Origin of the sequence: Pseudomonas gingeri (assembly GCF_013386165.1) — a bacterium.
GTDB classification, from domain to species: Bacteria; Pseudomonadota; Gammaproteobacteria; order Pseudomonadales; family Pseudomonadaceae; genus Aquipseudomonas; species Aquipseudomonas gingeri_C.
Window position 1 is genome coordinate 1 of sequence record NZ_JACAOS010000013.1, and the last position, 57,671, is coordinate 57,671.

48 protein-coding genes and 1 tRNA gene are annotated in these 57,671 nt (G+C 61.4%); 24 read left to right on the forward strand and 25 right to left on the reverse strand.

From position 1 onward, the window contains the following. Window positions 1-377: 377 nt before the first annotated feature. Window positions 378-1,115 carry a ComF family protein gene (locus tag HX866_RS12100; protein WP_177139788.1) on the reverse strand — a complete coding sequence of 246 codons (738 nt, stop codon included), beginning with the start codon at window positions 1,113-1,115 and terminating at the stop codon, window positions 378-380. Window positions 1,116-1,209: 94 nt separating this feature from the next. Here HX866_RS12100 and bioB point away from each other — a divergent pair, with 94 nt between their 5' ends. The 10 genes from bioB (at window position 1,210) to HX866_RS12150 (ending at window position 13,731) form a co-directional block, all read left to right on the forward strand. Further along, on the forward strand, window positions 1,210-2,265 hold the full coding sequence (bioB, locus tag HX866_RS12105; RefSeq protein WP_177095384.1) for a biotin synthase BioB: 1,056 nt from the start codon (window positions 1,210-1,212) through the stop codon (window positions 2,263-2,265). Between the two features lie 16 nt (window positions 2,266-2,281). Continuing rightward, the gene (gene bioF, locus HX866_RS12110; protein ID WP_177095385.1) at window positions 2,282-3,472 is read left to right on the forward strand and encodes an 8-amino-7-oxononanoate synthase; all 1,191 of its coding nucleotides are present in this window, start codon (window positions 2,282-2,284) and stop codon (window positions 3,470-3,472) included. Beyond that, window positions 3,465-4,196, forward strand: a complete 732-nt coding sequence (locus tag HX866_RS12115; RefSeq protein ID WP_177105822.1) for an alpha/beta fold hydrolase — start codon at window positions 3,465-3,467, stop codon at window positions 4,194-4,196. Before bioF ends, HX866_RS12115 begins: the two co-directional genes overlap by 8 nt. Beyond that, a complete protein-coding gene (gene bioC, locus HX866_RS12120) occupies window positions 4,189-5,001 on the forward strand; it encodes a malonyl-ACP O-methyltransferase BioC (protein WP_177095388.1) in 813 nt (270 codons plus the stop codon). The genes HX866_RS12115 and bioC overlap by 8 nt, the downstream gene beginning before the upstream one ends. Further along, window positions 4,998-5,678, forward strand: a complete 681-nt coding sequence (bioD, locus tag HX866_RS12125) for a dethiobiotin synthase (protein ID WP_177139790.1) — start codon at window positions 4,998-5,000, stop codon at window positions 5,676-5,678. Before bioC ends, bioD begins: the two co-directional genes overlap by 4 nt. Window positions 5,679-5,814: 136 nt before the next feature. Continuing rightward, window positions 5,815-6,108, forward strand: coding sequence for a pyrroloquinoline quinone biosynthesis protein PqqE (locus HX866_RS12130; protein ID WP_177095392.1), 294 nt, complete (start codon window positions 5,815-5,817; stop codon window positions 6,106-6,108). 388 nt (window positions 6,109-6,496) lie between these two features. After that, a complete protein-coding gene (locus tag HX866_RS12135) occupies window positions 6,497-8,302 on the forward strand; it encodes a phenylacyl-CoA dehydrogenase (RefSeq protein ID WP_177095394.1) in 1,806 nt (601 codons plus the stop codon). A gap of 229 nt (window positions 8,303-8,531) precedes the next feature. After that, on the forward strand, window positions 8,532-9,824 hold the full coding sequence (locus HX866_RS12140; protein WP_177095396.1) for a GGDEF domain-containing protein: 1,293 nt from the start codon (window positions 8,532-8,534) through the stop codon (window positions 9,822-9,824). 89 nt (window positions 9,825-9,913) lie between these two features. Next, window positions 9,914-11,710: an acyl-CoA dehydrogenase C-terminal domain-containing protein gene (locus HX866_RS12145; RefSeq protein ID WP_177105820.1), complete on the forward strand. Its 1,797-nt coding sequence runs from the start codon at window positions 9,914-9,916 to the stop codon at window positions 11,708-11,710. 242 nt (window positions 11,711-11,952) lie between these two features. Beyond that, window positions 11,953-13,731, forward strand: a complete 1,779-nt coding sequence (locus tag HX866_RS12150; protein ID WP_177139792.1) for an acyl-CoA dehydrogenase C-terminal domain-containing protein — start codon at window positions 11,953-11,955, stop codon at window positions 13,729-13,731. A gap of 231 nt (window positions 13,732-13,962) precedes the next feature. On the opposite strand, the gene HX866_RS12155 is transcribed toward HX866_RS12150, so the two are convergent. Further along, on the reverse strand, window positions 13,963-14,892 hold the full coding sequence (locus HX866_RS12155; protein WP_177095403.1) for a LysR family transcriptional regulator: 930 nt from the start codon (window positions 14,890-14,892) through the stop codon (window positions 13,963-13,965). A gap of 101 nt (window positions 14,893-14,993) precedes the next feature. On the opposite strand from HX866_RS12155, the gene HX866_RS12160 reads away from it, so the two are divergent. The 4 genes from HX866_RS12160 to HX866_RS12175 all read left to right on the forward strand — a co-directional run bounded on the left by HX866_RS12160 (window position 14,994) and on the right by HX866_RS12175 (window position 17,576). Continuing rightward, window positions 14,994-15,692, forward strand: coding sequence for an MOSC domain-containing protein (locus HX866_RS12160; RefSeq protein ID WP_177139794.1), 699 nt, complete (start codon window positions 14,994-14,996; stop codon window positions 15,690-15,692). Beyond that, window positions 15,689-16,972: an aspartate aminotransferase family protein gene (locus tag HX866_RS12165; RefSeq protein WP_177139796.1), complete on the forward strand. Its 1,284-nt coding sequence runs from the start codon at window positions 15,689-15,691 to the stop codon at window positions 16,970-16,972. Before HX866_RS12160 ends, HX866_RS12165 begins: the two co-directional genes overlap by 4 nt. A 63-nt stretch (window positions 16,973-17,035) precedes the next feature. After that, a complete protein-coding gene (locus tag HX866_RS12170) occupies window positions 17,036-17,272 on the forward strand; it encodes a hypothetical protein (RefSeq protein ID WP_177095409.1) in 237 nt (78 codons plus the stop codon). Continuing rightward, window positions 17,256-17,576 carry a helix-turn-helix domain-containing protein gene (locus HX866_RS12175; RefSeq protein WP_177095411.1) on the forward strand — a complete coding sequence of 107 codons (321 nt, stop codon included), beginning with the start codon at window positions 17,256-17,258 and terminating at the stop codon, window positions 17,574-17,576. The genes HX866_RS12170 and HX866_RS12175 overlap by 17 nt, the downstream gene beginning before the upstream one ends. A gap of 239 nt (window positions 17,577-17,815) precedes the next feature. On the opposite strand, the gene HX866_RS12180 is transcribed toward HX866_RS12175, so the two are convergent. The 4 genes from HX866_RS12180 to HX866_RS12195 all read right to left on the reverse strand — a co-directional run bounded on the left by HX866_RS12180 (window position 17,816) and on the right by HX866_RS12195 (window position 22,275). Continuing rightward, window positions 17,816-18,610 carry a carbon-nitrogen hydrolase family protein gene (locus HX866_RS12180; RefSeq protein ID WP_177139798.1) on the reverse strand — a complete coding sequence of 265 codons (795 nt, stop codon included), beginning with the start codon at window positions 18,608-18,610 and terminating at the stop codon, window positions 17,816-17,818. A gap of 13 nt (window positions 18,611-18,623) precedes the next feature. Then, window positions 18,624-20,306 carry a flavin monoamine oxidase family protein gene (locus tag HX866_RS12185; RefSeq protein WP_177139799.1) on the reverse strand — a complete coding sequence of 561 codons (1,683 nt, stop codon included), beginning with the start codon at window positions 20,304-20,306 and terminating at the stop codon, window positions 18,624-18,626. A gap of 317 nt (window positions 20,307-20,623) precedes the next feature. Next, a complete protein-coding gene (locus tag HX866_RS12190; RefSeq protein WP_100938519.1) occupies window positions 20,624-21,085 on the reverse strand; it encodes an Lrp/AsnC family transcriptional regulator in 462 nt (153 codons plus the stop codon). A gap of 35 nt (window positions 21,086-21,120) precedes the next feature. Further along, window positions 21,121-22,275 carry a Fic family protein gene (locus HX866_RS12195; protein WP_177139801.1) on the reverse strand — a complete coding sequence of 385 codons (1,155 nt, stop codon included), beginning with the start codon at window positions 22,273-22,275 and terminating at the stop codon, window positions 21,121-21,123. Between the two features lie 307 nt (window positions 22,276-22,582). Between HX866_RS12195 and HX866_RS12200 the strand changes: the two genes are divergently transcribed. Further along, window positions 22,583-22,888: a helix-turn-helix domain-containing protein gene (locus HX866_RS12200; RefSeq protein ID WP_177139804.1), complete on the forward strand. Its 306-nt coding sequence runs from the start codon at window positions 22,583-22,585 to the stop codon at window positions 22,886-22,888. A gap of 97 nt (window positions 22,889-22,985) precedes the next feature. Here HX866_RS12200 and HX866_RS12205 read toward each other — a convergent pair whose 3' ends face one another. From HX866_RS12205 to rpsU, 6 genes are all read right to left on the reverse strand, one after another. Next, complete coding sequence (locus HX866_RS12205) at window positions 22,986-23,351, reverse strand: hypothetical protein (protein WP_177139805.1); 366 nt, start codon at window positions 23,349-23,351, stop codon at window positions 22,986-22,988. A gap of 501 nt (window positions 23,352-23,852) precedes the next feature. After that, window positions 23,853-23,929 (reverse strand) — tRNA-Ile (locus tag HX866_RS12210). 15 nt (window positions 23,930-23,944) lie between these two features. After that, entirely contained in the window at window positions 23,945-27,685 is a 3,741-nt protein-coding gene (locus HX866_RS12215) for an EAL domain-containing protein (RefSeq protein ID WP_177105812.1), read from the reverse strand. Window positions 27,686-27,805: 120 nt separating this feature from the next. Beyond that, window positions 27,806-29,653 (reverse strand): RNA polymerase sigma factor RpoD, encoded by a 1,848-nt coding sequence (rpoD, locus tag HX866_RS12220; protein ID WP_177095423.1) that lies wholly within the window; start codon window positions 29,651-29,653, stop codon window positions 27,806-27,808. 67 nt (window positions 29,654-29,720) lie between these two features. Next, the gene (gene dnaG / locus HX866_RS12225) at window positions 29,721-31,685 is read right to left on the reverse strand and encodes a DNA primase (protein ID WP_177095425.1); all 1,965 of its coding nucleotides are present in this window, start codon (window positions 31,683-31,685) and stop codon (window positions 29,721-29,723) included. 241 nt (window positions 31,686-31,926) lie between these two features. Further along, the gene (gene rpsU, locus HX866_RS12230) at window positions 31,927-32,142 is read right to left on the reverse strand and encodes a 30S ribosomal protein S21 (protein WP_002551877.1); all 216 of its coding nucleotides are present in this window, start codon (window positions 32,140-32,142) and stop codon (window positions 31,927-31,929) included. A gap of 198 nt (window positions 32,143-32,340) precedes the next feature. On the opposite strand from rpsU, the gene tsaD reads away from it, so the two are divergent. Next, window positions 32,341-33,366, forward strand: coding sequence for a tRNA (adenosine(37)-N6)-threonylcarbamoyltransferase complex transferase subunit TsaD (tsaD, locus tag HX866_RS12235; RefSeq protein WP_177139807.1), 1,026 nt, complete (start codon window positions 32,341-32,343; stop codon window positions 33,364-33,366). A gap of 47 nt (window positions 33,367-33,413) precedes the next feature. Here tsaD and plsY read toward each other — a convergent pair whose 3' ends face one another. Then, complete coding sequence (gene plsY, locus HX866_RS12240) at window positions 33,414-33,983, reverse strand: glycerol-3-phosphate 1-O-acyltransferase PlsY (RefSeq protein ID WP_177126444.1); 570 nt, start codon at window positions 33,981-33,983, stop codon at window positions 33,414-33,416. Between the two features lie 74 nt (window positions 33,984-34,057). On the opposite strand from plsY, the gene folB reads away from it, so the two are divergent. Together folB and folK are read left to right on the forward strand one after the other, a co-directional pair. Continuing rightward, entirely contained in the window at window positions 34,058-34,411 is a 354-nt protein-coding gene (gene folB / locus HX866_RS12245; RefSeq protein ID WP_177095431.1) for a dihydroneopterin aldolase, read from the forward strand. Further along, complete coding sequence (gene folK, locus HX866_RS12250; protein WP_177095433.1) at window positions 34,402-34,920, forward strand: 2-amino-4-hydroxy-6-hydroxymethyldihydropteridine diphosphokinase; 519 nt, start codon at window positions 34,402-34,404, stop codon at window positions 34,918-34,920. The genes folB and folK overlap by 10 nt, the downstream gene beginning before the upstream one ends. A 131-nt stretch (window positions 34,921-35,051) precedes the next feature. Here the strand turns inward: folK and HX866_RS12255 are convergent, their stop codons facing one another. From HX866_RS12255 to HX866_RS12305, 11 genes are all read right to left on the reverse strand, one after another. Continuing rightward, complete coding sequence (locus HX866_RS12255; protein ID WP_177095435.1) at window positions 35,052-36,281, reverse strand: multifunctional CCA addition/repair protein; 1,230 nt, start codon at window positions 36,279-36,281, stop codon at window positions 35,052-35,054. Window positions 36,282-36,346: 65 nt separating this feature from the next. Continuing rightward, on the reverse strand, window positions 36,347-37,918 hold the full coding sequence (locus tag HX866_RS12260; protein ID WP_177095437.1) for a SpoVR family protein: 1,572 nt from the start codon (window positions 37,916-37,918) through the stop codon (window positions 36,347-36,349). After that, on the reverse strand, window positions 37,915-39,186 hold the full coding sequence (locus tag HX866_RS12265; RefSeq protein WP_177095439.1) for a YeaH/YhbH family protein: 1,272 nt from the start codon (window positions 39,184-39,186) through the stop codon (window positions 37,915-37,917). The genes HX866_RS12260 and HX866_RS12265 overlap by 4 nt, the downstream gene beginning before the upstream one ends. Window positions 39,187-39,324: 138 nt before the next feature. Next, a complete protein-coding gene (locus HX866_RS12270; RefSeq protein ID WP_121135132.1) occupies window positions 39,325-41,247 on the reverse strand; it encodes a PrkA family serine protein kinase in 1,923 nt (640 codons plus the stop codon). Window positions 41,248-41,548: 301 nt separating this feature from the next. Further along, entirely contained in the window at window positions 41,549-41,878 is a 330-nt protein-coding gene (gene glpE / locus HX866_RS12275) for a thiosulfate sulfurtransferase GlpE (RefSeq protein WP_177095440.1), read from the reverse strand. 35 nt (window positions 41,879-41,913) lie between these two features. Beyond that, window positions 41,914-42,789: a symmetrical bis(5'-nucleosyl)-tetraphosphatase gene (locus HX866_RS12280; protein ID WP_177095442.1), complete on the reverse strand. Its 876-nt coding sequence runs from the start codon at window positions 42,787-42,789 to the stop codon at window positions 41,914-41,916. Continuing rightward, the gene (apaG, locus tag HX866_RS12285; protein WP_177105810.1) at window positions 42,789-43,169 is read right to left on the reverse strand and encodes a Co2+/Mg2+ efflux protein ApaG; all 381 of its coding nucleotides are present in this window, start codon (window positions 43,167-43,169) and stop codon (window positions 42,789-42,791) included. The genes HX866_RS12280 and apaG overlap by 1 nt, the downstream gene beginning before the upstream one ends. A gap of 107 nt (window positions 43,170-43,276) precedes the next feature. Beyond that, the gene (rsmA, locus tag HX866_RS12290; protein ID WP_177139809.1) at window positions 43,277-44,095 is read right to left on the reverse strand and encodes a 16S rRNA (adenine(1518)-N(6)/adenine(1519)-N(6))-dimethyltransferase RsmA; all 819 of its coding nucleotides are present in this window, start codon (window positions 44,093-44,095) and stop codon (window positions 43,277-43,279) included. Further along, window positions 44,092-45,081: a 4-hydroxythreonine-4-phosphate dehydrogenase PdxA gene (gene pdxA, locus HX866_RS12295; protein WP_177095449.1), complete on the reverse strand. Its 990-nt coding sequence runs from the start codon at window positions 45,079-45,081 to the stop codon at window positions 44,092-44,094. The genes rsmA and pdxA overlap by 4 nt, the downstream gene beginning before the upstream one ends. Beyond that, complete coding sequence (locus tag HX866_RS12300; protein ID WP_177095451.1) at window positions 45,078-46,394, reverse strand: peptidylprolyl isomerase; 1,317 nt, start codon at window positions 46,392-46,394, stop codon at window positions 45,078-45,080. The genes pdxA and HX866_RS12300 overlap by 4 nt, the downstream gene beginning before the upstream one ends. Further along, window positions 46,375-49,185, reverse strand: coding sequence for an LPS-assembly protein LptD (locus HX866_RS12305; protein WP_177095453.1), 2,811 nt, complete (start codon window positions 49,183-49,185; stop codon window positions 46,375-46,377). The genes HX866_RS12300 and HX866_RS12305 overlap by 20 nt, the downstream gene beginning before the upstream one ends. Before the next feature lie 130 nt (window positions 49,186-49,315). On the opposite strand from HX866_RS12305, the gene HX866_RS12310 reads away from it, so the two are divergent. Genes HX866_RS12310 through HX866_RS12320 form a run of 3 tightly spaced genes read left to right on the forward strand, consistent with a single transcriptional unit; the run spans window position 49,316 to window position 51,782 of the window. Beyond that, window positions 49,316-50,341 (forward strand): aminoglycoside phosphotransferase family protein, encoded by a 1,026-nt coding sequence (locus tag HX866_RS12310; RefSeq protein ID WP_177139811.1) that lies wholly within the window; start codon window positions 49,316-49,318, stop codon window positions 50,339-50,341. After that, window positions 50,338-51,012 (forward strand): N-acetylmuramate alpha-1-phosphate uridylyltransferase MurU, encoded by a 675-nt coding sequence (gene murU / locus HX866_RS12315; RefSeq protein ID WP_177126451.1) that lies wholly within the window; start codon window positions 50,338-50,340, stop codon window positions 51,010-51,012. The genes HX866_RS12310 and murU overlap by 4 nt, the downstream gene beginning before the upstream one ends. 2 nt (window positions 51,013-51,014) lie before the next feature. Continuing rightward, window positions 51,015-51,782, forward strand: a complete 768-nt coding sequence (locus HX866_RS12320; RefSeq protein WP_177095460.1) for a TerB family tellurite resistance protein — start codon at window positions 51,015-51,017, stop codon at window positions 51,780-51,782. Between the two features lie 177 nt (window positions 51,783-51,959). On the opposite strand, the gene HX866_RS12325 is transcribed toward HX866_RS12320, so the two are convergent. Further along, entirely contained in the window at window positions 51,960-52,949 is a 990-nt protein-coding gene (locus tag HX866_RS12325; protein WP_177139819.1) for an alpha/beta hydrolase family protein, read from the reverse strand. A 72-nt stretch (window positions 52,950-53,021) separates the two neighbouring features. On the opposite strand from HX866_RS12325, the gene HX866_RS12330 reads away from it, so the two are divergent. From HX866_RS12330 to HX866_RS12340, 3 genes are all read left to right on the forward strand, one after another. Further along, window positions 53,022-55,415, forward strand: a complete 2,394-nt coding sequence (locus tag HX866_RS12330; RefSeq protein ID WP_177106003.1) for a PAS domain-containing sensor histidine kinase — start codon at window positions 53,022-53,024, stop codon at window positions 55,413-55,415. Between the two features lie 114 nt (window positions 55,416-55,529). After that, window positions 55,530-56,162: a response regulator gene (locus tag HX866_RS12335; protein ID WP_177139833.1), complete on the forward strand. Its 633-nt coding sequence runs from the start codon at window positions 55,530-55,532 to the stop codon at window positions 56,160-56,162. Between the two features lie 343 nt (window positions 56,163-56,505). Next, complete coding sequence (locus HX866_RS12340) at window positions 56,506-57,630, forward strand: ABC transporter ATP-binding protein (protein WP_121135120.1); 1,125 nt, start codon at window positions 56,506-56,508, stop codon at window positions 57,628-57,630. Window positions 57,631-57,671: the final 41 nt, after the last annotated feature.

A 57,671-nucleotide genomic window follows, 5' to 3' on the forward strand; every position in this document is an offset into this window, starting at 1 on the left:
GATCCTGTGGGGGCTGGCTTGCCGGCGATGGCGACAGCAAGAACACCGCCAGGCTCAAGGGCCTCATCGCTGGCAAGCCAGCTCCTACAAGGGCTTCGGCAGCACGATAGTTTTGTGGTGAGGCTCGATCCTGTGGGAGCTGGCTTGCCGGCGATGGCGACAGCAAGAACACCGCCAGGCTCAAGGGCCTTATCGCTGGCGAGCCAGCTCCTACAAGGGCTTCGGCAACACGATAGTTTTGTGGTGAGGCTCGATCCTGTGGGAGCTGGCTTGCCGGCGATGGCGACAGCAAGAACACCACCAGACTCAGGGGCCTCATCGCTGGCAATCGAGCATCGACCGGCGCTCCCACAGGTTTTGTGGTGTGCTTGAGAGGGCTAGCGGCTTTGCGGGCTTGGTGTGCGCGCCAGGCAGTAGACATCAACGCGTCGCGCCCCCGCCTTCATCAACAATCGGGCCAGGCTTTCGGCCGTGGCGCCGGTGGTCAGCACATCGTCCACCAGTGCCAGGTGCAGGCCTGCGACTTGCGCGCCGGGGGCCAGGGCAAACGCCTGCAGCAGGTTGCGTCGACGCGCCCGGGCATCCAACCCTTGTTGCGCGAGGGTGTCTTGAACTCGCCTTAAACGGTGCTCATCCGTGGGGATCTCCAGCTTTCCGGCCAGCCAGTTCGCCAGCATCGCCGCCTGGTTATAGCCCCGTTGACGCAGGCGTCGAGTCGCCATGGGCACCGGCAGCAGCAGGTCCGGGCGCGGCAAACCATTGTCAAAGCGCTCGCGCAATGCCTGGGCCAGCAATTCACCCAGCAGCCGCCCCAACGGCCATTGGCTCTGGTGCTTGAAACGGGTGATCAGGCTGTCCAGCGGAAAGCGGTAGGTCCACGGCGCAATCACCTGCTCGAAGGCCGGCGGTTGTTTGAGGCATTGCCCGCAGGTCAGTCCCGCCGCCGACAAGGGCAGGGCGCAGACCTGGCACGAGTCCATCAACCACGGCAACTCGCTCTCGCAGGGCGTGCAGATCGGGTGAGGGGTGTCGGTGGTCTCATCGCATAATAAACAGATTTGTTTGTTTTTTAACCAGATGTAAACCGGTCCTTCGTATCGTGGTTGACAGTGCATGAGTCTTCCTTAAATATGCCGAGCATCCGTGTCGCGTCTGTGGGTATTCCTTTGCCCCAGTCGCTTGCCCAGCATAAAACAAGGAACTCCGCCGATGAGCGCCAGCATCACCGCCACTTTGCGTCACGATTGGTCTTTGGCCGAGGTCAAGGCCTTGTTCGTCCAGCCGTTCAACGACCTGATGTTCCAGGCCCAGACCGTGCACCGTGCGCACTTCGACGCCAATCGCGTGCAAGTGTCGACCCTGCTGTCGATCAAGACCGGCGCCTGCCCGGAAGACTGCAAGTACTGCCCGCAGTCCGGTCACTACAACACCGGGCTGGAAAAAGAAAAACTGATGGAAGTGCAGAAGGTGCTGGAAGAGGCCGCACGGGCCAAGGCCATCGGTTCGACCCGCTTCTGCATGGGCGCGGCGTGGAAACACCCGTCGGCCAAGGACATGCCTTATGTGCTGCAGATGGTCAAAGGGGTGAAGGCCATGGGCCTGGAAACCTGCATGACCCTGGGCAAGCTCGACCAGGACCAGACAGCTGCCCTGGCGGACGCCGGCCTCGACTACTACAACCACAACCTCGACACCTCGCCGGAGTTCTACGGCAGCATCATCACCACCCGCACCTACAGCGAGCGCCTGCAGACCCTGGCCTATGTCCGCGATGCCGGGATGAAGATCTGCTCCGGTGGCATCCTCGGCATGGGCGAGTCCCTCGACGACCGCGCCGGGCTGTTGATCCAGCTGGCGAACCTGCCGGAGCACCCGGAATCGGTGCCGATCAACATGCTGGTGAAGGTGGCCGGTACGCCGCTGGAAAATGCCGATGACGTCGATCCGTTCGATTTCATCCGCATGCTGGCCGTCGCGCGGATCCTCATGCCGCAATCCCACGTTCGCCTGTCGGCAGGCCGTGAGGCAATGAACGACCAGATGCAGGCCCTGGCGTTCTTTGCCGGTGCCAACTCGATCTTCTACGGCGATAAATTGCTGACCACCGCCAACCCGCAGGCCGACAAGGACATGCAGTTGTTCGCGCGGCTGGGCATCCTGCCCGAGGCCCGTGAGGAGCACGCTGATGAAGTGCACCAGGCGGCCATCGAGCAGGCGCTGGTGGAGCAAAAGAGCAGCGAGCAGTTTTACAACGCCGCTGTCTGATCCCGCGAGGCCTTGCATGTCCTTCGATCTCGCCGCCCGGCTTTCAGCCCGGCGTGCCGAAAACCTCTATCGCCAGCGCCCGCTGCTCGAGAGTCCGCAAGGCCCGCAGGTGGTGGTCGATGGCCAGCCCCTGCTGGCCTTCTGTAACAACGACTACCTGGGCCTGGCCAATCATCCGCAGGTCATCGAAGCCTGGCAGGCCGGCGCGGCACGCTGGGGCGTCGGCGGCGGTGCCTCGCACTTGGTGATCGGCCATAGCGGACCGCACCACGCATTGGAAGAAGCCCTGGCCGATCTCACCGGACGCCCGCGTGCGCTGCTGTTCACCACCGGCTACATGGCCAACCTCGGTGCGGTCACGGCCTTGGTCGGGCAGGGCGACACGGTGCTGGAAGACCGTCTCAACCATGCATCGCTGCTGGATGCCGGCTTGCTCTCGGGGGCGCGCTTCAACCGTTATCTGCATAACGACGCCGCCAGTCTCGCCAAGCGCTTGGAGAAAGCCACCGGTAATACGCTGGTGGTCACCGACGGCGTCTTCAGCATGGACGGCGATCTGGCCGACTTACCGGCCCTGGCCCGTGAAGCCCGGGCCAAAGGTGCCTGGCTGATGGTCGACGACGCCCACGGTTTTGGCCCGCTGGGGGCCAACGGCGGCGGCATTGTCGAGCATTTCGGCCTGAGCCAGGAGGATGTGCCGGTGCTGGTCGGCACCCTGGGCAAGGCTTTCGGCACGGCGGGCGCTTTCGTCGCCGGCAGTGAAGAATTGATCGAAAGCCTGATCCAGTTCGCCCGCCCCTACATCTATACCACCAGCCAACCACCGGCCCTGGCCTGCGCGACGTTGAAGAGCCTGGAGTTGTTGCGCACCGAGCACTGGCGGCGCGAGCACCTGAATGGGTTGATCCGTCAGTTCCGCCAGGGTGCCGAACAGATCGGTCTGACCCTGATGGACAGCTTCACGCCGATCCAGCCGATCCTGATCGGTGACAGCGGCCGGGCATTGCGTTTCTCGCAGCTATTGCGTGAGCGCGGCCTGATGGTCACGGCGATTCGTCCGCCGACCGTCCCGGCGGGCAGTGCCCGGCTGCGGGTGACCTTGTCCGCGGCCCACAGCGAGGCCCAGGTGCAGCTATTGTTAGAAGGGCTGGCCGCGTGTTTCAGCCTGTTGGGCCCCTCTGAGCCGTTGGAGCCAAACCATGCGTGATCGTCTGATCCTGTTGCCCGGTTGGGGCCTCGGCATCTCGCCGCTGGAACCCCTGGCCGCCGCCTTGCGCGGGCTGGATGAGCACTTGCGGGTGGAAATCGAACCCTTGCCGGAGCTGGCCTCGGGCGACCCCGAAGAGTGGCTCGACGAACTGGACGCGACCCTGCCGGACAATGCCTGGCTGGGCGGTTGGTCCCTGGGCGGTATGCTCGCTTCGGCGCTGGCGGCGCGGCGCGGTGAACGTTGCTGCGGGCTGCTGACGTTGGCGAGCAACCCGTGTTTTGTGGTCAGTGATGGCTGGTCCGGGGCGATGGCGAACGATACGTTCGATTTGTTCCTGGCGGGCTGCCGTGCCGATCCGCAAACGACCCTCAAGCGTTTCAGCCTGCTCTGTGCCCAGGGCTCGGCGGACCCGCGCGGACAGGCGCGACTGCTCCTGGCTGGTGCGCCTCATACTGCCCCCGAGACCCTGTTGAATGGGCTGGAGGTGCTGGCGCAACTGGATACCCGGTCTGCGCTGCAAGCCTATCGCGGTCCGCAATTGCACCTGTTCGCCGGCCAGGATGGCCTGGTGCCGGCCGAGGCCGCCAGTGATTTGCTGGCGTTGTTGCCGGATGTCGAAATCGGCCTGATCGAACAGGCCGGCCACGCTTTTCTACTGGATGACCCCCATGGAGTGGCCGGGGCTATCCAGGCCTTTTTGCATGAGTCCGGTGATGACTGATCTTTCCCACCCTGTCTTGCCGGGCGGACTGCCCGACAAGCGTCAGGTTGCTGCCTCGTTTTCCCGCGCGGCGGCCAGCTATGACAGCGTTGCCCAATTGCAGCGCGATATCGGTCACGAATTGCTCGGGCGCCTGCCGGCCGGGTTGAGTCCGTCCCGTTGGCTCGATATGGGCTGTGGCACCGGTTACTTCAGCCGCGCCCTGGGCGTTCGCTTCGACCAGGGGGAAGGTGTGGCGCTGGATATTGCCGAGGGCATGCTGGAGCACGCCCGTCCGCTGGGTGGTGCCCGGCACTTTATCGCCGGGGACGCCGAGCGCCTGCCTTTGCAGGCCGACAGTTGCGACCTGGTGTTCTCCAGCCTGGCCGTGCAGTGGTGTGCCGATTTCGCCGCAGTGCTTGGCGAGGCCCAGCGCGTGCTGCGACCGGGTGGCGTGATGGCTTTTGCCAGCCTGTGTGTCGGTACCCTGCACGAGCTGCGGGAAAGCTGGCGAGCGGTGGATGGCTTGGTGCACGTCAACCGCTTCCGGCTGTTCAGCGACTATCAGCAGTTGTGCGGGGACAGCGGTTTGCGCGTGGTCAGCCTGGAAAGCCGGCCGCAGGTGCTGCACTACCCGGATGTACGCAGCCTGACCCATGAGCTCAAGGCCCTGGGCGCGCACAACCTCAATCCTGGCCGGCCGGGCGGTTTGACCGGGCGGGCGCGGATTCTCGGGTTGATGCAGGCCTATGAACAGTTTCGCCAGGCCGAAGGTTTGCCGGCGACCTATCAGGTGGTCTACGCCATTCTGGAGAAGCCATTATGAGTGCTGCCTATTTCATTACCGGCACCGACACCGACGTGGGCAAGACCACGATTGCCGCCGGGTTGCTGCATGCGGCCCATCAGGCCGGCCTGAGCACCGCGGCGGGCAAACCGGTGGCATCCGGCTGTGAGATGACGCCGGACGGCTTGCGCAACGCCGATGCCCTGGCGTTGCTGGCGGAATGTTCGCTGCCGCTGACTTATGCCGAGGTCAATCCGGTGGCCTTCGAACCGGCGATTGCCCCGCATCTGGCGGCGCGCGAGGCGGGGGTGAAGTTGACCGTGCCGTCCTTGCTGGGACCGATGCAGCGGGTGTTGGCGAAACACGCCGAGTTCACTCTGATAGAGGGCGCCGGCGGCTGGCGGGTACCGTTGGCGGACCAGGCCAGCCTGTCGGACCTGGCCCAGGCGCTGGCCTTGCCGGTGATACTGGTGGTGGGGGTGCGCCTGGGGTGTATCAGCCATGCCCTGCTGACCGCCGAAGCCATCGAGCGGGACGGGCTGCAACTGGCCGGCTGGGTCGCCAATATCATCGATCCGAAAACGTCACGCCTGGAAGAGAACCTCGCGACCCTCGCCGAACGCCTGCCGGCGCCTTGCCTGGGGCGGGTGCCGAGGCTCAAGGCGGCGACCGCCGAGACCGTGGCGAAGTACCTGCAATTGGACCTGTTGGACTAAGCCGCTTGGGCTGGACGAGCGTGCCCTAGATTCTGCCTATCGATAGGCAATATGCCATTATGGTTTTTGACGGGTGTTTTTTCAGCGGGTCTGCTTAAATGCAGGCTGTCGATTCCGTTTTCAGTCGAGTTCGCCCATGCAAATCTCAGGAAATACCGCTGTCTATGCCGGTCTGAGCACAATTCAATCCGGGCAGAACCGTGTCGATCAGTCCGCCAGCCAGGTGGCCGACACCATCGACGGCCGCTCGCTGAAGAGCCAGTCGTCCGATACCCAGGTCAACCGCCTGTTGTCGCTGGACCGAAGCCAGCAAGATCCGGCGACCACCATGGTGGACATGTCCCAGGGTAAGCTTCAGGTCGAAGCGGGTGCCAAGGTGGCCAAGGCCTCGGATCAGGCGCTCGGTACGTTGATCGATACCTACGCCTGAGGCGTCACCTCTCCATCAGAATTGAGGCGCGATCCCTGTAGGAGCTGGCTTGCCAGCGATGAGGCCCTTGAGCCTTGCGGCGTTCTTACTGACGCCATCGCCAGCAAGCCGGCTCCTACAGGGGTTGCTGCGTTTTTAAGTGTTCGGCTTTAGTCCATCCCCGCGTCATCCCTTCTTAGCCTCGACTACTCTTCTATTACGCCCCCCTGGCCGCCCTTCAAGGCTGTCGGCTTTTTCCTGTGCATCTTTCATCCATGTATTACGAATGGCTTATGAACGACACTTGACAAGAATTGAGCGCAAACGTATGTTTCAAACAACCGTTTGACCGACGTGGCAAATCGACGCGGTCGCTCATTCCAGGATTCATCAGCAGAGGTTTATCGCTATGCCTGACTACAAGGCCCCCTTGCGTGATATTCGCTTCGTCCGTGACGAGCTGCTCGGTTACGAAGCGCACTATCAGAGCCTGCCGGCATGCCAGGACGCTACCCCGGACATGGTCGACGCCATCCTCGAGGAAGGCGCCAAGTTTTGTGAGCAGGTACTGGCCCCGCTGAACCGGGTCGGCGACATCGAAGGTTGCACCTGGAGCGAGTCCGGCGTTAAGACGCCCACCGGTTTCAAGGAAGCCTACAAGCAGTTCGTCGAAGGCGGCTGGCCAAGCCTGGCCCACGACGTCGAACACGGCGGCCAAGGCCTGCCGGAGTCCCTGGGCCTGGCGGTCAGCGAAATGGTCGGCGAAGCCAACTGGTCGTGGGGCATGTACCCGGGCCTGTCCCATGGTGCGATGAACACCATTTCCGAACACGGCACGCCTGAGCAACAAGAGGCCTACCTGACCAAGCTGGTTTCCGGCGAGTGGACCGGCACCATGTGCCTGACCGAACCGCACTGCGGCACCGACCTGGGCATGCTGCGCACCAAGGCCGAGCCTCAGGCCGACGGTTCCTACAAGGTCAGCGGTACCAAGATCTTTATTTCGGCCGGTGAACACGACATGGCCGACAACATCGTCCATATCGTCCTGGCACGCCTGCCGGATGCACCGGCCGGCACCAAGGGCATTTCGCTGTTCATCGTGCCCAAGTTCCTGCCGAACGCCGACGGTAGCGTCGGTGAGCGCAATGCGGTTTCCTGTGGTTCCCTCGAACACAAGATGGGCATCCACGGCAACGCCACCTGCGTGATGAACTTCGACGCGGCCACCGGTTTCCTGATCGGCCCGCCGAACAAGGGCCTGAACTGCATGTTCACCTTCATGAACACCGCTCGCCTGGGGACCGCGCTGCAAGGCCTGGCCCACGCCGAGATCGGTTTCCAGGGTGGCCTGAAATACGCTCGCGAGCGTCTGCAGATGCGTTCCCTGACTGGCCCGAAAGCGCCGGACAAAGCCGCTGATCCGATCATCGTGCACCCTGACGTGCGGCGCATGCTGCTGACCATGAAGGCCTTCGCCGAAGGTAATCGGGCGATGGTCTACTTCACCGCCAAGCAGGTCGACATCGTCAAGTACGGCCAGGATGAAGAAGAGAAGAAGAAGGCCGACGCACTGCTGGCATTCATGACTCCGATCGCCAAGGCGTTCATGACCGAAGTCGGCTTCGAAGCCGCCAACCACGGCGTGCAGATCTACGGCGGCCACGGCTTTATCGCCGAGTGGGGCATGGAGCAGAACGTTCGCGACAGCCGCATTTCGATGCTGTACGAAGGCACCACCGGTATCCAGGCGCTGGACCTGCTGGGTCGCAAGGTGCTGATGACCCAGGGCGAAGCACTGAAGGGCTTCACCAAGATCGTCCACAAGTTCTGCCAGGCCAACGAAGGCAACGAAGCGGTCAGCGAGTTCGTCGCACCGCTGGCGGCCATCAACAAGGAATGGGGCGAGCTGACGATGAAAGTCGGTATGGCCGCGATGAAGGATCGTGAGGAAGTCGGTGCCGCTTCGGTGGACTACCTGATGTACTCCGGTTATGCCTGCCTGGCTTACTTCTGGGCCGAGATGGCACGCCTGGCTGCCGAGAAACTGGCTGCCGGCACCACCGAGGAAGGCTTCTACACAGCCAAGCTGCAGACCGCGCGCTTCTACTTCCAGCGCATCCTGCCGCGTACCCGCACTCACGTGGCAACCATGCTGTCGGGCGCCAATAACCTGATGGACATGAAAGAAGAGAACTTCAGCCTGGGCTACTAAGCCTCGCTGAGACCTCTGCAAAAGCCGCTTCGCCTTCTGGGGGGAAGCGGCTTTTTTGCGTGTCGCCGATGACGGCACGTAGAGAAAATATTCCGACACAATCGCTAAGAAGAATCGCCGCGCTGCCGTTAAAGAGGTGGCGTTTGTGACTGATGTCACATTGCCGTACTTTAGGTCTTACAATACAGGCACAATGCCATTTATTGCTTTGCCGGTCGGAGCTTTACCCTTGCCGCGTTCTTCCTCTGTCCATGCTGGTCATTTTTTACCTTCTCTCCTGTTGTTGCTTGCGGGGCTTGCGGCTGCCTACGTCAAGGAACTCAACGTCTTCTTCACTTCGCTGTTCAATGTGCTGCCGACCCTGGTGTTGCTGCTGGGCGGGTCCTACTGCGCGGTGTATCGACGCCAGCGCGAGTTGTTCCTGATGGTGACGGTGTACATCGCCTATTTCCTGCTTTCCACCCAGACCGATTATTACCGGGATCACGGCAAGGTCCGCGAGGACGCGGCGGTGGTCTTCCACCTGTGTTGCCTGCTGCTGCCCCTGCTGTTTGGCGTGTACGCCGCCTGGGAGGAGCGTACTCATCTGTTCCAGGACATGGTCGCGCGGTTTGCCGTGCTGCTGGCGGTGGGCAGCGTGGCGCTGGGGTTGGAGCAGAGTTATCCACAAGCCTTGCTCGACTGGCTGGCGGAAATCCGTTGGCCGGCGCTGCACGGGGACTGGATGAGCCTGATCCAGTTGTCCTATCCGGTGTTCTTCGCCTCCTTCGTGCTGCTCACGGTGCAGTACTGGCGTCATCCGCGACCACTGCATGCGGCCCAGTTGACCGGGCTGCTCGGGTTGTTCTGGATGTTGCCCAAGACGTTCATCCTGCCGTTCACCCTGAACATCATGTGCAGCCAGGTGATGTTGATGATTGCCGCGGCGGTGGCCCACGAGGCCTATCAGATGGCCTTCCGCGACGAACTCACGGGCTTGCCGGGCCGCCGCGCGCTGAATGAGCGTATGCAGCGCCTGGGCCGCAACTATGTGCTGGCGATGACCGACGTCGACCATTTCAAGAAATTCAATGACACCCACGGTCACGATGTCGGCGACCAGGTGTTGCGCCTGGTCGCCAGCAAGCTGGCGAAGGTCAGCGGCGGCGGTCGCGCCTATCGCTACGGCGGTGAAGAGTTCGCGGTGGTGTTTGCCGGCAAGAGCCTGGAGGAGTGCATGCCGCACCTGGAGGTCATTCGTGAAGTGATCGCCAACTACCATATCCAGTTGCGCAACCAGGACAACCGCCCCCACGACGACCAGCAAGGTCGTCAGCGACGTGCGGGCAGCGGCGCCACGAGCGTGTCGGTGACCGTGAGTATTGGTGTCGCCGAGCGTCAACCGGAGCAACGCACCCCGGAAGAGGTGCTCAAGTCCGCTGACCAGGCGCTCTATGCCGCCAAGGGCGCAGGCCGTAACTGCGTGATCGCGGCGGGGCAAAGCCGGCGTGGCGCGATCCGCACGGGCGAAGCTGTCGGCTGAGTGATGGTGGAGCATTCAGCGGTTGGACGGTGATTGTCCGGGGCCGGGCAGGGCAGTAGGTTGAGTCATCTGCTGCCGGAGAAACGACCATGCCTGAGTACAAAGCCCCGCTACGCGACATGCGCTTTCTGATCGACCATGTTTTCGATTTCCACGCCCACTACGCTGCCCTCGGTGCCGCTGATGCCAGCCCCGATATGGTCGGCGCGATCCTGGAGGAAGGCGCCAAGTTCTGCGAGCAGGTGCTGTCGCCGCTGAACCGCTCCGGCGATGAAGAAGGCTGCCATTTCGACCAGGGTGTGGTGACCACGCCCAAGGGCTTCAAGCAGGCCTTTGCCCAGTATGTCGAAGGCGGCTGGCACGGCCTGGCGGCGGACCCGGCTTATGGCGGGCAAGGCTTGCCGTTGTCCCTGGGGCTGGTGATCAGCGAGATGATCGGTTCCAGCAATACTTCCTGGGGCATGTACCCGGGCCTGACCCACGGCGCCATGTCGGCGATTCATGCCCACGGCACCGAGGAACAGAAAAACACCTACCTGAGCAAACTGACCGAAGGTCGCTGGACCGGCACCATGTGCTTGACCGAGGCCCATTGCGGCACTGACCTGGGGATCATCAAGACCCGCGCCGTGCCCCAGGCTGACGGCAGCTATGGGATTAGCGGCAGCAAGATTTTCATCTCTGCCGGCGAGCACGACATGAGCGAGAACATCGTGCATCTGGTGCTGGCCAAGCTGCCGGATGCGCCGGCGGGGACCAAGGGTATTTCCCTGTTTATCGTGCCGAAGTTCCTGGTCAATGCCGCCGGTGATGCGGGTGAGCGCAATGGAGTGCAGTGCGGCTCCATCGAACACAAGATGGGCATCAAGGCCAGTGCGACCTGCGTGTTGAACTTCGATGAGGCCAAGGGCTTTCTGATCGGCGAGGCCAACAAGGGCCTGAACTGCATGTTCACCATGATGAACCATGCTCGCCTCGGTACCGGGATGCAGGGCCTTTGCCTGGGTGAGACGAGTTTCCAGGGCGCGGTCCGGTACGCCAACGACCGCCTGCAGATGCGCGCGCTCACCGGTCCCAAGGCGCCGGACAAGGTCGCCGATCCGATCATCGTGCATCCCGATGTGCGGCGCATGCTGCTGACCATGAAGGCTTTCAACGAGGGTAATCGGGCACTGACCTATTTCACCGCGCAGTGGCTGGATGTCGCTCATCTGGGGGGCGATGCCGCCCAGCGCCAGGAAGCCGAGGATCTGCTGGCCTTCCTGACCCCGATCTGCAAGGCGTTCATGACCGAGACCGGTCTTGAGGTGACCAATCACGGGATGCAGGTGTTCGGTGGCCACGGCTTCATTCGTGAGTGGGGCATGGAGCAACTGGTCCGCGATTGCCGGATCGCGCCGATCTACGAAGGCACCAACGGGATTCAGGCGTTGGACCTGCTGGGGCGCAAAGTGCTCGGCAGCCAGGGCAAGTTGCTGCGCGGCTTCACCAGGATCGTGCACAAGTTCTGCCTGGCGAATGCCGAGCATCCGCAACTCAAGGGTTATGTGGCGCAATTGGGCGACTTGAACCAGCAGTGGGGCGAACTGACCACCCAGGTCGGCATGGCGGCGATGAAGAACCCCGATGAGGTGGGCGCTGCGGCGTTGGATTATCTGATGTACAGCGGTTACATCATCCTTGCTTACCTCTGGCTGCGCATGGCGCTGGTGGCTCAGGCCCAGTTGGAGGAGGGCAGTGGTGACGCCGAGTATTGCCAGGGCAAGCTGGCGACCTGCGAGTTCTACTTCAAGCGCCTGCTGCCACGTACGACCGCCCATCGGGCGGCGGTGGAGGCGGGAAGTGAGTGTCTGATGCGTTTGCCGGCGCAGTTGTTCGCGCTGTAGCTGTTTTCGAATGGGGCTGACGGCGTGCGGGGCGCTTGAGGGCCCCTTCGCAGGGCTCGTCGGATCGTCCATCGCCGCGAAGGGTCGGAACAGGCAACGCATGGCTAAAACATGTTCGTGACTAAAAATATTAAAAAAGTCACATAAGGACCCTATGTGTCGCAAAAGTTGTTCGGGTAAACTCAAACCTTGGAAAAGCGGCCTCATCCGGGGCCTGTCGTTTAGATCTTGCGAGGTTTGCCATGGCTGACTACAAAGCGCCCCTGCGCGATATGCGCTTCGTCCTCAATGAAGTGTTCGAGGTCGCGAAACTCTGGGGCCAACTGCCTGCCCTGGCCGAGACCGTCGACGCCGAAACCGTCGAGGCGATTCTCGAAGAGGCCGGCAAGGTCACCGCCAAGAGCATCGCGCCCCTGAGCCGTGGCGGCGATGAAGAAGGCTGCCGCTGGGACAACACTGCAGTCTTCACGCCTGCCGGTTTCCCCCAGGCCTACCAGACCTACGCCGAAGGCGGCTGGGTGGGGGTTGGCGGCGATCCGGCTTTCGGCGGCATGGGCATGCCCAAGGTGGTGTCGGCCCAGGTCGAAGAGATGATCAACTCCTCCAGCCTCGCGTTCGGCCTCTACCCGATGCTGACGTCCGGCGCCTGCGTATCGATCAACACCCACGCCAGCGAAGAGTTGAAGGCCATTTACCTGCCGAACATGTATTCGGGGGCCTGGGCCGGTTCCATGTGCCTGACCGAATCCCATGCGGGCACCGACCTGGGGATTATCCGTACCAAGGCCGAGCCCCAGGCAGACGGCTCCTATAAGGTCAGCGGGACCAAGATCTTCATTACTGGCGGCGAGCACGACCTGACCGAGAACATCATTCACCTGGTGCTGGCCAAGCTGCCGGATGCCCCGGCCGGTCCCAAGGGCATCTCGCTGTTCCTGGTGCCGAAGTTCATGGTCAACGCCGACGGCAGCCTCGGCGCCCGCAACCTGGTGAGCTGCGGGTCCATCGAACACAAGATGGGCATCCAGGCGTCCGCGACCTGCGTGATGAACTTCGACGAAGCCGTGGGTTATCTGATCGGCGAGCCGAACAAAGGCTTGGCCGCGATGTTCACCATGATGAACTACGAGCGCCTGGGTGTCGGTATCCAGGGCCTGGCGTCGGGCGAGCGCTCGTACCAGAACGCCATCGAGTACGCCCGCGATCGCCTGCAAAGCCGTTCGCCGACCGGGGCGAAGGCCAAGGACAAGGTGGCCGACCCGATCATCGTGCATCCCGATGTGCGGCGCATGCTGCTGACCATGAAAGCCGCGAACGAAGGTGGGCGGGCATTCTCCACCTACGTGGCGATGCAACTGGACACCGCCAAGTTCAGTGAGGACGCCGGCGTCCGCGAACGCGCGGATGGCCTGGTGGCCTTGCTGACCCCGGTGGCCAAGGCGTTCCTGACCGACCTCGGCCTGGAAACCACCGTGCACGGCCAGCAGGTGTTCGGCGGCCATGGCTATATCCGCGAGTGGGGGCAGGAACAACTGGTGCGCGATGTGCGGATCACCCAGATCTACGAAGGCACCAACGGTATCCAGGCCCTGGACCTGGTAGGGCGCAAGATCGTTGGCAACGGCGGCGCTTATTACAAACTCTTCGCCGAAGAGATCCGCCATTTCATCCAGAGCGCCGACGCCGGGCTGGCCGAGTTCACCCAGCCGTTGAGCGCTGCGCTGGATAACCTCGATGAATTGACGGCCTGGGTCCTGGAACGGGCCAAGACCAATCCGAACGAAATCGGTGCGGCATCTGTCGAATACCTGCAAGCCTTCGGTTATACCGCCTATGCCTACATGTGGGCATTGATGGCCAAGGCCGCATTGGGCAAAGAGACTCAGGAGACGTTCTACGCGAGTAAAGTGGGCACGGCGCGGTTCTATTTCGCACGTCTGTTGCCGCGTATTCACTCGCTGACGGCCTCGGTAAAAGCGGGGAGCGAGTCGTTGTTCCTACTGGATGCCGAGCAATTTTGATTCTTCGGCGTCCGCGTAAGCATTTACTTACATAACGTGCTGCTGTTTGCCCCTTTCGCCACATTGGATCCAGAGATAATCTTTGTACCAAGGACGTCGAGCAGGAAGCTCAAAGCAACAACAGGGACACGTAGGATTCTGCCAGGATGGCGGAGTGAAAGGGATGTCAGGGAAACAGTCTGCAAAGCCCCGCCTAGGCGGGGTTTTCTTTTGCCTGCGAAAAAGTACCGGTCAGTTCAAGCCTTCCCGCGCCACCGGCGGATGCCCGCCCGGGCGGTTCGTCACCATCACGTCTTCGAGCAAGTTGCGCAACAGTTCCAGCGTCGCCTGTTGGCGCTGCATATCGCGACACACCAGCCCCACCTTCAAGGCCACCCGTGGTTCGGTCAACGGCTTCCACAGCAGCAGCTCGTCGTCATGTTCATGCCGCGAGCGGCCCGGCAATACCGTCGCCAATCGCGTGTGCGGCAGGCTGTCGAGGATGCCGGCCATATTGTTCAGCTCGGCCTGGACCTGCGGGCGTCGCCCCAGATTGGCCAGTTGTCCCTGCCAGATCTGGCGTATCTGGAACTCCTCGCCCAGCAGCAGCATTGGCAGTTCGGCGGCCTGGCTCAAGGAGACCTTCTTGAATTCACGCAAGGGATGGTCGCTGGGGATCACCAGTTGCAGTTCATCTTCATACAGCAGCACCCCGTGCAAGCCGGGTTGGCGCGGTGGCAGGTAGCTGATGCCGATATCCAGCGAGCCATTGAGCAGGCGCCGCTCGATCTCCATACCGGTCAATTCGTAGATCTGCACCACCAGGTGCGGCTGAGCCTTGCGCACCCGCTCCAGCATCTGCGGCACCAGGCTGGTGTGCACGGTCTGCAGCACGCCGATAGCCAGGGTGCGCAGGGCCTGGCCCTGGAAATTGCGCAGATCGTCGCGGGCCCGTTGCAGGCCATCGAGCAGTGGCAGCGCATGGTTGTAGAGCGTATGGGCGGCAAGGGTCGGCAGCAGGCGCTTGCTGCTGCGTTCGAACAGGCCCACATCCAGGTTGTGTTCGAGCTGACGGATCTGTTGCGAGAGCGCCGGTTGCGAGATCGACAGGCGCTCGGCAGCCCGGCCGACATGACCTTCTTCATACACCGCGACGAAATAACGCAGTTGCTTGAAATCCATAAGTTTTACTTATCGAAAATGCTCGAAAAACGAAATGGCTGCGGGTGCCAGGGAAGCCTAGTCTAACCCTAATCATAAGGCTTACAGGGCCATAGAACGCGATGAATACTGTTTGCGTGGACGGTGTTTACATAGGCAAGGCAAAAAATCTCGGACAGGGTCTGGTGGGCGATACGGATAAACACCGGGTTGCCAATCGGCTCTGGTTGTGGCCGCGGGGCCTGGGCAGCGACGAGCATGGCGACCCGCGCTTCCATACCGGGCCTGAGCGGGCGCTGCATCACTATCCCGCCGAGCATTACGCTGACTGGCGCAAACGTTATCCACAGGTCGATTGGGTGGCACCGGCCTTTGGCGAGAATGTGTCGACGCGGGGCCTGACCGAGGAACAAGTCTGCCTGGGCGATCTGTTTCGCTGGGGCGGTGCGTTGTTGCAGGTCAGCCAGCCGCGCTCGGCCTGCTATCGCCTGAGCCGTCTCGGCACGCTGCCGGATCTGCCACAAGAGGCCCAGGATACAGGGCGCTGCGGCTGGTTCTACCGGGTACTCAAGTCGGGCTTTGTCAGCGCCGATCAACCGTTTGAACTGATTCAGCGCAGTTATCCCGGCCTGACCGTAGCCTGGGCGCTGCATGCCTTCTTTCAGGAACCCCTGGAGCACGCGGGCTTGAAGAAACTGGTGGATTGCCCGGCGCTGTCCTCACGCTGGCGCGACACGGCGATCAAGCGTCTGCGCAGCGGGCGGGTGGAGGATTGGTCAGCACGCTTGCTCGGCCTGCCGCTGGAGGGTCTGCGCGCATGAACCTGTTCAGCTTGCGTCGCACGCCGCCGAGTCTCGATGACCTGACCGCCGATTACCGACAATCTGCCCGGCCTGACAGCGTCAGCCATGAATACCTGATGCCGGCTGCCGAGCGTCTTGCTCCGGTGTTCGTTCGCGGCCAGGGCTCCTCGGTGTGGGACGCGCAGGGCCAGGCCTATCTGGATTTCAGCCAGGGCGGCGGCAGCAACAGTCTCGGCCACAGTCCCGGCGTACTGGCCCGGGCGTTGTTCGACCAGGCCTACGGCTTGATCAATGCCGGGCCTGGATTTCATAACCAGGGGCAATTGAATCTGGCCCAGCGGCTGTGCGAGAGCACCGGCTGTGACCAGGTGCATTTTTTCAACAGCGGCTCCGAAGCCTGCGACGGCGCGATCAAGTTGGCGCGCAAATGGGGGCAACTGTATCGCGGTGGCGCCAGTCGGATAATTTCTGTGAGCAATGCCTGTCACGGCAGTGGTTTCGGTGCCCTGGCGGCGTCGGCGCCAGAGGCCTTCGACAATCGTTTTGAGCCACAACTGCCGGGCTTCAGCCAGGTGCCGTTCAATGACTTGCCGGCCTTGCATGCGGCCGTGGATGCCAAGACCGTTGCGATCATGCTGGAGCCGATCCAGAGTGCGGCGGGTGTGATTCCCGCGACCGGGCACTACCTCAAGGGCGTCGAACGGTTATGCCGCGAGCTGGGCATTCTGCTGATTCTGGATGAAGTGCAGACCGGTATGGGGCGTTGCGGTACGTTGCTGGTGGAACAGCAGTACGGCGTGAAGGCGGACATCATCACCCTGGGCAAAGGCCTGGGCGGCGGTGTACCGCTGTCCGCCCTGCTGGCGCGGGGCAAGGCTTGTTGCTTCGCCCCCGGTGAAATCGGTGGTAGTCACCACGGCAATGCCATGATGTGCAGCGCCGGGTTAGCGGTGCTGGAAACGTTGCTCGGCGGTGACTTTCTCGCCAAGGTCCGTGAAACCGGGCAGTACCTGCGTGACGGGCTGACGCGCCTGGCCCAGCGTTATGCCGGGGGCGAGTTGCGCGGTACCGGCCTGCTCTGGGGGCTGAGCCTGGGCGACGAGTCGGCGGATGCGCTGGTCAAGGCCGCGCTGCAGGAAGGGCTGCTGCTGGATGCACCGAAAGCCGATTGCCTGCGTTTTTCGCCTGCGTTGAATGTCAGCAAGGGTGACATCGACGAGATGCTGCTGCGCCTGGCCCGCGCCTTTTCCCGAGTGCGGACCGCCCAGGTCCAGTGCCGCAAGGGCATTGCCGTCTGACATTGACTGGCTCCTTTTCCTCAACGAATTCTTGAACCGTCTCGCGGTATAACGCGTCGCCCTGTGCCTGACTCTTTTGGCACGGGGTGTTTTTTTGTGGGCGGTTGTCTGGCAGCGGGTTGTGGTGTGGATTTGAATTTATATACCACTCAGTGGTATGTTTTTTTTGAGAAGAATTCCCATGCCATTCAAGTTTTTAATGCGTTGGCCAAGGGCTATGAAGGACTCAGTGATCGACAGATCCAACAGTTACTGGAAATGAAAGCGTTTGTGGAGATAGATCATGACCAAGACATTTAAAAGCGAGGCGCTGGAGTCGGTTCATGAATCGGCCAGTGCGCTGCATGCCATTGGCGCGATCAGCAAGGCGACCATGCGTGAGTTCGATGAGTCCTGCCTGGCGGTCGTACCGGATGAAATCGCGCCGGAGCAGATCAAATTGCTGCGCGAGCGCAACCACGTCAGCCAGCCGGTCTTTGCCCGTTACCTGAACACCAGCGCATCGACCGTGAAGCAGTGGGAGGCGGGCGATAAGCAACCCAGCGGCATGGCACTCAAACTGTTGAGCATCGTGCAGAAGTACGGGTTGCAGATACTGGCCTAAGGCTCGCGGCGACTGCGTGAGCGATCTTGGGCGAAGCTGCGTAGCCCGCGGTGGGCGCTGGTTTGTCCGCGAATCAGGCCGGCACGCTCGGCAGTTTCAGCGTTTGGCAGGGGCGCTGGCGTTTGTGCAGGCCCCTCAGGTTCGTTCGAGGAAGCAGGACCTTCGGGGTCGGGTGAGGTCGGCAGGGACATGGGCGTTTCCTTGGAAGAGGAACGCCCATTTTAGCGGATAACGCTCGTTCAGTCCTGGCCCAGGCCCGTGTAGAGCGCCGGACGGCGGTCCATCAGGTAGCGATTGCTGAGCCGTGAGGCCTGCATCAGCGAGCGATCCAGGGTGGCAACGATCAAGGTTTCATCCAGGCCGGCGCGGGCCAGGCGGCTGCCGTCCGGTGCGGCGATGCTGCTTTGGCCGCAGTACTGGATATCGCCCTCATGGCCGCAGTAGTTGGCGTACGCGACAAAACACTGGTTCTCGAAGGCCCGGGCACGGATGGTGACATCGGCGACGAAGTCGAAGGGCACCATATTGGCCGTCGGCACCAGGATCACCTCGGCCCCGCCCAGGGCCAGGCGCCGGGTGTTTTCCGGGAATTCGACGTCGTAGCAGATCAACATCCCGAGCTTCCAGCCGTCCAGCTCCACCACCGGAAAGTGGTCGGGCCCCGCGCTGAACATCGAATGATCGAGGTCGCCGTAGAGATGAGTCTTGCGGTAGTTGCACAGGCTCTGGCCCTGGGCATCGATCAACTGCACCGCGTTGTAGATCTGGCCATCTTCGGCGCGCTCCGGGTAGCCGTACACAATCGCCATATTCGCCGCCCGTGCGAGGGCGGCAATATGCTCTGCGCTGGCACCGTTGCGGGCTTCGGCCAAGGCGCCAACCGCCTCGGCGCCGATGTTGTAGCCGGTCAGGAACATTTCCGGAACCACCAGCACATCGACGCCCCGGGCCTCGACAGTCAGGCGTTGCAAGCGTTGCAGGTTACCCGCGACATCCAGTGGTTGCGGCGGGCATTGATAGAGGGCGATCTGCACGGGAGCGTTCCTTTCAGTCGGCCAGGGCAATCGGGCCGATGTCCTTGAAGACATCGCCCGGCCCCGGGTTTTCGGCGTGGGTGCGGCCACCGAAGTGGCTCATAATGCCCCACACGGCATTGAGCGAGGTCTGCACCGCGCCTTCGACCCAGGCCGGTGTCCAGGACACATCGTCCCCGGCAATGAAGATGCCGCGGTGTTCGGCGGGCATCTCGGCCTGCATGAAGTGTGCATACATCCGCTGGTTGTAGCGGTAGTGGCCGGGCAGGGCGCCCTTGAAGGCGCCGAGGAAGTGCGGGTCGGCTTCCCAGGACACGGTGATCGGATCACCGATGATACGCGCGGCGATGTCCACTTTCGGATAGATCTTCTTCAGTGCGTCGAGGGCCAGTTTCACCCGCTTGTCGATGGGTTGCGGGAGCATTTTCAGGGCGTCGCTCATCCACGAGTACGACAGGCAGATCACACCGGGTTTGTCGTCGCCGTTGTCAAACAAGTACGTGCCACGGGTCAGGCGATCAGTGAGGGTCATGCTCATCAGGTCACGACCGGTTTCCGGATCCTTGTCCTTCCAGAACGGGCGGTCGACCATGACGAAGGTCTTCGAGGACTGCATATAGCGTGTGCGGTCCAGGGCCATCCACATTTTCTGGGAGAACAGCGATTCCTCGCATTCGATCTGGGTGGTCAGCAGCCAGCTCTGGCAGGTGACGAGGACGGCGGCGTATTGACGGGTATCGCCCCAGTTGTCGGTGACCGCGAACTGACCCTCGGCATCGCGGGTAATGCGTTTGACGCCCGTACGCGGTGCGCCGTGGTGCAGGCTGCTCAGGCTGGTACCGGCTGGCCAGTGCGCACAGCGCTGTGGCACGTGGCGCCAGATCCCCAGCGGCACCTGTTCCACGCCGCCGACCACCAGGTGTTGGTGGTCGTCGCAGTTGGTCATCACCACGCGGAAAATTTCCAGCATCGAGTTGGGGAAGTCCGAATCCCAGCCGCCGGTGCCGAAACCGACCTGGCCGAACACTTCGCGGTGCTGGAACGACAGTTTGGCAAAGGCCTTGGAGGTGGCAACGAAGTCGTAGAAGGTGCGGTCGTCCCACAGCGGCACCAGGGTGTTCCACAGTTCTTTCAGGCGCGGCACGTCGCGGTCGCGAATGGCCTGCTGGATATCGCCGAAGCGTGAGCCGTCTTCCAGGGCATCGGCCCAGGCGTCGGCCACTTCCTGGAACAGCGCGGGCAGATCGGCGAGTTTCTCGGCGTAGTAGGTTTCGCCTTCGAGATCGATCACGGTGCTGCCGGAAGCCGGGGTCAGCGGGTTGGGGAAGGGCTTGGTTTCAAGGCCGAGTTTGTCGACGTAGTGGTAGAACGCCGTGGACGAGACCGGAAAACGCATGCCGCCCAACTCGGCGATGATGCCCTCGGCGCCTTCGAAGGCCTGGGAGCGCAGGCGCCCGCCCATTTTCGAGGCTTCGTAGACGACCGGCTTGAGGCCCATCTTCATCAGTTCATAAGCGGCCACCAGCCCGGCGATCCCGGCACCGACAATCGCCACTTCCGCCCCGTGGTTTTCCGCCGGGATGCTGCCCAGTCCGGCCGGGTGTTCGATCCAGTCATCGAAGGCGAAGGGGAAGTCCGGGCCGAAGATGGTGATGGGTTTTTTACCGTCGGCAGGATGGCGATTGTGCTTGTTCATGGCTGACCTTGCTGGCGACTCGGGTCGGACGGTGTGTCCGGCTGGAGTATAGATAGGAAAAGACTGAGGCCATTGTAGGTAGCGGGGAGTGCGTTAATAAGACGCAAAGTGTCGTCGTTTTGCTATGTATTTGTACTTTATGACGAGCTAGGTATTCGAATCGACGAACATCCCCTGTAGGAGCCAGCTTGCTGGCGATAGCGACCGTTCAGGCAACACAAGGCTCACTGTCCTCATCGCCAGCAAGCTGGCTCCTACAGGGGGGCACATTGACCGGAGTTGCGAGCCCAGGCTCGGTACGCTATCTACAGGGGAGACTACACCGGCTGACCCCGGTCCACCTTGCTACTGAGAATGATCGAAGTGGTGGTCTTCTCCACGCCTTCGACACTGCCAATCTGATCGAGCAACTGATCCAGTTGCTCCGGCGAGTCGCTGCGCAGCCAGGCCACATAGTCGAACTCGCCGCTCACCGCGCAGAGTTGCTGAATCTGCGCCATGGCGCTGAGACGTCGGACTACATCCTTGCCCGAACGCGGCTGGACGGTGATGCCGACATAGGCTTGCAGACCACCGTCGACCACCCGCTGACCCAGGCGCACGCCATAACCGGTAATGACCTTGGCCTTTTCCAGACGCGCCAGCCGCGAGGTGACCGTGGTCCGTGCAATCCCCAACTGCCGCGCCAGCATCGCCACACTTTCACGGGCGTTGATCTGCAGGGCTGAAATCAACTGGCGGTCGATTTCGTCGAGTGCGGGGGGGCGGGTGTCGGACAAGGTCTGGGCTCCGGTAGCGGGTGTCGAGGGTGCGCTTATGTTACAGAGTTGGACGCTGCCGGTCGCAGGCCGGGAATCTGGTAGCGGGTACTGCGTCCGCCACCGGGAAGGCGATAAAGACAGCCTTTTTCCAGAAGGTCCGCCAGATGACGAGTCGCCGTCGCCTTGCTGACTTTGGCGACCGCCTGGTATTGCGCGGCGTTGATCCCCCCTTCGAATCCCCTTTCGCCTCCGTCGAGCAGCCGATTGAGAACTTTGAGTTGTTCGGGCGAAAGTTGAAGGTGGCGATGTTGTTGCCAGTACCTGGCCTTGACCAGCACCCGGTCGATGTTGGCTTGAGCTTGTTCCAGGCTGCGCAGGAGGGTTCGCAGGAACCATTGCAGCCAAGGCGTGATGTCCAGCGAGCCTTTCTGGCTGGACTCGAGTATCGCGTAATAGCCCTTGCGGTCTTCGAGAATGCTCGCCGACATGGCATAGAAACGGATGGCTTGTTGTTCCCCTTGCGCCAGTGCCAGATCAGTGAGGGTGCGAGTCAGGCGCCCATTGCCATCATCAAATGGATGCAGGGTCACGAACCAGAAATGAGCGATGCCTGCGCGCAGCAGTGGGTCGAGTGCCGTATTTGCCTGACTGCTGTTGAACCAGCGGAGAAACGCCGCCAGCTCTTCGTCGAGCCCTGCCCGTGCGGGTGCCTCGAAATGCACGACAGGTCGATCCAGACGTCCGGATACCACTTGCATCGGCTCATTGCCGCGCAGCATGCCAATACGGATTTTCGGTGCCAGGGGGCTTTCGTCGGCGGGGAAAAGCAATGTGTGCCAATGCAGTAGCCGTTCCAGGCTCAACGGTGAGTCATGATGCTGCGTCGCGTCCAGAAGCAGCTCCGCCAGGCCCTCGCTACGTGGGCTGATGGACTGATCGGCACTCAGCCCCAGGCGTCTTGCCAGTGAGGATCTGACCGAGCCGACATTCAGCGGCTCTCCTTCGATGGCCGAGGAGGTGATGATGTTTTGCAGCAAGGCATCCAGTTCGTTCTGGGCGCTGCTGTCCTTGCCGATGGCGGCGGTCATGCCGAGCAAACGTCCCTGGGCGTGTCCGCATTCCAGTAGCAGCGGCGTCAGGGCCTTTTCTTGCCAGGTGAAATGGGGCCAATCGGGCTGTTGCCAGATCCAGTGAGGCAGATCGTTCATGGAAGACTCCGTGTGAGCGTGAGCCGAATAAAATATTTATTCGGCTCATTTTGTGAGCCGATTGTGCGATTTATTCGGCTCATCGTCTAGCTGTGTTCCCCTCTGGAGCTGGGCTCTACAGCGAGCGACGGAGGATAGTGTGCAGATAGGAGCTGGTTCTGGCCTTATTGTTTCTCATTGTTTGCTTCTATTGTCTCAACTCTCGAACTGTGGACAATTCTCTCCGAGTTATATTCCTTTGGTGGAGTATTGGTTAAGCGTCTGTATGACTAGCATTTGGAAACAGTCCGCAAAGAGGGCCTGAACGATGGCTAAAAAATTTGCTGAACTTGAAACCCGCATGCAGCCCGAATCTCGCGCTCATGCCAAGGTGCTATACCGTCAGCACTTGGACGAAATGCCGTTGCACAAACTACGTCAGGCAAAAGTTCTGAGTCAGGCCCCGTTGGCTGAAGCGTTGCACATCAACCAAGCTGCTGTGTTCAAGATGGAGCGGGGTGCGGATATGTACATCAGTACGTTGCGCAACTACATCCGCGCCATGGATGGTGAGTTGGAGATTGTCGCAACCTTTCCTGAGGGGCAGGTCAAGATCGAAAACTTCGCCAGTTGAATCAGGCTGTAACGCCGCATCGGTAACGTTCAAGGCCCGGTTTGCTACCGGGCCTGCCGTCTGCTGGTTAGCAATCTAACCGCAGCGTGGGCGACTTTCAGTCAGACGGGTGCTGATGGCATGAGGATGAACCCTCAAGCAAGGCATCCACCACAGCCCTTGCGATTTCTACCGAGTGAAGCATGCCCCAGAACAGAGACCGCTCCACCGGGTTCGTGTGCAAGCTGATTTCGTCTCCATTCAGTTCGGCGACCGCGAGCAGCTTCGACACATAGGTCAATGCGTCTTGAGCATTGACGCCGGGTTGGATGGCAAAAATCGTCGGTTTGAAAGGGTCATCGTGATCGATGGTTTTGGAGAGGGTTAGACCGAGGGTACCCAGCAGGCGGGTCGCATCTGGCCGCCTCGATTTCACAGGGTCACTCGAAACGGGTGGTGGATCGGGGGTGATTTTCTTAGCCATGGTGAATCTCCAACAGGTTAAGGAGATCTCCACTCTTGCTGCGAGACAAGGGGGGGGGTGAACTGTACGCAGGTTCGCAGACCGGTCAGTTGGCAACCCGGCAGGCATAAGCCTCCTGCGCACAGCCCGCCATAACGCGGAAATGAAAAAGCCGCCTCCGCGGCGCTGTGCGCCTAACTGAATACCACCGAGCTGCGAAACCCGTGTCGCCGAATTGGCAGCGACAACAGGAATGTAGACCCAGCAGCGAGCGCACACAACATTCTCCCACGACCAAAACTCGTAGGAAATATGAGTTTTTTTGGCAAGCTATTTCTCCGCATTGCGGGGTGGGGGTCTGCTCCTGGCGGCGCCCTTGCCGGACGTTGAAGTCACCGTAAAAAAACACTCGGGCGAGATCGTTTCAGGTGTGGACACTTTGTGGGCATTTTGAAGGAAAAAACCAGCTGGAAATCAATCAGCCAGAAACGCGAAAGCCCCGCACAGCGGGGCTTTCAAAGGTGGTGGGCCCACACGGACTTGAACCGTGGACCAAAGGATTATGAGTCCTCTGCTCTAACCAACTGAGCTATAGGCCCTCAGTAGGCCGCGAATTATAGCGATGGTTTCTCGCGGGGGCTATCCGAAAACTCCGAAAGCCGCATATGAAGGAACGTCGCGGCGAATTCTTCGGCCTGTAACGGCAGGCTGACGATGTAACCCTGGATCTGTTCGCAGCCCTCGACGGCCAGGAAATCCTGCTGTGCCTGGTTCTCCACGCCCTCGGCAATCACCGTGAACTGCATGCTGCGCCCCAGGGCGATGATCGCGCGGACGATGGCGGCATCGTGGGGATCGTCCGGCAGGCCGCGAACAAAGGATTGGTCGATCTTCAGCACATCCAGTGGCAAACGCTTGAGATAACTCAACGACGAATATCCCGTGCCGAAGTCATCAATGGCCAACTGAACCCCCAGGCGCTTGAGTTGGTGCAGCACCTCCAGGGCCTCCTCGGCCTGGCTCATGATGAAGTTTTCGGTGATCTCCAACTGCAGGCAACCGGGCTCAAGGCGGTAGTCCATGAGCAACTGTTCGATCCGTGCGAGCAGGTTCGGTTGGCGTAACTGCGCGCCAGCAAGGTTTACCGAGAGCGGGCCGAAGTCGCAATGGGTCCTGTTCCAGCGGTGCATCTGCCGACAGGCACGCTCCAGCACCCAGTCGCCAATCTGCAGGATCATGCCGTTCTCTTCGGCCAACGGAATGAAATGCTCCGGTGGCACCTCGCCAAGGGTCGGGTGCTGCCAGCGAATCAAGGCTTCGGCCCCGACCATTTGACCGCTGTCGAGACTGATCTTGGGTTGGTAGAGCAGATGCAGTTCCTGGCGCTCGATAGCCCGGCGCAGCTCGTGCTCCAGGGCCACACGTTCACTGGCCTGGGCCGTGAGGTCGCGGGTGTAGCTTTCGACCCGGTTGCGGCCCTTGGCCTTGGAGCGATACATCGCCGCGTCGGCGTTCTTGACCAGGGTGGCAACGTCATTGCCGTCCTTGGGGTAGAGGCTGGTGCCAATGCTGGCACTGATGAAAAACTCGTGCTCGCCGGCCTGGAACGGCGCGCTGAAGCAGCCTAGCAGCTTGTTGGCCAGGTGCGTCGCGTCGCTGGTCTGGTGCAGGCCCGGCAGCAGGATAATGAACTCGTCGCCGCCCAGTCGGGCCACGGTGTCGATGTCCCGCAACTGCTCCTTGAGCCTGAGGGCAATGCCCTTGAGCAACAGGTCGCCGACCGGATGGCCGAGGCTGTCGTTGATGTGTTTGAAACGGTCGAGGTCGAGAAACAGCACGGCGCCCTGCCCACCGTTTTCGGCCTGGTTGTTCAGGGCGGCGAGCAGGCGGCTTTCAAACAGGATGCGGTTGGGCAGGCCGGTCAACGGATCATGGTGGGCTTGGTAGTCCAGGCGAGCCTGGGCATGTTTGAGGCTGGAGATATCGGCAAACACGGCGACGAAATGGGTGATGACGTTATCGCGGTTACGCACGGCGCTGATGGTCAGCCAACTGGGGTAGAGTTCGCCGTTCTTGCGCCGGTTACAGATCTCGCCTTGCCAATGGCCTTCGGCGGTCAATTGGTGCCACATGGCGGCGTAGAAGGCGCTGTCATGCTGGCCGGAGGCAAGCAGGCGCGGGGTGTTGCCCAGAGCTTCGGTTTCGCTGTAGCCGGTGATTTCGCTGAAGGCCCGGTTGACCGCGCTGATGTGCTGCTGGATGTCGGTGATCAGTACGCCTTCGGCGGTGCTTTCGAAGACGGTGGCGGCCTGTTGCAGTTTTTCCTGCATGACGTGGCGTTCGGTGATGTCCCGGGCAATGGTCAGCATGCAATCCTCTCCACCGATCGGCAGCGGCCGGCTGGAGACTTCGCACAGGCGGATCTGTCCGTCGTTACGGCGGATATGGCAACTGAAGTCACGGACGAAACCATCGCGTTGCATCAGTTCGAGCATGCGTTTGCGTTCGTTCAGATTGACCCAGATGCCCAGTTCCAGGGTCGAACGATCCAGCGAGGCAGAACTGTTGTAGCCGGTCAGGTGGCTGAAGCCCTCGTTGACCTCCATCAACAGGCCATCACTTTGTCGGCTCAGCAGCAAACCGTCCGGGGACGCGTGGAAGGCCTTGGCAAACTTTTCTTCGGAAGTTTGCAGTTGTTGTTGGGTTTGCTTGAGCTGGCTGATGTCCCTGACCACCACCACCAGGGCCGGCGTGGTGTCGAGTTCGAAAGGTTCGGCGGAGATGAGTCCGGTAAACAATTGGCCATTACTGCGTCTGAAAGGCATTTCCAGGTTACGCACACTGCCGCCTTGCAAGCGTTGCAACAGCCCCGGACCGACACCTTCGATGCCCCATATGTTGAGTTCGGTGGCGGTATGCCCGATCACCTCCCCGGCACGCATACCGATCTGCTCTTCGAAGGCGCTGTTGACTTCCAGCAAGTGGCCGTCGGACAGGCGGGCAATCACCAGGATGTCCGGGCATTGCCGAAAGACCGAGGCGAATTTCTGTTCAGACAGGCGCAGCGCTTCTTCGGTGCGTTTGGTTTCGCTGATGTCGATCATCAGGCCGCGGATGAGCGGCTCGCTGTCGTGCTCGATCAGGCTGACCAGGTCGCGTACCCAGAGCGTACGGCCATCGGCGCTGATCACCCGATAGTCGAGGGTGTGGTCGCGGCCTTCGACTATCTCTTTGTCACAGAAGGCTTGGGCCCGGGTCAGGTCGGCGGGGTGGGTGATGCTGCGCCAGAAGCCGGGAATCAGCCAATGGGCAAGTGGATAACCCAATAAGGCTTCGGCATGGGGCGAGACATAGGTGTAGGTGAAGTCCATGCGCGCTTCCCAGGCGATGGCCGACAGGCTCTCCACCAGGCCGCGGTAATGGTATTCGCTGCTGCGCAGTTCCTGCTCGAGGGCCACGCGCCGGGAAATTTCCGAACTCAGGCGGCGGTTGATGCGGATAACCATACCCAACACGATGACTAGCAGCACGACGCAGGGCAGGCCATAGAGCAGCAGGTCGGCCCAGAAGGCGCGACTGACCAGGACGTTACCCACCCAGCGCTTGCGGATGGTTTCTTTTTCGGCCACGGTCATGTCAGCCATGACCTTGTCGAGAATGCCCACGAAGATTTTCTGATCCTGGGGCACTGCCATCGCCAACTGGTAGCGATAGGGTGTTTCGCCGCTGACGTAGAGGCCTTCGAGCTTGAGTTGGTGCAGGTTCCAGAGGCTGGAGGCGAGATCGCCGACGACGGCATCGACGTCATCGGTGGCCAGGGCCTGCAGGGCCGAGCTGACGTTGGGCATGGCCACGAGGTTGAGATCCGGGTGATTGTTGCGCAACAGCTCATGGGGCGCGTAGTTCTCCACCACGGCGATTTTCAGGCCATAGAGCTCTTTGATGTTGTGGGGGTTGGCCCCGCCTTCGTGAGCCAGGATGACAATCGGAAAATCCAGGTAAGGGCGGGTGAAGGATAGGTAGGCCTGTCGTTCCGGGGTCGACATGATGCCGGGCAGCAGATCGATCTGGCCGGCCTTGGCCTGTTGTAGCACCTCGGTCCAGCTCGCCGGCTCTACGGGGGTGAGTGTGATGTCCAGGCGATCTTCGATCAGGTGGATGTAATCGCTCGTCAGCCCCTGATAGGTGCCATTTTCGCCCCTGAACTCAAAGGGCGGCCACGAGGCGTCTACACCCAGGCGCAATTGCGGATGGGCTTTCAGCCAGTCACGTTCATCATCGGTAAGATTCAACGCGCCAGCCATTGCGGTCCAGGTAAGCAGCGAAAACAGAAGCAGGGCCGACAGTCTGGGCATAACGGTCTCGTTATGGCTCGGAGGAATGATTCGAGTGTAGACGGGCAGCGCCGGGGGCGACGGACTGAGAGAAGGGAATCTGCATAAAGCAAAACCCCCGGCGAGCCGGGGGTTTTGGTATTACTCGTCGAGGAAGGAGCGCAAATGCTCGCTTCGCGTCGGGTGGCGCAGCTTGCGCAGCGCCTTGGCTTCGATCTGACGAATCCGTTCACGGGTAACGTCGAACTGCTTACCAACCTCCTCGAGGGTGTGGTCGGTATTCATGTCGATGCCGAAACGCATGCGCAGAACCTTGGCTTCACGGGCAGTGAGACCGGAGAGCACTTCGCGTGTCGCTTCTTTAAGGCTCTCAACGGTCGCAACATCGATTGGCGACTGCATGGTCGAGTCTTCGATGAAGTCGCCCAGGTGGGAGTCTTCGTCATCACCGATCGGGGTTTCCATGGAGATCGGCTCTTTAGCGATCTTCAATACCTTGCGGATCTTGTCCTCAGGCATTTCCATGCGTTCGCCCAGCTCTTCCGGGGTCGGTTCGCGACCCATTTCCTGCAACATCTGCCGGGAAATACGGTTGAGCTTGTTGATCGTCTCGATCATGTGCACCGGAATACGGATGGTGCGGGCCTGGTCGGCGATCGAGCGAGTGATCGCCTGACGGATCCACCAGGTGGCATAAGTCGAGAATTTGTAGCCGCGACGGTATTCGAACTTGTCCACCGCTTTCATCAGGCCGATGTTGCCTTCCTGGATCAGGTCGAGGAATTGCAGGCCGCGGTTGGTGTACTTCTTGGCGATCGAGATCACCAGACGCAAGTTCGCTTCAACCATCTCTTTCTTCGCGCGGCGGGCCTTGGCCTCACCGATCGACATGCGACGGTTGATATCCTTGATCTCGGCGATGGTCAGGCCGGTTTCGGTTTCGAGCGCGGTCAGCTTCTGCTGGCAACGAACGATATCGGCTTGTACACGACCAATGGCTTCGGCGTATTTGCTCTTGCCTTTGGCCAGGGCATCGGTCCAGCTTTCGTCGACTTCGTTGCCCGGGAACTGGCGCAGGAAGTCGGCACGCGGCATACGGGCATCACGCACGCACAGCTGCATGATGGCGCGTTCTTGCTGACGCAGGCGATCCAGGGCACCACGAACGCGTTCAACCAGGCCTTCGAATTGCTTCGGTACCAGCTTGATCGGCATGAACAGCTCGGCCAGGGCCAACAGTTCGGCAATCGCCGCCTTGTTGTTGCGACCGTGCTTTTTCAGGGCCTTGCGGGTGATCTCCATCTGCTCGGCCACGGCGCCGAAGCGCTGTGCGGCAATGATCGGATCCGGGCCGCTTTCGGCTTCTTCTTCGTCGTCGCTGGCTTCGGCTTCTTCGTCGTCCGTGTCGTCGTCGGCTTTAGCGGCCTTGGCATCGACAGGTGGCGGTACTTCGGCGGCCGGCGGCGCAATGCCGTCGTCCGGGTCGATGTAGCCGCTCAGGACGTCGGACAGCCGACCGCCTTCGCTGGTAACGCGATCGTATTCGCTGAGGATGTGATCAACCGTGCCAGGGAAGTGCGCGATTGCGCCCATCACTTCACGGATGCCCTCTTCGATACGCTTGGCGATTTCGATTTCGCCTTCACGTGTGAGCAGCTCTACCGTACCCATTTCGCGCATGTACATGCGCACCGGGTCAGTAGTGCGACCGATGTCGGTTTCCACGGCCGCCAACGCAGCCGCTGCTTCTTCGGCAGCGGCTTCGTCGGTGTCGGCTTCGGCCAACAAAAGGGCATCCGCATCCGGAGCACTCTCGAATACGTTGATCCCCATGTCGTTGATCATGCGGATGATGTCTTCCACCTGTTCCGGATCTGAAATATCCTCCGGCAGGTGGTCGTTGACCTCCGCGTAAGTCAGGTAACCCTGCTCACGACCACGGCTGATCAACTCTTTGAGGCGAGACTGCTGTTGCGCTTTTCCGGACATAACACCCTATCCACTGAAGGTCTTGGCGGGCAAAAAACAAGCCGAGGATTATACCCGAGCTATGACCTCACGCGCCAGTTGAGGTCGGGTTTGATGCAGGAAGATTGCGTTTTAGCAGTTCAAGCAGCTGAATTTTGTCTTCAGCGCTCAAATCGCCTTGTCGCGACTTCCTGATGAGTTGTTCCAGCTTTCGCTCGGTTTGACGGGCAGACAAGCTAGTTATGGTGTCGAAAAACTGTTGTTCAAGGTTCTCTCCTTCAATCAGCCACTCCTTTTCCGCCAGACGGGTGAGTAATCGACCCTGGTCGGTGCCGTGCCAACGCGAAATCAGTTGAAATGAGCTTAGCCCAGGATTCTTTTGCACGGCTTCGAGCAAGGCCACGAGCAGCTGTGCATGGGTGTTTTCTTCGTCCGCGAGGTGACCGGCGGTCTCGACCTTGCCGGCCAGTTGCGGGTGATGGACCAGGGTGCGCAGGGCGGTGAGCGTCGGTGGTTCGACGGCGGCCGGGATGCGCGGGCCACGGGGCTCGTCGCGATCACCTCCGCGCTTGCCGTTCTTGTCCCAGGGTTTCTTGTCCCACTTCTTGCCGCCGGCACCGGGTTTTTTCGGCGTCCACTCTTGCTGGGGCGCGTAGGCCTCCTGCTGTGGAGCATGATAGTCCGCATAATCGGGCATGGCGTCGTAGTCGATGCCGGGATCGTACGCTGGCGGCGCTTCGCTCGGCGCGCTCTGCACCAGTTGGCTGACGGTTTCGTGGGTCAGGCCGGTGATCTGCGTGAGGCGCTGGCGCATCAGGGTGCGCAGGTTGGCCCCTGGCACTTTGTCGATCAGCGGGGCGGCGAGGGTGGCCATATGCGCCTTGCCCTCCAGCGAACGCGGATCGGCTTCTTCAGTCAGTTGCTGGAAAAAATAATCCGCCAGGGGCTGCGCGTGCTGGTTGATCCGGGCGCGGAAGGCATCGGTGCCTTCGGCGCGAATCAGGGTGTCCGGATCTTCGCCTTCGGGCAGGAACAGAAAGCGCGCACGGCGGCCGTCCTGCAGGCTGCTCAAGGTTGCTTCCAGGGCACGCCAGGCGGCATTGCGGCCGGCCTGGTCGCCGTCGAAGCAGAACAATACGTTGGGCACCACGCGAAACAGGCGCTTGAGGTGTTCTTCGCTGGTGGCGGTGCCCAGGGTCGCGACGGCGTTGCGCAGGCCTTGTTGGGCCAGGGCGATAACGTCCATGTAGCCTTCGACGACGATGATTTCGTCGAGGTTGCGGTTGTTCTTGCGCGCTTCGAACAGGCCGTAGAGTTCCTGGCCCTTGTGAAACACCGGGGTTTCCGGGGAGTTCAGGTATTTCGGCTTGTCGTCGCCCAGCACCCGGCCACCAAAAGCGATGATCCGGCCGCGGCTGTCGCGGATGGGGAACATCACGCGGTCGCGGAAGCGGTCGTAGCGCTTGCCGGTTTCGGCGTTCTCGATCAGCAGGCCGGCGTCGATCATGGCTTTCTGCTGCAGGGTGTCGCTGGACAGGTGCTTGAACAGATTGTCCCAACCCGGCGGGGCAAAGCCCAAGCCGAAGTCCCTGGCGATTTCCCCGGTCAGGCCACGGCCCTTGAGGTAGTCCACTGCCGCCTTGCGCGATGGGTGGCTTTTCAGGGCCTGGCGATAGAAGTCGGCGGCTGCGGTCAGCAGCGGGTAGAGCGGCGAGTCGGTCGGCTGGCGTGGCTTGCGCGCGTGGCCGCTTTCTTCGCGGGGTATTTCCATGCCGGCGGCTTTGGCCAGGTCCTCGATGGCCTGGGGGAAATCCAGGTTGTCGTGGTCCATGAGGAAACCGAGGGCGTTGCCGCCAGCGCCGCAGCCAAAGCAGTAGTAGAACTGCTTGTCCGGGCTGACGCTGAAGGACGGAGTCTTTTCCTTGTGGAACGGGCAGCAGGCGGTGTAATTTTTGCCGGCCTTTTTCAGTTGCACACGGGAACTCACCACGTCGACGATGTCGGTGCGGTTGAGGAGGTCGTCAATAAAACTTTGGGGAATTAGCCCGGCCATGGCGTTCTCATCATCGCAGAGTGCTCGATAGCTGGAACGGAAAGGGTGTGCTCGTCGTTAGCCTTGGAAGGCTCGTCAGAAAGACGCGCACCACTGGCAAGTGCCAGGTCTGACGGGGTAAAGCAGGTTCGTCTGGGTCGCATCGGCGGCTTCGACGGTGAAGCATCAAGCGATATCCGCAAATGCCATTAGCCCGGCTGAGGGCCGGGCTTGGCAGAAGCTTGCAACGAACGTCTGTGTATTAGTACAGACGAACGGCGCGGCGCTGTTCGCGCTGAACTTTCTTAGCGTGACGTTTAACAGCAGCTGCTGCCTTACGCTTACGCTCAGAAGTTGGCTTCTCGTAAAATTCGCGGCTACGAACTTCAGCCAGAACACCGGCTTTTTCGCAGGAGCGCTTGAAACGACGCAGAGCTACGTCGAAGGGTTCGTTCTCTTTTACTTTGACGGCTGGCATCCAGAGCTACCTTCATTCATTACCGGGGTCAACGTCCTCAGGCAAAAGCGCACTGGAGATCGTCGGTTTTTAAGGGTTGCGGATGTTAACCCCTCATGACGCGGAATGCAAAGCCTCTGATCGAAAACCGCTGGTAGGGGCTTGGAGTGACGACTATTATGCGCGCCTTCGAATCTAGCCTCTACAAGGCGCAAACCCATGCTAGTACTGGGATTAGAAACCTCCTGCGACGAAACCGGCGTCGCGCTCTACGACAGTGAACGCGGGCTTCTCGCCGATGCGCTGTTCAGTCAGATCGACCTGCACCGTGCCTATGGCGGCGTGGTGCCGGAGCTGGCTTCGCGTGATCACGTCAAGCGCATGCTGCCGTTGATCCGTCAGGTCCTGGCCGAAGCCGATTGCGCGCCGACCGAGATCGATGCGGTTGCCTACACGGCCGGCCCGGGACTGGTCGGGGCCTTGCTGGTCGGGGCTTCGTGCGCCCAGGCCCTGGCGTTTGCCTGGGATATACCGGCCTTGGGCGTGCACCACATGGAAGGCCATTTACTGGCGCCGATGTTGGAAGAACAACCGCCGGAGTTTCCGTTCGTCGCTTTGTTGGTCTCCGGTGGTCATACCCAGCTCGTTCGCGTGGACGGCATCGGCCAATACGCGCTACTGGGGGAAACCCTGGACGATGCGGCCGGTGAAGCCTTCGACAAGACGGCGAAGATGATGGGGCTCAATTATCCGGGTGGGCCGGAAATCGCCCGCCTGGCCGATCAGGGGGTGGCGGGGCGTTTCGTCTTTCCACGGCCGATGTGCGATCGCCCGGGGCTGGATTTCAGTTTCAGCGGCTTGAAAACCTTCGCCCTGAATACCTGGCAGCAGTGCGTCAGCGCTGGGGACGACAGCGATCAAACCCGTTGCGACATCTCTCTGGCCTTCCAGCAGGCGGTGGTGGAGACTTTGACCATCAAGTGCAAGCGGGCGTTGAAACAGGCGGGTATGAAGCGCCTGGTGATCGCTGGGGGTGTCAGTGCCAACAAGGCCTTGCGCACTTCGCTGGAAAAAATGCTCGGTGATATGCGCGGCGATGTGTTCTATGCCCGTCCCGAGTTCTGCACCGACAATGGCGCAATGATTGCGTTTGCCGGGTGCCAGCGCTTGCAGGCCGGACAGAAGGAAAGCCTGGTGATCAGCGTGCAGGCCCGCTGGCCGATGGAGCAGTTGTCGGCGATTTGAGTCGAGGTCGATGGGAGGTGGCAAGTCAGCCATCTTCACGGCCGCGGTCAGAAATGTCGTTCGCGCCCTGCGAAAAGGTCGCGTAGATTGCCGCGATGGCGCCAGACGATCAGCCCGGTCACCACGCTCATCGGCAGCAAGGCGGCCGGTTCCTGCCAGGCCAGTAGCGGCAGGGTCAGCGGTGTGGCGATCAAGGCGGCCAGCGAGCTGGTGCGGGTGAGGTAGAAGGTCAGTAGCCAGGTCAGCAGGGCCAGCAGGGCGGCGGGGGGATACAGCCCCAGCAGCATGCCGGCTGCGGTGGCGACGCCTTTGCCGCCGCGAAAGCGGAAGTACAACGGAAACAGGTGGCCGAGGACGGCGCAGAGCCCGATCCAGGCTTGCTGTTGGAGCGAGAGCCCGGCGATGCCAGCGATCAGCACCGGCAGCAGGCCTTTGCAGAGGTCGCCGAGCAAGGTCAGGATGGCCAGCTTCTTGCCGGCCAGGCGCAGCATGTTGGTCGCGCCGGCATTGCCTGAGCCACTCATTCGCGGATCGGGATTTCCCGTGAGGCGGCTGAGCAAAATGGCGAAGGACAGAGAGCCGAGCAGGTAGGCGAGGATCGCCAGTAACCAAAACATGCTAACTATTCCGGGCGGGGACGCCCTGATTCTAACGGCGCATTGCGCCCTTGTCGTGCTGCGGAGAGAAGTGCTTGGACAGAGTGTTTATCGAGGGCCTGGAAGTCGACACCGTGATCGGTGCCTATGACTGGGAGCGCGGCATCCGTCAGTGCCTGCGCCTTGATCTCAGTTTTGCCTGGGATAACCGCCCGGCGGCGGCCGGTGACGACCTGAGCCTGGCCCTCGATTATGCGAGCGTTTCTTCGCGCATCCAGCTGTTTGCCGAGCAATCACAGTTCCAGCTGGTGGAAACCTTCGCCGAACGCCTGGCCGAGGTGCTGATGAGTGAGTTCCAGATTCCCTGGTTGCACCTCAAGCTGACCAAGCCGGGGGCCGTTGCGGCGGCCAAGGGCGTGGGCGTGGAGATCGAGCGCGGATGTCGCTAACTCTGGTTTATCTCGGGCTCGGCAGCAATATCGAGCGCGAAACCCACTTGCGTGCCGGATTGGACGCGTTGGCCGGTTTCCTGGTGGATATCCGTTGTTCGGCGGTGTTCGAAAGCCAGCCGGTGGGCATCAAGAGCGGGCCGTTCTTCAATCTGGTGGTGTCGGCGTTTACCGACCTGCCGTTGCTGGAGCTGGACCGTCGCCTGAAGTTCATCGAGGCCGACAACGGCCGTTATGCGCCGGACCGCAAGGGGCTGCCGCTGGACATCGATGTGCTGTTGTATGGCGATTTAGTGGGGAATTTCGACGGGCTGATCCTGCCGCGGGCGGAAATTCTCAAGAATGCTTTTGTGTTGTGGCCGTTGGCGCTGATTGCGCCGGACCGCGTGCATCCCGAGGCAGGAAAATCCTTCGCTACACTGTGGGACGAGGCGCTGATCGATCAGGTGTTGGCGCCTGTGGCGTTTGAATGGCGCGGTGAGCAGTTGACGCCGGCGGGATTGGTTTAGGCGGGGCGGGCCGACCTGCAGTCGGATCGCGAGCAAGCTCGCTCCTACAGTGTTGGGTGTACGTGAGGGCGAGTTCACGATTCCTTCCTGTAGGAGCGAGCTGGCTCCGGGCGGCGTTCCGGCGATGCGATCTAACGACCTGCCGCGTCCTTGTAGGCTTTCAGCGCTTTCAGCCGCTCACGCTTGAGCGCTTCCCCCAGCTCGGGTCCCTTGAAGCCCTTCTCCAGCAGCGGCTGAACCGCGACGGCCTTGGCCACTGCCGCCGCCCCCCGCAGATAATCCGCCTGTGGATAAGTTCGCTCCTCCAGCCCCAGGCGCCCACGGGCGTCCATCTCGCAGGCGGCGATAAACTCCTCGAAACGCTGCGGTCGTCGATAGACATCGAAGCTCTGCAGCAACTCCAGCAGGGTCGAAGCCTTGAGCTCCAGGGCGCGATGGCCATGGGTGTGGTATTCGCCCACCAGCAACGCCAGTTCCTGGCAGTCGCGCGGTGCCTTGTAGCGTTCGTTCACTGCCTTGATCAGCTTCAGACCCTTGAACTCGTGGGCAATATGCTTTGGCCATTGGCTTTCTGGGGTCAGCCCTTTGCCGAGGTCGTGCAGCAGGCAGGCCCAGCGCACGGTCAAGGGTTGCCGATGACGTGCCGATTGCTCCAGAACGCTCAGGGTGTGCACGCCGCTGTCGATTTCCGGGTGGTGGGCTTCCGGCTGCGGCACCCCGAACAGCGCGTCGACTTCCGGGAACAGTACGGCAAGTGCGCCGCAGTCACGCAGCACCTGGATGAATACCTGGGGCTGGTCTTCCATCAGTGCGCGGGAAATTTCCTTCCAGCTGCGCTCCGGCGTCAGGGCTTGCAGTTCGCCTGATTCGGCCAATTGGCGCATCAGGGCGAGGGTCTCGGGGACCACCTTGAAACCCAGGCCGGCATAACGCGCGGCGAAGCGGGCAACGCGCAGAACTCGGAGTGGATCTTCGGCAAACGCGGGGGAAACGTGGCGTAGAAGGCGGGCGTCGAGATCCGCCTGGCCGTGATAGGGATCGGTCAGGTTGCCATGCTCGTCTTCCGCCATGGCATTGATGGTCAGGTCCCGGCGGATCAGGTCTTCTTCCAGGGTGACATCGGGGCTGGCGTGGAAGATGAACCCGCCATAACCACGTCCGCTCTTGCGCTCGGTCCGAGCCAGGGCGTATTCCTCACCGCTCGAGGGATGAAGAAAAACCGGGAAGTCTGCACCGACCGGGCGAAACCCCTTGGCCTGCATGTCTTCGGCGCTGGCGCCGACAACCACCCAATCGATATCGGTGACCGGCTGGCCCAGCAGGCGATCGCGAACCGCGCCGCCGACTTTATAAATCTGCATGAAAAACCTCCGTTGGCGCGACAGGATAACCTGTGGATCGCGTCAGCGGAGGTGAAGGGTGTCGTTCAGAGATGAATCACGGCCAGGTCCAGTCGCCCGTATTCCCCTTCGCTGTGCTCGCCTTTGGGTGGGACGTGGTGGGTTTTCATGACCTGATCGCCTTGCAGGGTCTCCAGGTGGATATCGAAGCCCCAGAGCCGATGCAGGTGCTTGAGCACTTCATCAGTGGAGTCGCCCAGGGGTTTACGGTCGTGTTGCTGGTGACGCAGGGTCAGTGAACGGTCGCCACGGCGGTCGATGCTCCAGATCTGCACGTTGGGCTCGCGGTTGCCCAGGTTGTACTGGGCGGCCAGGGTTTCGCGGATGGTCCGGTAGCCGCCTTCATCATGGATGGCAGGCACCAGCAGGTCATCGCGCTGGTCGTCATCGAGGATGCTGAACAGCTTTAGGTCGCGAATCACTTTGGGTGACAGGTACTGCAGGATGAAGCTCTCATCCTTGAAGCTGCCCATGGCGAACTTGATGCTCGAGAGCCAGTCGCTGCCGGCCAGCTCCGGGAACCAGTGACGGTCTTCGTCCGTGGGCTCCTCGCACATCCGCCGAATGTCGCGGTACATGGCAAAGCCCAGTGCATAGGGGTTGATGCCGCTGTAGTAGGGGCTGTCGAAACCCGGTTGGAACACCACGCTGGTATGGGAGGTAAGGAATTCCATCATGAAGCCGTCGGTGACCAGCCCTTCGTCGTAGAGGTCGTTCATCAGGGTGTAGTGCCAGAAGGTTGCCCAGCCTTCGTTCATTACCTGGGTCTGGCGTTGCGGGTAGAAGTACTGGGCGATCTTGCGCACGATGCGGACGATTTCCCGCTGCCAGGGCTCCAGCAATGGCGCGTGTTTTTCGATGAAATAGAGGATGTTTTCCTGGGGTTCGGCGGGGAAGCGCGCATTGTCCTTGTCGCTGTACTTGTCCGCGCCCTTGGGAATGGTGCGCCACAGGTCGTTGATCTGTTTTTGCAGATGCTCTTCGCGATCCTTCTGCCGCCGGCGTTCCTCTTCGGCGGAAATCGGGTAGGGGCGTTTGTAGCGATCGACACCGTAGTTCATCAGGGCGTGGCAGGAGTCGAGCAGGTCTTCGACCGCGTCGATGCCGTGCCGCTCCTCGCATTGCATGATGTACTGCTTGGCGAAGACCAGGTAATCGATGATCGAGCTGGCGTCGGTCCAGGTGCGGAACAGGTAGTTGCCCTTGAAGAAGCTGTTGTGGCCATAGCAGGCATGGGCCACCACCAGCGCCTGCATGCAGATGGTGTTTTCTTCCATCAGGTAGGCGATGCACGGGTCCGAGTTGATCACGATCTCGTAGGCCAGGCCCATCTGGCCGCGGCTATAGGACTTTTCGGTACTGAGGAAGTGCTTGCCGTAGGACCAATGGTGATAGCCCAGGGGCATGCCGACGGAGGCGTAGGCGTCCATCATCTGTTCGGCGGTAATGACTTCGATCTGGTTGGGGTAGGTGTCCAGGGCATAACGATTGGCGATACGGCTGATTTCGCGGTCGTAGGCCTGGATCAGCTCAAAGGTCCACTCCGAACCGGTGGAGAGGGGCTGGCGCTTCTGTTGTTTCTGCTCTCTGGCGGTCATGTCACTAACCTGCGCTGGAAGAGTTCACGGAAGACCGGGTAGATATCGCCGGCCGACACCAGCTGCTGCTGGGCAAACGTATCGCTGAACGCCTCGCTGATGCGCTCGTATTCGTACCAGAGGGCCTGATGCTCGCGGGGGGTGATCTCTACGTAAGTGTAGTACTGCACGAACGGCATGATCTGGTTGATCAGGATGTCGCGGCAGATAGGCGAATCATCGTTCCAGTTGTCACCGTCGGAGGCCTGGGCGGCGTAGATGTTCCACTCGTTGGTCGGATAGCGTTCGGCCATGATTTCCTGCATCAGCTTCAGTGCGCTGGAAACGATGGTGCCGCCGGTTTCCCGAGAGTAGAAGAACTCTTCTTCGTCGACTTCCCGGGCGCTGGTGTGATGGCGGATGAACACCACTTCGATCTTGTCGTAGTTCCGCTTGAGGAACAGGTACAGCAGGATGAAGAAGCGCTTGGCGATGTCCTTGGTCGCCTGGGTCATGGAGCCGGACACGTCCATCAGGCAGAACATCACGGCCTTGGAGCTGGGGTTGGGTTGCTTGACCAGTAGGTTGTACTTGAGGTCGAAGGTATCGAGGAACGGTATGCGATGGATGCGCGCACTGAGTTTCTCGATTTCCGTCTCGATTTCCTGGATATCGCCGAAGTTGTCCGGTTCTTCGCGTCTCAGGCGTTCCAGTTCGGCCTTGGCCTCCTTGAGCTTGGCGCGGCTGCTGCCGGACAGGGCGATCCGTCGCGCATGGGCCGAGCGCAGGGTGCGGATGATGTTGATACGCGAGGGGTTGCCCTCGTTGCTGATCCCGGCGCGGACGGTCTTGAAGGTGTCGGTGCCGGTGAGATTGCGTTTGACCAGGTTCGGCAGTTCGAGGTCTTCGAACATGAACTCGAGAAACTCTTCCTGGGTGATCTGGAAGGAGAACTCGTCCATCCCTTCACCCGAGTTGCCGGCCTTGCCCGGACCGCGGCCGCCACCGCCGCCGGGTGGCCGGGCGATATGCTCGCCGCTGGTGAATTCCTTGTTGCCGGGATGGACCACGGTCTGTTTGCCACCACGGCCGTGGTGCAGCACGGGCTCATCGATGTCGCGGCCGGGGATGCTGATTTGCTCGCCGTGCTCCATGTCGGTAATGGAGCGGCGGCTCACGGCTTCCTCGACAGCCTTTTTGATATGGTCACGGTAGCGCCGCAGGAAGCGCTGACGGTTCACCGTGCTCTTGTTCTTGCCATTGAGACGTCGGTCGATCACATAGCTCATAGGGAGCCCTCCGGGCAGCTTCAAGTTACAAGCTTCAAGCGGCAAGCTGGAAGCTTAGAGACAAGCGGTCGGTTGTTACGGCCGCAAACACGTTCACCAACGCGCTTGCGGCCTGTAGCTCGACGCTTGCAGCTGCCTTTATTGCGATTTCCGAACCCGCAGATACCATTCCGAGAGCAGTCGTACCTGTTTGTCGGTGTAGCCCCGTTCGACCATGCGTGTGACGAAGTCGTTGTGTTTTTGTTGATCCTCTTTGCTGGCTTTGGCGTTGAAGCTGATGACCGGTAGCAGATCCTCGGTGTTGGAGAACATTTTCTTCTCGATCACCACCCGCAGCTTCTCGTAGCTGAGCCAGGTTGGATTCTTGCCGTTGTTGTTGGCCCGGGCCCGCAGGACGAAGTTGACGATCTCGTTGCGGAAATCCTTCGGATTGCTGATGCCGGCCGGTTTTTCGATTTTCTCAAGCTCTTCGTTCAGGGCCACGCGATTGAGGATTTCGCCGGTTTCCGGGTCGCGGTATTCCTGGTCTTGAATCCAGAAGTCTGCGTACAGCACGTAGCGGTCGAAGATGTTCTGGCCGTACTCGCTGTAGGATTCCAGGTACGCGGTCTGGATTTCCTTGCCGATGAACTCTATATAGCGCGGTGCCAGGTATTCCTTGAGGAAGCGCAGGTAGCGCTCGCGGGTTTCGGCCTGGAACTGTTCCTGCTCGATCTGCTGTTCCAGTACGTACAGCAGGTGCACCGGGTTGGCGGCGATCTCGTGGGGATCGAAGTTGAAGACTTTCGAGAGGATCTTGAAGGCGAAGCGGGTCGACAGGCCGTTCATGCCTTCATCGACGCCGGCGCTGTCGCGGTACTCCTGGATCGACTTGGCTTTCGGGTCGGTGTCCTTGAGGTTTTCGCCGTCATAGACGCGCATTTTCGAGTAGATGTTCGAGTTCTCCGGCTCCTTGAGGCGCGAGAGCACGGTGAACTGGGCGAGCATCTTCAGGGTGTCGGGTGCGCAGTGAGCCTTGGCCAGGGAGCTGTTGAACAGCAGCTTGTCGTAGATCTTCACTTCGTCGCTGACCCGCAGGCAATACGGGACCTTGACGATGTAGATCCGGTCGATGAAGGCTTCGTTGTTCTTGTTGTTGCGGAAGGTGTGCCACTCCGATTCGTTGGAGTGGGCCAGCAGGATCCCGGTGAACGGAATCGCGCCCAGGCCTTCGGTACTGTTGTAGTTGCCTTCCTGGGTGGCGGTGAGCAATGGGTGCAGCACCTTGATTGGTGCCTTGAACATTTCCACGAATTCCATCAGGCCCTGGTTGGCCCGGCACAGGGCGCCCGAGTAGCTGTAGGCGTCGGCGTCGTTCTGTGGAAACTCTTCGAGCTTGCGGATATCGACCTTGCCCACGAGGGCGGAGATGTCCTGGTTGTTTTCGTCGCCCGGTTCGGTCTTGGCCACGCCGATCTGGTTGAGGATCGAGGGGTAGAGCTTGACCACCCGGAACTGGCTGATGTCACCGCCGAACTCGGCCAGACGTTTGGTGGCCCAGGGCGACATGATGGTGTTGAGGTAGCGTCGGGGAATCCCGAAGTCCTCTTCGAGGATCGCGCCATCTTCCGTGGCATTGAACAGCCCCAGTGGCGATTCGAAGACGGGCGAACCCTTGATGGCGTAGAAGGGGACTTTCTCGATCAGCTGTTTGAGCTTTTCGGCCAGGGACGATTTACCGCCGCCCACGGGACCGAGCAGGTAGAGGATCTGCTTCTTCTCTTCCAGGCCTTGAGCGGCGTGGCGGAAATACGAAACGATCTGGTCGATGCATTCTTCCATCCCGTGGAAGTCTTCAAAGGCCGGATAGCGGCGAATCACCTTGTTGGAGAAGATGCGCGACAACCGCGAGTTGGCGGACGTATCCAGCAGTTCGGGCTCGCCGATTGCCAGTAGCAGCCTTTCAGCTGCCGATGCGTAAGCACTGCGATCCTTTTTGCACAGCTCGAGGTACTCCTGCAGCGTGAGTTCTTCTTGCCGTGTGGATTCGAAGCGTTGTTGGAAATGGCTGAAAATGCTCATGACGTCACCTCGCTCGATACGTGGAGCCGGTGCCGGATCAATCAGTCAAGTGCTGGCATGCAACCGCGAAAGCCGTTGCCGTTTACCCCCCAGAACACCTTCAAAGCGATGATCACTTTGAAAATTACTACCGATGACCCGTACGCCGGTGTACCGGCTCTCCCCTGATTTGGATGGCCTGCGCTTAAGGATAGTTCGTAATCGGCGGGGTCAAGTCAAGATGAGCAATTAGTTGCCCCTGACCGTTCGTCAGGAAAGGCTCTAGCCCGCGAATCCAGCGGGCTCCAGCGAAAGAAAAAAATTATTCGGAAATATCCTGAGCAATTTCTGACGGATAGGTCGTGCGCCACAGCTCAAAGCCACCGTCCAGGCTGTAGACATCGCTGAAGCCCTGGCTGATCAGGTAGGCCGCCGCGCTCTGGCTCGAATTGCCGTGGTAGCAGCACACCACGGTGGGCGCATCGAGGTCGGCGGCGCGAATGAAGTCGGCGATGTTGTGGTTGTCCAGGTGCCGGGCGCCGCTGATGTGATTCAGGGCGAAGGTCTGTGGGTCGCGGACGTCGACGACCACGGCGCCGTGCTCGCGCAGGGCCTGGGCTTGTTCGGGGGGGATACGTTTGAATTCGGTCATGATGGGCTCCATCTGGGGCAGGTAGGTCGTACAGTCTAGCGATATAACCAGGCCCGGAAGCGCTCGGCCAGGGTCGGTGGCGGAGCGACGCCACCCTGGGCATCGCATTTGCAGCTCAGGCGTTCGCCGGTGTCGACGTTCATCAGGGTCATGGCGCCGCCCCAGACGCAGCCGGTGTCGAGGGCGAAGATGCCGGGCTCCTCGCATTGGCCTTCCAGGGCCGCCCAGTGACCGAAGATGATCTTCAGGTCCTGGGTCTTGCGGTCCTTGTAGCTGAACCAGGGCGCGTAACCACGGGGAGCGGTGTCCGCGCCTTCCTTGCCCTTGAGGTCGAGCTTGCCGTCGGCGGTGCAGAAGCGCATCCGCGTGAAATAGTTGGTAATCACCCGCAGGCGGGTCACACCCTGGAGGTCGCCATCCCACTTGTTCGGCTCATTGCCGTACATGCCGTCGAGGAAGGGCGTCAGCAGGTTGTCGTCGAGCAAGGCGGTTTCCACTTCTGCGGCGCATTTGAGAGCTTTCTTCAGTGTCCACTGGGGCGGAATGCCCGCGTGGACCAGGGCCACGTTACGCTCTGCGTCGTAGTGCAGCAGCTTCTGGCGGCGCAGCCAGTCCAGTAGCTCGGCGCGATCCGGGGCGTCGAGAATCTCACGCAGCGTATCGCTTTTTTTCAGGCGTTCGACATTATGCCCGGAGGCGAGCAGGTGCAGGTCATGGTTGCCCAGGACACAGACCAGCGAGTCGCGCATGCGGTAGAGAAAGCGCAGGGTTTCCAGGGATTGTGGGCCCCGGTTGACCAGGTCGCCGACCAGCCACAGCTTGTCCTGGGCCGGGTCGAACTTGACGCGTTCGAGCAGGCATTTGAGCGGTTCCAGGCAACCTTGCAGGTCGCCGACGGCATACACCGCCATCAGTGCAGGGATCCGGGCACAGCGAGGCGGAAGGGGGCGATCACGGCGTCGAACTGCTGACCGTCCTCGGCCAGCATCTGGTAGGTGCCCTGCATGTTGCCGACTTTCGTCGTCATCACCGTGCCGCTGCTGTAGGTGTGGCTCTTGCCCACCTCGATCAGTGGTTGCTGGCCGACGACGCCGGCACCGCGGACTTCTTCCACGTGCCCGTCACCATCGGTGATCACCCAGTGCCGTGACATCAACCTGGCGGGCAGCTCTCCGTTGTTCTGCACCGTGATGGTGTAGGCGAAGGCAAAGCGGTTCTGCTCGGGTTGCGATTGTTCTGCAAGGAAGCGGGTGACGACGCTGACGTCGACCTGGTAACGAGGATCGGACATGCAAGAGGCCTTGGAAGCTGAAGCGCAAGAGACGCTGGACGAAGCCCAGTCTAGGTCAAGTCCCGGGTAGTAGGCCAGACATCCACGCTGGCCCGCTACCCGCAAGATCAGTTGACGTCGGGTGCCGTGGCAACCTGCTCGCTGAGTTTGTCGGCCAGGCGCACGAAGGCGGCCAGGTCGAGCTGTTCCGGGCGCAGGCTGCCGTCGACGCCGGCGGCTTCGATCTCGGCATTGCTAAGCAGTGCCTTGAGGGTGTTGCGCAAGGTTTTGCGGCGCTGGTTGAAAGCCTCTCGTACGACACGTTCCAGCAGCCGATGATCCTTGGCCGGGTGCGGCAGGACGGCATGGGGCACCAGGCGGACGATGGCCGAGTCGACCTTGGGCGGCGGGTTGAAGGCGCCCGGGCCGACATTGAACAGATGTTCCACGCGGCAATGGTACTGGACCATGATCGACAGGCGACCCCAATCGCCGCCGCCAGGGCCGGCGGCCAGGCGTTCGACCACTTCCTTCTGCAACATGAAGTGCATGTCGCGAATCAGGCTGGCGTTGTGCAGCAAATGGAAGATCAGCGGCGTGGAGATGTTGTACGGCAGGTTGCCGACCACCCGCAGGCTGTTGGGCGCCGGGTTCAGGCTGGTGAAGTCGAACTTCAGCGCATCGCCCTGGTGCAGGTTGAAATTGGTCTTGCCGGCGAACTGCTGGTTGAGGATCGGGATCAGGTCCTTGTCCAGCTCGACGACATCCAGTTGTGCGCCGCTGTTCAGCAGGCCTTCGGTCAAGGCACCCTGGCCCGGGCCGATTTCCAGCAGGCGGTCTTCAGCCTTGGCATGGATGGCGCGCAGGATGCGGTCGATCACACCGGCGTCGTGCAGGAAGTTTTGCCCGAAACGCTTGCGCGCCCGGTGTTGGTATTGCTCGGTCATAAACGGGTCTCGGCCATCTGGTAGGCGGTTTCCAGGGCGACTTGCAGGCTGCCGGTGTCGATGTTACCGCTGCCGGCCAGGTCCAGGGCAGTGCCGTGGTCGACCGAAGTGCGGATGATCGGCAAGCCCAGGGTCACGTTGACTGCGGCGCCGAAACCTTTGTATTTCAGCACGGGCAGGCCCTGGTCGTGGTACATCGCCAGCACCGCGTCGCAGTGCTCCAGATATTTGGGGTTAAACAGAGTGTCGGCGGGCAGCGGGCCACGCAGGTCCATGCCCTCGCCGCGCAGGCGCTCCAATGTCGGTTCGACGATGTCGATTTCTTCGTGGCCCAGGTGCCCACCTTCGCCGGCGTGGGGGTTGAGCCCGCAGACCAGGATGCGCGGATTGGCAATGCCGAACTTTTCCCGCAGGTCGCCATGCAGGATGCGGGTGACCCGCTCCAGGCGCTCCGGGGTAATCGCATCGGCGACTTCTCGCAGGGGCAGGTGGGTGGTCACCAGGGCCACGCGCAGTCCTCGGGTCGCCAGCATCATCACCACCTGGGGGGTGTGGGTCAGGTCGGCGAGGAATTCGGTGTGGCCGGAAAAGGCGATCCCGGAGTCGTTGATCACGCCTTTGTGTACCGGGGCGGTGATCATGCCGGCGAAGTCGCCGTCCAGGCAGCCTTGGCCCGCACGGGTCAGGGTTTCCAGGACGAAGGCGGCATTGGCCAGGTCCACTTGTCCGGCGACGACCGGGTTCGATAGTGGGGTGTCCCAGACGTAGAGGCTGCCCGCTGCTGCTGGCTGGTCGGGCCATTGGCCCGGGCCTACCGGCAGCAGGTCGACAGCCACGCCCAGTTGCGCGGCCCGCTCAGAGAGCAGGTCGCGGCTGGTAATGGCAATCAGGGGGTAGGGCTGGGGTTGCGAGGCGAGCAGCAGGCAAAGGTCTGGACCAATGCCCGCCGGCTCGCCGGGTGTCAACGCGAAACGCCGGGGTTTCACTTTGGCGCCTGTTCCGCGCCAGGGAGCTTGATTTCAACGTAGGCTTCGTCGCGGATCTGACGCAGCCAGGTTTGCAGCTCTTCATCGTATTTGCGGTTACGCAGCACGGTCATGGCTTGCTGTTCGCGCGCCTGGGTGGTGCTGTCGGTGGCGCGACGGCCCAGGACTTCCAGGACGTGCCAGCCGTATTGGGTCTTGAATGGCTTGGACAGGACGCCTTGCGGGGTCTTGGCCATGACTTCGCGGAATTCCGGTACCAGCGCGTTCGGGTCTACCCAGTTCAGGTCGCCGCCGTTAAGCGCCGAGCCCGGGTCTTCCGAGAAGCTCTTGGCCAGCGTGCCGAAATCTTCGCCGTTGGAGATCCGCTCGTAGAGCTTCTGCGCCAGGGCTTGGGTTTCGGCTTCGCTGCGAATGGCGTTGGGCTTGATCAGGATGTGACGGACATGTACTTCGTCACGCATCTGCGTCTCGCCACCGCGTTTCTCCAGGACCTTCAGGATAATGAAGCCGCCTGGGGTGCGCGTCGGTTCGCTGATGTCGCCAATCGCCATGTTGCTGAGCATGTGGTCGAACGGTGGTGGCAACTGAGCCGGCTTGCGCCAGCCCATGTCGCCGCCTTCCAGGGCGTTATCGCTGCCGGAGTGAGCAATGGCCAACTGACTGAAGTCAGCGCCTTGCTTGAGCTGCCGGTAGAGGTCCTGGGCCTGGGCCGCTGCGGCCTGGATGACTTGCGAGTTGGCGCTGTCCGGGGTCGAAATCAGGATATTGGCCAGGTGCAGCTCTTCGGAGAGCTGCATCTTGCCCAGGTCCGAGGCGAGGAAGTTCTTCACTTCCTGCTCCGACACCTGGACTCGCTCGGCGACACGACGCTGACGCACACGGCTGATGATCATTTCCCGGCGAACCTGGTCACGGGCGTCCTCATAGGAGAGGCCGTCGTGGGTCAGGGCCGCACGGAATTGATCGATGCTCATGTTGTTGCGCTGGGCAATGGTGCCGATGGCCTGGTTCAACTCATCATCGCTGATGCGGATACCCGAGCGTTCGCCGATCTGCAATTGCAGGTTTTCGACGATCAAGCGGTCCAGGACCTGTTGGTCGAGGACGCTGGTGGGCGGCACGCCGCCACCACGCTTGGCAATGGTCTGCTGAACCTCGTGGACGCGCTGGTCCAGTTGGCTCTGCATGATCACGTCGTTGTCGACGATGGCCACGACGCTATCGAGGGGCTGCACAGCGGCGTGAACCGCTGCACTCAGGACCAGCGCGCCCAGCATCAGCGGGCGCAGACAATCAGAAAGCTTGATCTTCACGTTCACGATAACCTTGGATGCCTTTGTCGAGGAAGCTCTCAACCTTGTTGCCCATGACGCCACCCAGGCCCTTCAGTACAAACTGAAGGAAGATACCGTGGTCGCCTCGTTCGTTTTGCGGAGCCTGTTGACTGAACTCGTCATACTGGACCCAGTAGCGGTTGATCAGGCGCAGCTTCCAGCAGCAGTTGTCGTACTCGAAGCCACCGAAGGCTTCCAGCGTACGGTTGCGGTTGTAGTCGTACTGCCAGCGGCTGATGACGTTCCATTGAGGAACGACAGGCCAGATGACCGAGAAGTCGTGCTGCTCGATCTTGTAGTAGTCCTTCACGTAGCCAGGTTGGCCAGGTGTGCCGTAGTCGCCGCCGAACTGCCATTGGCCGGTGTTCTGGTTGTAGATCACCTGGTCGTTGCGATAGCGATAGCCGGCGTTGATAACCTTGTTCGGGTTGTCTTCGGGCTGGTAGTGGAACATCGCACTGCCGGAACGTGGCTGGTGACTTTTCGGGTCCCAGTTGTAGTCGGCGGTGGCGCGCCAGTCGCGGTTGAAGTTGTAGGCATATTCCAGGGCGTACGGCGAGACGTTGGTCTTGGCGTCGGCACGGGTATTGAAGTCAACACCCGGCAGTTGCACGGTACGGTCCTTGAAGTACAAGGCCTGGCCAATGCTCACGCGCTGACGTTCGAAACCGTTGTCTTCGATCCAGCGGCTGGTGACACCCAGGGACAGTTTGTTCTCGTCACCGACGCGGTCGTTGCCGGAGAAACGGTTTTCACGGAACAGCGACGCATAGTTGAAGCTGTATTCGCCGGTGTCGAACACAGGAATGTCTTGCTGGTTCTTCTCAGGAACATAGAGATAGAACAGGCGAGGTTCCAGGGTCTGGCGATAGTTGGTGCCAAACAGTTCGGTGTTGCGGTCGAAGTACAGGCCGCTGTCGATGCTGGCGATCGGGACGCCACGGCTTTGCGAGCTGTTGTAGGTTCCGCCGAGGTAACTCGTGCCAGCCTGGGCCGCAGCAAACTGGGCGGCCACGATGTCGGCCTTGCCCTGAGAGCTGAGATCCAGATCGTATTGGGTGTACTGATACTTGAGCGACGGCGTGACGAAACCATAAGTCCAGTTCAGCGGCAGGTTGATCCCCGGCTTGAGGTTCAAGCGGTCGCCGTTGGCGCGGGCCAGGCCGGTCACGTTGGTGTCCAGGCGCGGCGCGACAACGCCATCCTTGTCAGAGAAGGTGCCGTTTTCCAGACTCCGCTCAAAACGGGTGGCTTCAGTTTCGTAGGTGAAATTGAGGCCTTCCGGATGATAAGGCAGGGCACCGTTGAAGGTGATCTGTGGCAGGCGGTTGTACGGTGTGATCACCGCCACGCTCGCCAGCTCATAGGCTTGCACGTTCACCTGGGCGGTGAAGTCGTCACCGCGATAGCTCGCCGTGGCCTGTTGGTTCACATAGTCAACACCCCGGATGCCGACCTGGTTGCTCTGCAGATCCTGGAGGTAGTACGGGTCACTGATCTTGGTGTAGTCGACGGTGGTCAGGACTCGTGAATCCAGGCCACCCTTGTGTTGCCAGTTGACCAGGTAACGATCTTTCGTGGCATCCGACTGCAGGGAGCGATCACTGCTTTCGTCATTCAGGTACGCGCCGCCAAACTGCCCTTCGCTGGACTTGGTCAGGTAGCGGAACTCGCCTTCGGTCAACAGACCGCGCTTGCTCATGTAGTGCGGGTACAACGTGGCATCGTAGTTCGGTGCCAGGTTGAAGTAGTAAGGCGTGGTCAGGTTGAAACCGGAAGTACTGTCGCTGGAGAAGCTCGGCGGCAGGAAACCGGACTGACGACGGTCGTCGATCGGGAAGTAGATGTACGGGGTGTAGAGGACCGGAATGTCCTTGACCCGCAAGGTCACGTTGGTCGCCGTACCGAAGCCGGTCGCCGGGTTCAGGGTGATGTTATTACCCTTGAGCTGCCAGGCGTTGCTGTTCGGTTCGCACGTGGTGTACGTACCGTCCTTGAGGCGAATGATCGAGTTTTCGGCGCGCTTGGCGTACAGCGCGTTACCGCGTACCCGCGATTTGTGCATCACGTATTCGGCGTTGTCGACCCGCGATTCACCCGTGTCCATCTGCACTTCGGCATGGTCACCGACCAGCAGGGCGCCCTGGTCGCGAACCCGAACGTTGCCGTTCAGTTCACCACGGTTTTCAGCCTGGTACAGGCTGGCCTCGTCGGCCTCGACCTGCATGCTGCCCTGGCGCATGACCACGTCACCGGCCAGGGTGGCGACCTGCTTGTCCTGTTCATAACGCGAGGCTTTGGCCCCGATGAACGTCGGCGAATCACTTTTATTCGTCGTGTCATTCATGCCAGGACGAATTGGTTCGATATAGGAACCAGAGCAGTAAGGACCGGCTTCGGCCAACTGGGCGGGCGTCAGCTTCTCACGAGGGACCCAGTCGAGGTGACTGTAGTCGGCACTGCGCGACTTCAGGCCGCGGCCCTTGGCCTCGGTGACCAGCACCGGGCCGGCAGCTTTTTCGCTGCTGGAACCGCTGTCCGCAGGGGCATTGGTGCCCAAAGCCTCGGCGTTCCCGTCATGCATGGGGCGCGGTGGCAACTGGGCCGTGGTGGTTTTGGGCGCACAGTCCCAGGCTCCGGAAGCAGAGACAGAACAGTCATACTGTTCCGCGGCGACCGCGAACGGGGTGGCAAGAGGTTGCAGAGCCAGCAAACCGCCGGTAACCAGCAACGGAAATTTTTTACGAAACGCGGGGGATTTCAATGCCATCTTATTAGTCCGGGCTTCCTGCGTGCCATCTGCCCGCGGTGGGGGTCACACGCCTATCGATGGTCAGAAAAAGATGCTGGATAATAAAGCAACACCCGCTTGACGGCTAGCGTCGTCGGAGACCCATGTAATGCCTGACCAAGATGTACGCTTGCAACACCTGAAAGTTTGGCTGGATCGGCAGTTGGAAACGCTCTTTCTGGCCGAAGGCTGGGGCGCCATACCCCCGGCCACGTTGACTGCGGCCAGTAGTGACGCGAGTTTTCGGCGCTATTTTCGCTGGGAGGGCGAAGGCCGTAGTTTGATCGTGATGGACGCTCCGCCACCCCAGGAAAACTGCAAACCCTTCGTGGATATCGCCCATTTGCTGGCGAAATCCGGCATCAACGTGCCGAAAATTCACGCGCAGGATCTGGAAAACGGTTTTCTTTTGCTCAATGACCTGGGCAATCAGACCTATCTGGATGTGATCGACGCCGATAACGCCGATGCTTTATTCGCCGATGCCATCGACGCCTTGCTGGCTTTCCAGCAGTTGCCAATGGACAGCGAACTACCGAGTTATGACGTGGCCTTGCTGCGCCGTGAGCTGGAGCTGTTTCCCGAGTGGTACGTGGGACATGAACTGGGTCGTGCTTTCGATCCCGCGCAGTTGGCGATGTGGCAGCGGATCAGCGCTCTGCTGATTGACAGCGCCCTGGCCCAGCCGAAAGTCCTGGTGCACCGTGACTACATGCCGCGTAACCTCATGGCCAGCGAGCCCAACCCCGGCGTGCTGGACTTCCAGGACGCGGTCTATGGGCCGGTGACCTACGACATTACCTGTCTGTTCAAAGATGCCTTCCTCAGTTGGCCCGACGCCCGGGTGCGTGGCTGGCTGCTGGACTACTGGCAGCGGGCGGCTGAGCGCGGTATCGCGGTACAGGCTGATTTCGAAGAGTTCCTCCGGGCCAGCGACCTGATGGGCGTGCAGCGCCATCTGAAGGTCATCGGGATCTTTGCGCGCATCTGTCATCGCGACGGCAAGCCGCGTTACCTGGCGGACGTGCCGCGCTTCTTCGCCTATATAGAAGCCGTGGTCGCACGTCGCCCTGAGCTGGCCGAGTTGGGTGAGTTGCTGACCAGCCTGCGTCAGCCGGTGGGTGCCGTGGTATGAAGGCGATGATCCTGGCCGCCGGCAAAGGTGAGCGGATGCGTCCGCTGACCTTGCACACCCCCAAGCCGCTGATCCGTGCCAATGGCACGCCGTTGATCGACTATCACCTGCGTGCCTTGGCCGCCGCGGGTTTCACGGAGGTGGTGATCAATCACGCCTGGCTGGGGCAGCAGATCGAGGACTATCTGGGTGACGGTTCCCGCTACGGCCTGAGCATCGCCTATTCGCCCGAGGGTGAGCCGCTGGAAACCGGTGGCGGCATTTTTCGTGCGTTGCCGCTGCTGGGCGATAAGCCCTTCCTGGTGGTCAATGGCGATATCTGGACCGACTATGATTTTGCCGCGTTGCGCCGGCCGATCAGCGGCCTGGCGCATCTGGTCATGGTCGACAACCCGCCGCATCACCCGGCCGGGGGCGACTTCAATCTGCTCGACGGCCAACTGCATGACGGTGGGGCGTTGGGCGAGAAGCTGACCTATAGCGGTATTTCAGTCCTGCACCCGCGGCTGTTTGCCGGGTGCGTGGACGGTGCCTTCAAGATCGCGCCGCTGTGGCGTGAGGCGATGGCGCGAGGATTGGTGAGTGGCGAGCACATGCAGGGACATTGGGTTGATGTCGGTACCGTGGAACGTTTGGCGCAAGTCGAGCAATTGCTGAAAGAGAGACACTGATTATGTTGTGGCCAGGGACTCTGATTGGAGCCGGAGCGGGTTTTGCCATTGCCAGTATTCCGGGGGCCATGTTGGGCGCGTTGCTCGGGCAGGCGTTGGATCGGCGCCTGCAACTGCACAGCCTTGCACATTTACGCGAACGTCTGGGGGGCAAGCCGGCGTTGCGCAACGATGAATTGCTGTTTGTCTTGCTGGGACGGCTGGCCAAGAGTGATGGGCAAGTGGTCGACGGCCATATCCAGCAGGCGCGTGAGGAAATGCGTCAGCTGGATATGCCCGATGCGGGACGGCGTCGGGCGATTGCCGCATTCAACCGGGGTAAGTCGGGGCGCGATCGACTGCGCGGCTACCTGAACCACCTGAAGGCCCAGCCCCATGCCGCCGAAGGCGTTTTGCGGGCGTGCTGGCGAATGGTCTGGGCCGATGGCCGGGTCGGCTCGAAGGAGCGCGAGTTGATCATGCTCTGGGGGAAATGGCTGGGCTGGACGAGCCACCAGGTCGAGGCGCTGGCCCACGATTACGAGCCGGGTCGCAAGGCGCTGTCGAGCACGACCGGGACTTACGAGGAAGCGTTGGTATTACTGGGCGTGGCAACCAACAGTGAGCCGGCGCAGATCAAACGGGCTTATCGGCGCCTGCTCAGCCGTCACCACCCCGACAAGGTGGCGGGCAACGGCGCGACGCCTTTGCAAGTGCGCGAGGCCACGGAGAAAACCCGCGATCTGCACAATGCCTATGCGCTGATTCGTGAGCGAAGGGATTTCCGTTAGACCGGGGGATTGCTGCCGGTTGGACGATCGCCATCGCCAGCAAGCCGGCTCCCACAGCATCGCGTCTCACCGCAAAATATCGCCAGGCCCTATCTCCGTGGGAGCCGGCTTGCTGGCGATGGCGCCCGGAGAGGCGCCGCAAGGGCTTATTGCATGCAGGCAGGCCAGCGCCTTTAATCAGGGGCTGTTCGGATCCTGCGGGTTCAGCCAGCCGCGAATGCGTCGGAACAACTGCTCCTGCCCGGCATTGCCTGGCAGGGCCTTCAGCGCAACCTGGTTGTAGCTCGAGGTTTTCTGCCGCTTGCTGGCCTGCAAGCGCTCCAGCGCCGCTTTACGATCCAGCGGCTGCTCCTGGTAGAAAAAATCCGCCGTCGGCAGTTTCAGCGTGGGGGTGATCTGGGCCAGGCCCTGTGCCGCCATGGTTGGCGTCTGCGCGGCTACCAGCAGCAGCTTCTGAATCTGCGGTGAGGGCTTCTCGCTCATGTAGCGGGCTGCCCAGTACGCGCCGGTACCATGGCCCAGGAGAACCACGCTGCGGGCATTTTGCTGTTTCGCATAGGCAATCGCGGCGTCGATTCGTGCGAAGATCCGTTCGGCATCGGCCTTCAGATGGTCTTCGGTGGTTTGCGCAGCGGCCTGGTCGACCACCTCGGCTTCGGCACTGGCCGCCTGTTCGATGGGCTTGGCCGTGGTGCTGGCGTCCTTGCTGTTGCTGGCGGTCGCCGCCGGCGCCTTGGGCGTCTCGGCCACCCGTGGCGCGATTGCGTCGCTTTGCAGGTCCGGCAGGGTCAGGCTCAGGCTGCTCCACTTGGCATCCGGGAACTTGCGCCGCAACGGACCGATTGCCTGGGGCCAGTCAGCGGTTTCGCCGGCACCGGGAATCAGGATCACCGCGCCCAGGGGCGAAGGTGTGTTGGCCGGTTTCCATAAGGCCAGGAAGCTGTCGCCGCCGGCTTGCAGTTGCTGTTGTTCCTGCTGGGGCAGTTGCCGCTCCAGCGCGGTCGCGTCTTCCTGGCTGCGTTCAGGCAGGGGCTGGCGCTCCACCGGCTTGTCGGCGGGCTTCTGCGCCGGAGCTGGCGTCGGGTCGGCGGCCATGGCGGGCGCGGCACAAGGTAGTATCAGCGACAGGCACAGCGCAGGCAGTGCCAGGCGGTAGAGAAGGGGCATCGGATTTTCCAGGCCAGAGTCATCCTGGCAGCCTAATGGGTTGGTCAGCATTTGTCAGTGTGTGAGCGTCGGATGATACGGTTTTGCTGCCTGTGGGTTATCGGCTGTTTGTGTTTTCCCTTGATTGCCTGGGCGGCTCCGGCTCCCCATGGGCAGGGTATTGCCTGGTCCGGCGAGCAGCGCGAGTGGCTCGACCAGCACCGCGAACTGCGGGTTGGCCTGGTCCTGCAGGCGCCCTATGCGCAATATGACCGTCGGCTGCAGCGCTTGTCCGGAGCCAATGTGGAACTCATGGCCTGGGTCGCCAAAAGCCTCGACATCGAGCTGACCTGGCGTAACTTTCCTGATCAGGCGCAACTGGAAAAGGCCTTGCGCGAGGGCGAGATCGATCTGGCGCCGGGGCTGACCCAGACCCCGGCGGGCCTGCGCCTGTGGCTGTTCTCCGATCCTTATATGCGTGTACCACAGTTGGTGGTCGGCGAGCGCAACGGCGCCGGCGCCGTGGAACTGGAAAAGCTCGACAACCAGACGCGCGTGGCCGTACGGATGCCCAGTGTGGTCGCCGACTACCTGCGCAGCACTTACCCCAACCTCAATCTGCAGGGTGTGCCGCTGGAGCGCCAGGCCTTGCAATTGTTGACCAGCCAGCAGGCGCGTTATGCGGTGATCGACGAGGCGCAGCTCAGTCGCCTGTCCAATGAGGAAGAGTTCGCCGGTTTGGCGGTGGTCGGCGATATTGGTTTGCCGCAGCTCCTGCGGGTGGCGACGCGGCGTGACTGGCCGGAACTCGCCGGTATCGTGGAAAAGGCCCTGCACGCCATCCCGGCGCGGGATCTGGAACAATTGCATGCCCGCTGGCTGCAACCGAAATACCCGCGCCTGGCCGAGTCGCCAGGGTTCTGGCAAAACCTCTGCCTGCTACTGGTGGTGTTGCTGTTGGCAGGCCTGGCCATTATTTTCTGGTTGCGTCGCCAGCAACACGGCCTGGAGCATGAGTTGCTTGCTGCCCGGGAAGCCCTCGCCCGGCGTGAGGCGAGCGAAGAAGCCTTGCGCCTGACCCAGTTTTCCATCGACCAGAGCACGGTGGGGATTCTCTGGGTCAACTGGGACAGTCATGTCCGTTATGCCAACCGGGCGGCGGAAGAGATGCTCGGTTACCCGCCGGGCGGGGTGTTCGACCGGCCCTTGATCGACTTCGATCCCAATCTGCACATGGACCGCTGGCTGAACCTGTGGAAGCGTGCCCGGGCCAGTGAGGAGGGGCCGCAGAGCCTGGAAACCGAGTGCGTGCGCGCCGATGGCAGCATCTTGCCGGCCGATGTGTCGTTGAGCTTCCTGCGGTTTCGCGAGGGTGAATACCTGGTGGTCTACCTCAACGATGTCACCGAGCGCCGTCGCGCACTGGCGGCAGCGCAGGAAAGCGAAGCACGCTTGAAGGCGATCGCCGCCAATGTGCCGGGCCTGGTGTTCCGTCTGGAGCGCGTGCCGCTGACCGGCGAACTGCATTTTCCCTACATCAGCGAAGGCAGCGAGACCCTGGTCGGTTATGCCCCGGCGACCCTGCGCCAGCAGGACATCGGACTGCGAAGCCTGGTGCATCCGGACGACAAGGCCAGCTACCACCAGACTCAGGATCGGGCGCTTGAATCGGACAGCGACTGGTCCTGGCAAGGCCGGATCATGACGCGTGAGGGGCGGCAACGCTGGGCCGAGATCAAGGCCATCAGCCGCCGGCTGGAGGATGGCAGCGTGGTTTGGGACGGTATCGTCTGGGATATCAGCGAAAGCAAGCGCATCGAGTTGGAACTGGCCGCGTCCCGTGAGCAGTTGCGCGAGCTGTCCGCCCACCTGGAAAGCGTCCGCGAAGAGGAAAAGGCCCGCATCGCCCGGGAAGTTCACGACGAGTTGGGGCAGATGCTGACGGTGCTCAAGCTGGAAACCTCCATGTGCGAACTGGCCTATGCCCAGCTTGATCCCGGCCTGAATGACCGGCTCAACAGCATGAAGAAGCTGATTGCCCAGTTGTTCCAGCTGGTCCGGGATGTCGCGACCGCTTTGCGTCCGCCGATTCTCGATGCCGGCATTGCCTCGGCCATCGAGTGGCAGGCCCGGCGGTTCGAGGCCCGGACCCAGATTCCGTGCCTGGTACAAGTGCCCGAACATCTGCCGGCCCTCAGCGATGCGAAAGCCATTGGCCTGTTCCGTATCCTCCAGGAAGCACTGACCAACGTCATGCGCCATGCCCAGGCCCATACTGTTGAGCTGACGCTAGTCATTGAAGGCGAGGATTTATGCCTGACCATCAGTGATGATGGCGTAGGATTCGTCTCCGCCAGCGGCAGGCCGACCTCCTTTGGGGTGGTGGGCATGCGTGAGCGGGTGCTGATGCTCGGCGGTACGCTGCGCTTGGAAAGCGTGGTGGGTGAGGGGACGACTCTGAACGCACGGGTGCCGCTGGATAGGTAGGCCTTGGAGGCCCTATCGCGAGCAAGCTCGCTCCTACAGTGTCCGCATACAGCCAATATCGTGTAGGAGCGAGCTTGCTCGCGATGGCGGTCCAACTGATTCAACCGGGAGAAAATCGTGATCCGCGTACTGGTAGCTGAAGACCACACCATTGTCCGCGAGGGCATCAAGCAGTTGATCGGTCTGGCCAAGGACCTGTCCGTGGTGGGCGAGGCCAGCAATGGCGAACAGTTGCTCGAAGTCCTGCGCCAGACGCCCTGCGAAGTGGTCCTGCTGGATATCTCCATGCCCGGCGTCAATGGCCTGGAGGCCATCCCGCGGATTCGCGCGTTGAGCAATCCCCCGGCGATCCTGGTGTTGTCCATGCACGACGAGGCGCAGATGGCGGCCCGTGCGCTTAAGGTCGGCGCCGCCGGCTACGCCACCAAGGACAGCGATCCGGCACTGTTGCTGACGGCGATTCGCAAGGTCGCGGCCGGTGGTCGCTATATTGATCCGGACCTGGCCGACCGGATGGTCTTCGAAGTCGGCCTGACCGATTCGCGGCCGCTGCATGCCTTGCTCTCGGAGCGAGAGTTTTCGGTTTTCGAGCGCTTGGCCCAGGGCGCCAACGTCAACGACATCGCCCAGCAACTGGCTCTGAGCAGCAAGACCATCAGCACCCACAAGGCGCGGCTGATGCAGAAACTCAACATCACCTCCCTGGCCGAACTGGTGAAATATGCGATGGAGCACAAGCTGCTCTAACTCTGCGCGCACCCTGTAGGAGCGAGCTTGCTCGCGATGGACGTCAACGATGACGTGGGGTGCCTGATGCTCTGCGGTGCCTGGGCCACCATCGCGAGCAAGCTCGCTCCTACAGGGGGCGCATATCCATTTGCGACAACTCCGCAGCTGCCTTGGACCCTGTTCCGGGCCTCGCCGTCCGGAGCTCCCCGCCGGCATATCCAATCCCGCCATTCTTGTAGGGCAATCCCTACCCCAATTCTTCCAGACGGCTGAGGCCAATCTCTCCCGCCCCCCGATTTGCGCTGCCCCGAGCCTTCACTAGGCTTAGCCCCACGGCAGTCCAAAACAAAAAGGTGAGGGTATGAGCGAGGTTGATTCAAGCGCTGGGGCGAACGATGTACTGGTCAGCTTTCGTGGCGTACAAAAAAGCTACGACGGCGAGAACCTGATCGTCAAAGACCTCAACCTGGACATTCGCAAGGGCGAATTCCTTACCCTGCTCGGGCCTTCCGGCTCCGGCAAGACCACCAGCCTGATGATGCTGGCCGGGTTCGAAACTCCGACCGCCGGCGAAATCCTCTTGGCCGGACGCTCCATCAACAATGTGCCTCCGCACAAGCGCGACATCGGCATGGTGTTCCAGAACTACGCTCTGTTCCCGCACATGACCGTCGCCGAGAACCTGGCGTTTCCGTTGACCGTGCGTGGTTTGAGCAAGACCGACGTCAGCGAGCGGGTCAAGCGGGTCCTGGGGATGGTCCAGCTCGACAAGTTCGCCCAGCGCTACCCGGCGCAGTTGTCCGGCGGCCAGCAGCAGCGGGTGGCGCTGGCCCGGGCCCTGGTGTTCGAACCCCAGTTGGTGTTGATGGACGAACCCCTCGGTGCACTGGACAAACAGTTGCGCGAACACATGCAGATGGAAATCAAGCATCTGCACCAGCGCCTGGGTGTGACCGTGGTCTACGTGACCCACGACCAGGGCGAAGCCCTGACCATGTCCGACCGCGTGGCGGTGTTCCACCAGGGCGAGATCCAGCAGATCGCGCCACCGCGCAGCCTTTACGAAGAACCGAAGAACACCTTCGTCGCCAATTTCATCGGCGAGAACAACCGTCTCAATGGCCGCCTGCACAGCCACACCGGTGATCGTTGCGTGGTTGAGCTGGGGCGTGGCGAGAAGGTCGAGGCGCTGGCGGTGAATGTCGGTCGGACCGGCGAGCCGGTAACCCTGTCGATCCGCCCGGAACGCATCAGCCTCAACGGCTCCAGCGAGTCCTGCGTGAACCGCTTCTCGGGCCGCGTGGCCGAGTTCATCTACCTGGGCGATCACGTGCGCGTGCGCCTGGAAGTCTGTGGCAAGACCGACTTTTTCGTGAAACAGCCCATTGCCGAGCTGGACCCAGCCCTGGCGGTCGGCGACGTCGTACCTATCGGCTGGCAAGTGGAGCACGTTCGCGCGCTCGATCCGTTACTGGACGCCAGTTGACCGCGGTAACCCAAGAGGCGAATCCATCGCCCCGTGCTTCA

Bases quoted from the DNA above. Each gene is read 5' to 3' on its own strand.
- HX866_RS12155 (WP_177095403.1), bottom strand. From the start codon at position 14,892: ATGGATTTCAAGCAACTGCGTTATTTCGTCGCGGTGTATGAAGAAGGT.
- HX866_RS12205 (WP_177139805.1), bottom strand. From the start codon at position 23,351: ATGGCTAAGAAAATCACCCCCGATCCACCACCCGTTTCGAGTGACCCT.
- HX866_RS12270 (WP_121135132.1), bottom strand. From the start codon at position 41,247: ATGAGCATTTTCAGCCATTTCCAACAACGCTTCGAATCCACACGGCAA.
- HX866_RS12340 (WP_121135120.1), top strand. From the start codon at position 56,506: ATGAGCGAGGTTGATTCAAGCGCTGGGGCGAACGATGTACTGGTCAGC.
- murU (WP_177126451.1), top strand. From the start codon at position 50,338: ATGAAGGCGATGATCCTGGCCGCCGGCAAAGGTGAGCGGATGCGTCCG.
- HX866_RS12195 (WP_177139801.1), bottom strand. From the start codon at position 22,275: ATGAACGATCTGCCTCACTGGATCTGGCAACAGCCCGATTGGCCCCAT.
- HX866_RS12145 (WP_177105820.1), top strand. From the start codon at position 9,914: ATGCCTGAGTACAAAGCCCCGCTACGCGACATGCGCTTTCTGATCGAC.
- HX866_RS12165 (WP_177139796.1), top strand. From the start codon at position 15,689: ATGAACCTGTTCAGCTTGCGTCGCACGCCGCCGAGTCTCGATGACCTG.
- HX866_RS12175 (WP_177095411.1), top strand. From the start codon at position 17,256: ATGACCAAGACATTTAAAAGCGAGGCGCTGGAGTCGGTTCATGAATCG.
- HX866_RS12150 (WP_177139792.1), top strand. From the start codon at position 11,953: ATGGCTGACTACAAAGCGCCCCTGCGCGATATGCGCTTCGTCCTCAAT.
- HX866_RS12130 (WP_177095392.1), top strand. From the start codon at position 5,815: ATGCAAATCTCAGGAAATACCGCTGTCTATGCCGGTCTGAGCACAATT.
- rpoD (WP_177095423.1), bottom strand. From the start codon at position 29,653: ATGTCCGGAAAAGCGCAACAGCAGTCTCGCCTCAAAGAGTTGATCAGC.
- dnaG (WP_177095425.1), bottom strand. From the start codon at position 31,685: ATGGCCGGGCTAATTCCCCAAAGTTTTATTGACGACCTCCTCAACCGC.
- plsY (WP_177126444.1), bottom strand. From the start codon at position 33,983: ATGTTTTGGTTACTGGCGATCCTCGCCTACCTGCTCGGCTCTCTGTCC.
- HX866_RS12265 (WP_177095439.1), bottom strand. From the start codon at position 39,186: ATGAGCTATGTGATCGACCGACGTCTCAATGGCAAGAACAAGAGCACG.
- tsaD (WP_177139807.1), top strand. From the start codon at position 32,341: ATGCTAGTACTGGGATTAGAAACCTCCTGCGACGAAACCGGCGTCGCG.
- HX866_RS12260 (WP_177095437.1), bottom strand. From the start codon at position 37,918: ATGACCGCCAGAGAGCAGAAACAACAGAAGCGCCAGCCCCTCTCCACC.
- HX866_RS12160 (WP_177139794.1), top strand. From the start codon at position 14,994: ATGAATACTGTTTGCGTGGACGGTGTTTACATAGGCAAGGCAAAAAAT.
- HX866_RS12215 (WP_177105812.1), bottom strand. From the start codon at position 27,685: ATGCCCAGACTGTCGGCCCTGCTTCTGTTTTCGCTGCTTACCTGGACC.
- bioD (WP_177139790.1), top strand. From the start codon at position 4,998: ATGAGTGCTGCCTATTTCATTACCGGCACCGACACCGACGTGGGCAAG.
- HX866_RS12255 (WP_177095435.1), bottom strand. From the start codon at position 36,281: ATGCAGATTTATAAAGTCGGCGGCGCGGTTCGCGATCGCCTGCTGGGC.
- HX866_RS12305 (WP_177095453.1), bottom strand. From the start codon at position 49,185: ATGGCATTGAAATCCCCCGCGTTTCGTAAAAAATTTCCGTTGCTGGTT.
- HX866_RS12310 (WP_177139811.1), top strand. From the start codon at position 49,316: ATGCCTGACCAAGATGTACGCTTGCAACACCTGAAAGTTTGGCTGGAT.
- HX866_RS12320 (WP_177095460.1), top strand. From the start codon at position 51,015: ATGTTGTGGCCAGGGACTCTGATTGGAGCCGGAGCGGGTTTTGCCATT.
- rpsU (WP_002551877.1), bottom strand. From the start codon at position 32,142: ATGCCAGCCGTCAAAGTAAAAGAGAACGAACCCTTCGACGTAGCTCTG.
- HX866_RS12330 (WP_177106003.1), top strand. From the start codon at position 53,022: ATGATACGGTTTTGCTGCCTGTGGGTTATCGGCTGTTTGTGTTTTCCC.
- HX866_RS12135 (WP_177095394.1), top strand. From the start codon at position 6,497: ATGCCTGACTACAAGGCCCCCTTGCGTGATATTCGCTTCGTCCGTGAC.
- bioB (WP_177095384.1), top strand. From the start codon at position 1,210: ATGAGCGCCAGCATCACCGCCACTTTGCGTCACGATTGGTCTTTGGCC.
- rsmA (WP_177139809.1), bottom strand. From the start codon at position 44,095: ATGACCGAGCAATACCAACACCGGGCGCGCAAGCGTTTCGGGCAAAAC.
- HX866_RS12115 (WP_177105822.1), top strand. From the start codon at position 3,465: ATGCGTGATCGTCTGATCCTGTTGCCCGGTTGGGGCCTCGGCATCTCG.
- bioF (WP_177095385.1), top strand. From the start codon at position 2,282: ATGTCCTTCGATCTCGCCGCCCGGCTTTCAGCCCGGCGTGCCGAAAAC.
- HX866_RS12280 (WP_177095442.1), bottom strand. From the start codon at position 42,789: ATGGCGGTGTATGCCGTCGGCGACCTGCAAGGTTGCCTGGAACCGCTC.
- folK (WP_177095433.1), top strand. From the start codon at position 34,402: ATGTCGCTAACTCTGGTTTATCTCGGGCTCGGCAGCAATATCGAGCGC.
- HX866_RS12200 (WP_177139804.1), top strand. From the start codon at position 22,583: ATGGCTAAAAAATTTGCTGAACTTGAAACCCGCATGCAGCCCGAATCT.
- glpE (WP_177095440.1), bottom strand. From the start codon at position 41,878: ATGACCGAATTCAAACGTATCCCCCCCGAACAAGCCCAGGCCCTGCGC.
- HX866_RS12325 (WP_177139819.1), bottom strand. From the start codon at position 52,949: ATGCCCCTTCTCTACCGCCTGGCACTGCCTGCGCTGTGCCTGTCGCTG.
- HX866_RS12185 (WP_177139799.1), bottom strand. From the start codon at position 20,306: ATGAACAAGCACAATCGCCATCCTGCCGACGGTAAAAAACCCATCACC.
- HX866_RS12100 (WP_177139788.1), bottom strand. From the start codon at position 1,115: ATGCACTGTCAACCACGATACGAAGGACCGGTTTACATCTGGTTAAAA.
- bioC (WP_177095388.1), top strand. From the start codon at position 4,189: ATGACTGATCTTTCCCACCCTGTCTTGCCGGGCGGACTGCCCGACAAG.
- apaG (WP_177105810.1), bottom strand. From the start codon at position 43,169: ATGTCCGATCCTCGTTACCAGGTCGACGTCAGCGTCGTCACCCGCTTC.